The sequence below is a fragment of the Halomonas sp. HMF6819 genome, from assembly GCF_044335525.1.
GTDB lineage: Bacteria > Pseudomonadota > Gammaproteobacteria > Pseudomonadales > Halomonadaceae > Vreelandella.
Genome location: NZ_JBIQVY010000001.1, coordinates 57,552 through 113,832 on the forward strand (window position 1 = coordinate 57,552; position 56,281 = coordinate 113,832).

General features: G+C 61.2%; 50 protein-coding genes (2 of these 50 only partly in view). 25 read left to right on the top strand and 25 right to left on the bottom strand.

Going from position 1 to position 56,281, the window contains the following annotated elements:
* The 6 genes from ACGLWX_RS00250 to ACGLWX_RS00275 form a co-directional block, all read right to left on the bottom strand.
* Positions 1 to 453 carry the 5' portion of a hydroxymethylglutaryl-CoA lyase gene (locus ACGLWX_RS00250; RefSeq protein ID WP_396236391.1) on the bottom strand. It extends 450 nt beyond the left edge of the window, so the window shows 453 of its 903 coding nt (coding positions 1-453); it begins with the start codon at positions 451 to 453; its stop codon lies beyond the left edge, outside the window.
* 2 nt (positions 454 to 455) lie between these two features.
* Positions 456 to 2,492, bottom strand: coding sequence for an acetyl/propionyl/methylcrotonyl-CoA carboxylase subunit alpha (locus ACGLWX_RS00255; RefSeq protein ID WP_396236393.1), 2,037 nt, complete (start codon positions 2,490 to 2,492; stop codon positions 456 to 458).
* On the bottom strand, positions 2,489 to 3,310 hold the full coding sequence (locus ACGLWX_RS00260; protein WP_252108583.1) for an enoyl-CoA hydratase-related protein: 822 nt from the start codon (positions 3,308 to 3,310) through the stop codon (positions 2,489 to 2,491). Before ACGLWX_RS00260 ends, ACGLWX_RS00255 begins: the two co-directional genes overlap by 4 nt.
* Before the next feature lie 4 nt (positions 3,311 to 3,314).
* Positions 3,315 to 4,922: a carboxyl transferase domain-containing protein gene (locus ACGLWX_RS00265; protein WP_396236395.1), complete on the bottom strand. Its 1,608-nt coding sequence runs from the start codon at positions 4,920 to 4,922 to the stop codon at positions 3,315 to 3,317.
* Positions 4,923 to 4,931: 9 nt separating this feature from the next.
* Entirely contained in the window at positions 4,932 to 6,101 is a 1,170-nt protein-coding gene (locus tag ACGLWX_RS00270; protein WP_396236397.1) for an isovaleryl-CoA dehydrogenase, read from the bottom strand.
* A gap of 77 nt (positions 6,102 to 6,178) precedes the next feature.
* Positions 6,179 to 6,598: a MerR family DNA-binding transcriptional regulator gene (locus ACGLWX_RS00275; protein ID WP_252108586.1), complete on the bottom strand. Its 420-nt coding sequence runs from the start codon at positions 6,596 to 6,598 to the stop codon at positions 6,179 to 6,181.
* Between the two features lie 400 nt (positions 6,599 to 6,998).
* On the opposite strand from ACGLWX_RS00275, the gene ACGLWX_RS00280 reads away from it, so the two are divergent.
* The 9 genes from ACGLWX_RS00280 to ACGLWX_RS00320 all read left to right on the top strand — a co-directional run bounded on the left by ACGLWX_RS00280 (position 6,999) and on the right by ACGLWX_RS00320 (position 16,117).
* Entirely contained in the window at positions 6,999 to 7,796 is a 798-nt protein-coding gene (locus tag ACGLWX_RS00280; RefSeq protein ID WP_396236399.1) for an ABC transporter ATP-binding protein, read from the top strand.
* Entirely contained in the window at positions 7,793 to 8,554 is a 762-nt protein-coding gene (locus ACGLWX_RS00285) for an ABC transporter ATP-binding protein (RefSeq protein ID WP_396236401.1), read from the top strand. Before ACGLWX_RS00280 ends, ACGLWX_RS00285 begins: the two co-directional genes overlap by 4 nt.
* Positions 8,555 to 8,735: 181 nt before the next feature.
* A complete protein-coding gene (locus ACGLWX_RS00290; protein ID WP_396236403.1) occupies positions 8,736 to 9,971 on the top strand; it encodes an ABC transporter substrate-binding protein in 1,236 nt (411 codons plus the stop codon).
* Positions 9,972 to 10,023: 52 nt separating this feature from the next.
* The gene (locus tag ACGLWX_RS00295) at positions 10,024 to 10,911 is read left to right on the top strand and encodes a branched-chain amino acid ABC transporter permease (protein ID WP_252108590.1); all 888 of its coding nucleotides are present in this window, start codon (positions 10,024 to 10,026) and stop codon (positions 10,909 to 10,911) included.
* Between the two features lie 2 nt (positions 10,912 to 10,913).
* Positions 10,914 to 11,906 carry a branched-chain amino acid ABC transporter permease gene (locus tag ACGLWX_RS00300; protein WP_396236405.1) on the top strand — a complete coding sequence of 331 codons (993 nt, stop codon included), beginning with the start codon at positions 10,914 to 10,916 and terminating at the stop codon, positions 11,904 to 11,906.
* 218 nt (positions 11,907 to 12,124) lie between these two features.
* Complete coding sequence (locus tag ACGLWX_RS00305) at positions 12,125 to 13,279, top strand: acyl-CoA dehydrogenase family protein (protein ID WP_396236407.1); 1,155 nt, start codon at positions 12,125 to 12,127, stop codon at positions 13,277 to 13,279.
* 58 nt (positions 13,280 to 13,337) lie between these two features.
* A complete protein-coding gene (locus tag ACGLWX_RS00310) occupies positions 13,338 to 14,453 on the top strand; it encodes an enoyl-CoA hydratase/isomerase family protein (RefSeq protein ID WP_396236409.1) in 1,116 nt (371 codons plus the stop codon).
* 48 nt (positions 14,454 to 14,501) lie between these two features.
* The gene (mmsB, locus tag ACGLWX_RS00315) at positions 14,502 to 15,419 is read left to right on the top strand and encodes a 3-hydroxyisobutyrate dehydrogenase (protein WP_396238138.1); all 918 of its coding nucleotides are present in this window, start codon (positions 14,502 to 14,504) and stop codon (positions 15,417 to 15,419) included.
* Between the two features lie 71 nt (positions 15,420 to 15,490).
* Entirely contained in the window at positions 15,491 to 16,117 is a 627-nt protein-coding gene (locus tag ACGLWX_RS00320; protein WP_396236411.1) for a glutathione S-transferase family protein, read from the top strand.
* Positions 16,118 to 16,163: 46 nt separating this feature from the next.
* Here ACGLWX_RS00320 and ACGLWX_RS00325 read toward each other — a convergent pair whose 3' ends face one another.
* On the bottom strand, positions 16,164 to 17,087 hold the full coding sequence (locus tag ACGLWX_RS00325; RefSeq protein ID WP_396236413.1) for a ketopantoate reductase family protein: 924 nt from the start codon (positions 17,085 to 17,087) through the stop codon (positions 16,164 to 16,166).
* 162 nt (positions 17,088 to 17,249) lie between these two features.
* Positions 17,250 to 18,119: a GyrI-like domain-containing protein gene (locus tag ACGLWX_RS00330; RefSeq protein WP_252108597.1), complete on the bottom strand. Its 870-nt coding sequence runs from the start codon at positions 18,117 to 18,119 to the stop codon at positions 17,250 to 17,252.
* 124 nt (positions 18,120 to 18,243) lie between these two features.
* On the opposite strand from ACGLWX_RS00330, the gene ACGLWX_RS00335 reads away from it, so the two are divergent.
* The gene (locus ACGLWX_RS00335; protein WP_396236415.1) at positions 18,244 to 19,389 is read left to right on the top strand and encodes a PLP-dependent aminotransferase family protein; all 1,146 of its coding nucleotides are present in this window, start codon (positions 18,244 to 18,246) and stop codon (positions 19,387 to 19,389) included.
* 78 nt (positions 19,390 to 19,467) lie between these two features.
* Here ACGLWX_RS00335 and ACGLWX_RS00340 read toward each other — a convergent pair whose 3' ends face one another.
* Positions 19,468 to 20,925, bottom strand: a complete 1,458-nt coding sequence (locus tag ACGLWX_RS00340; RefSeq protein WP_396236417.1) for a methyl-accepting chemotaxis protein — start codon at positions 20,923 to 20,925, stop codon at positions 19,468 to 19,470.
* Between the two features lie 31 nt (positions 20,926 to 20,956).
* Here ACGLWX_RS00340 and ACGLWX_RS00345 point away from each other — a divergent pair, with 31 nt between their 5' ends.
* The 6 genes from ACGLWX_RS00345 to ACGLWX_RS00370 all read left to right on the top strand — a co-directional run bounded on the left by ACGLWX_RS00345 (position 20,957) and on the right by ACGLWX_RS00370 (position 25,637).
* Positions 20,957 to 21,334 (top strand): DoxX family protein, encoded by a 378-nt coding sequence (locus ACGLWX_RS00345; RefSeq protein ID WP_396236419.1) that lies wholly within the window; start codon positions 20,957 to 20,959, stop codon positions 21,332 to 21,334.
* A 66-nt stretch (positions 21,335 to 21,400) separates the two neighbouring features.
* Positions 21,401 to 22,438, top strand: a complete 1,038-nt coding sequence (locus ACGLWX_RS00350) for a hypothetical protein (protein WP_396236421.1) — start codon at positions 21,401 to 21,403, stop codon at positions 22,436 to 22,438.
* A 17-nt stretch (positions 22,439 to 22,455) separates the two neighbouring features.
* On the top strand, positions 22,456 to 23,256 hold the full coding sequence (locus ACGLWX_RS00355; protein WP_396236423.1) for a M48 family metallopeptidase: 801 nt from the start codon (positions 22,456 to 22,458) through the stop codon (positions 23,254 to 23,256).
* Positions 23,257 to 23,378: 122 nt separating this feature from the next.
* Positions 23,379 to 24,683, top strand: a complete 1,305-nt coding sequence (locus tag ACGLWX_RS00360; protein WP_396236425.1) for a S8 family serine peptidase — start codon at positions 23,379 to 23,381, stop codon at positions 24,681 to 24,683.
* Between the two features lie 66 nt (positions 24,684 to 24,749).
* Complete coding sequence (locus ACGLWX_RS00365) at positions 24,750 to 24,989, top strand: hypothetical protein (RefSeq protein ID WP_396236427.1); 240 nt, start codon at positions 24,750 to 24,752, stop codon at positions 24,987 to 24,989.
* Between the two features lie 24 nt (positions 24,990 to 25,013).
* Positions 25,014 to 25,637: an NUDIX hydrolase gene (locus tag ACGLWX_RS00370; protein ID WP_396236429.1), complete on the top strand. Its 624-nt coding sequence runs from the start codon at positions 25,014 to 25,016 to the stop codon at positions 25,635 to 25,637.
* 75 nt (positions 25,638 to 25,712) lie between these two features.
* Here the strand turns inward: ACGLWX_RS00370 and ACGLWX_RS00375 are convergent, their stop codons facing one another.
* Positions 25,713 to 27,134, bottom strand: a complete 1,422-nt coding sequence (locus ACGLWX_RS00375) for a M20 family metallopeptidase (RefSeq protein WP_396236431.1) — start codon at positions 27,132 to 27,134, stop codon at positions 25,713 to 25,715.
* 167 nt (positions 27,135 to 27,301) lie between these two features.
* Between ACGLWX_RS00375 and ACGLWX_RS00380 the strand changes: the two genes are divergently transcribed.
* Complete coding sequence (locus tag ACGLWX_RS00380) at positions 27,302 to 28,237, top strand: LysR family transcriptional regulator (RefSeq protein ID WP_396236433.1); 936 nt, start codon at positions 27,302 to 27,304, stop codon at positions 28,235 to 28,237.
* Positions 28,238 to 28,256: 19 nt separating this feature from the next.
* Here the strand turns inward: ACGLWX_RS00380 and ACGLWX_RS00385 are convergent, their stop codons facing one another.
* Positions 28,257 to 29,687 carry a YfcC family protein gene (locus tag ACGLWX_RS00385; protein ID WP_396236435.1) on the bottom strand — a complete coding sequence of 477 codons (1,431 nt, stop codon included), beginning with the start codon at positions 29,685 to 29,687 and terminating at the stop codon, positions 28,257 to 28,259.
* Between the two features lie 404 nt (positions 29,688 to 30,091).
* Between ACGLWX_RS00385 and ACGLWX_RS00390 the strand changes: the two genes are divergently transcribed.
* Positions 30,092 to 31,417, top strand: coding sequence for a DUF945 family protein (locus tag ACGLWX_RS00390; RefSeq protein ID WP_396236437.1), 1,326 nt, complete (start codon positions 30,092 to 30,094; stop codon positions 31,415 to 31,417).
* Between the two features lie 235 nt (positions 31,418 to 31,652).
* Here ACGLWX_RS00390 and ACGLWX_RS00395 read toward each other — a convergent pair whose 3' ends face one another.
* Positions 31,653 to 33,596, bottom strand: coding sequence for a DNA topoisomerase III (locus ACGLWX_RS00395; RefSeq protein WP_396236439.1), 1,944 nt, complete (start codon positions 33,594 to 33,596; stop codon positions 31,653 to 31,655).
* 111 nt (positions 33,597 to 33,707) lie between these two features.
* Here ACGLWX_RS00395 and ACGLWX_RS00400 point away from each other — a divergent pair, with 111 nt between their 5' ends.
* The gene (locus ACGLWX_RS00400; protein ID WP_396236441.1) at positions 33,708 to 34,967 is read left to right on the top strand and encodes an ABC1 kinase family protein; all 1,260 of its coding nucleotides are present in this window, start codon (positions 33,708 to 33,710) and stop codon (positions 34,965 to 34,967) included.
* Between the two features lie 4 nt (positions 34,968 to 34,971).
* Here ACGLWX_RS00400 and ACGLWX_RS00405 read toward each other — a convergent pair whose 3' ends face one another.
* Complete coding sequence (locus ACGLWX_RS00405) at positions 34,972 to 35,565, bottom strand: GNAT family N-acetyltransferase (protein WP_396236443.1); 594 nt, start codon at positions 35,563 to 35,565, stop codon at positions 34,972 to 34,974.
* 143 nt (positions 35,566 to 35,708) lie between these two features.
* Here ACGLWX_RS00405 and ACGLWX_RS00410 point away from each other — a divergent pair, with 143 nt between their 5' ends.
* A complete protein-coding gene (locus ACGLWX_RS00410; protein WP_396236445.1) occupies positions 35,709 to 37,547 on the top strand; it encodes an SEC-C metal-binding domain-containing protein in 1,839 nt (612 codons plus the stop codon).
* 25 nt (positions 37,548 to 37,572) lie between these two features.
* Here the strand turns inward: ACGLWX_RS00410 and ACGLWX_RS00415 are convergent, their stop codons facing one another.
* Entirely contained in the window at positions 37,573 to 38,931 is a 1,359-nt protein-coding gene (locus ACGLWX_RS00415; protein ID WP_396236447.1) for an AmpG family muropeptide MFS transporter, read from the bottom strand.
* Positions 38,932 to 39,037: 106 nt separating this feature from the next.
* Between ACGLWX_RS00415 and ACGLWX_RS00420 the strand changes: the two genes are divergently transcribed.
* On the top strand, positions 39,038 to 39,556 hold the full coding sequence (locus ACGLWX_RS00420; protein WP_396236449.1) for a peptidylprolyl isomerase: 519 nt from the start codon (positions 39,038 to 39,040) through the stop codon (positions 39,554 to 39,556).
* A 6-nt stretch (positions 39,557 to 39,562) separates the two neighbouring features.
* Here the strand turns inward: ACGLWX_RS00420 and ACGLWX_RS00425 are convergent, their stop codons facing one another.
* From ACGLWX_RS00425 to ACGLWX_RS00450, 6 genes are all read right to left on the bottom strand, one after another.
* Positions 39,563 to 40,033, bottom strand: a complete 471-nt coding sequence (locus tag ACGLWX_RS00425; RefSeq protein ID WP_396236451.1) for a group 1 truncated hemoglobin — start codon at positions 40,031 to 40,033, stop codon at positions 39,563 to 39,565.
* A gap of 11 nt (positions 40,034 to 40,044) precedes the next feature.
* Positions 40,045 to 40,917: a DUF3034 family protein gene (locus tag ACGLWX_RS00430; RefSeq protein WP_396236453.1), complete on the bottom strand. Its 873-nt coding sequence runs from the start codon at positions 40,915 to 40,917 to the stop codon at positions 40,045 to 40,047.
* 27 nt (positions 40,918 to 40,944) lie between these two features.
* On the bottom strand, positions 40,945 to 43,287 hold the full coding sequence (locus ACGLWX_RS00435) for a putative bifunctional diguanylate cyclase/phosphodiesterase (protein WP_396236455.1): 2,343 nt from the start codon (positions 43,285 to 43,287) through the stop codon (positions 40,945 to 40,947).
* Between the two features lie 71 nt (positions 43,288 to 43,358).
* Positions 43,359 to 43,985, bottom strand: a complete 627-nt coding sequence (locus tag ACGLWX_RS00440; RefSeq protein ID WP_396236457.1) for a methylamine utilization protein — start codon at positions 43,983 to 43,985, stop codon at positions 43,359 to 43,361.
* Positions 43,986 to 44,326: 341 nt separating this feature from the next.
* Entirely contained in the window at positions 44,327 to 44,821 is a 495-nt protein-coding gene (locus ACGLWX_RS00445; protein WP_396236459.1) for a transglycosylase SLT domain-containing protein, read from the bottom strand.
* Between the two features lie 66 nt (positions 44,822 to 44,887).
* Entirely contained in the window at positions 44,888 to 46,615 is a 1,728-nt protein-coding gene (locus tag ACGLWX_RS00450; RefSeq protein WP_396236461.1) for a proline--tRNA ligase, read from the bottom strand.
* Between the two features lie 269 nt (positions 46,616 to 46,884).
* On the opposite strand from ACGLWX_RS00450, the gene ACGLWX_RS00455 reads away from it, so the two are divergent.
* Positions 46,885 to 47,319: a hypothetical protein gene (locus ACGLWX_RS00455; RefSeq protein ID WP_252108629.1), complete on the top strand. Its 435-nt coding sequence runs from the start codon at positions 46,885 to 46,887 to the stop codon at positions 47,317 to 47,319.
* Here ACGLWX_RS00455 and ACGLWX_RS00460 read toward each other — a convergent pair.
* Both ACGLWX_RS00460 and ACGLWX_RS00465 read right to left on the bottom strand, forming a co-directional pair.
* Positions 47,316 to 48,524, bottom strand: a complete 1,209-nt coding sequence (locus ACGLWX_RS00460) for a benzoate/H(+) symporter BenE family transporter (RefSeq protein WP_396236463.1) — start codon at positions 48,522 to 48,524, stop codon at positions 47,316 to 47,318. The two genes, ACGLWX_RS00455 and ACGLWX_RS00460, sit on opposite strands and share 4 nt — an antisense overlap.
* 167 nt (positions 48,525 to 48,691) lie before the next feature.
* The gene (locus tag ACGLWX_RS00465; protein WP_396236465.1) at positions 48,692 to 50,110 is read right to left on the bottom strand and encodes an amidase; all 1,419 of its coding nucleotides are present in this window, start codon (positions 50,108 to 50,110) and stop codon (positions 48,692 to 48,694) included.
* 160 nt (positions 50,111 to 50,270) lie between these two features.
* Between ACGLWX_RS00465 and ACGLWX_RS00470 the strand changes: the two genes are divergently transcribed.
* Positions 50,271 to 50,858: a helix-turn-helix domain-containing protein gene (locus ACGLWX_RS00470; protein WP_396236467.1), complete on the top strand. Its 588-nt coding sequence runs from the start codon at positions 50,271 to 50,273 to the stop codon at positions 50,856 to 50,858.
* Here ACGLWX_RS00470 and nfo read toward each other — a convergent pair.
* Complete coding sequence (nfo, locus tag ACGLWX_RS00475; protein WP_396236469.1) at positions 50,828 to 51,688, bottom strand: deoxyribonuclease IV; 861 nt, start codon at positions 51,686 to 51,688, stop codon at positions 50,828 to 50,830. The two genes, ACGLWX_RS00470 and nfo, sit on opposite strands and share 31 nt — an antisense overlap.
* A 42-nt stretch (positions 51,689 to 51,730) precedes the next feature.
* Complete coding sequence (locus tag ACGLWX_RS00480; protein ID WP_396236471.1) at positions 51,731 to 52,486, bottom strand: glycerophosphodiester phosphodiesterase family protein; 756 nt, start codon at positions 52,484 to 52,486, stop codon at positions 51,731 to 51,733.
* Between the two features lie 138 nt (positions 52,487 to 52,624).
* Between ACGLWX_RS00480 and ACGLWX_RS00485 the strand changes: the two genes are divergently transcribed.
* A complete protein-coding gene (locus ACGLWX_RS00485; protein WP_396236473.1) occupies positions 52,625 to 53,602 on the top strand; it encodes an NADPH:quinone reductase in 978 nt (325 codons plus the stop codon).
* Between the two features lie 56 nt (positions 53,603 to 53,658).
* Here the strand turns inward: ACGLWX_RS00485 and ACGLWX_RS00490 are convergent, their stop codons facing one another.
* Positions 53,659 to 54,303, bottom strand: coding sequence for a TenA family protein (locus tag ACGLWX_RS00490; RefSeq protein WP_396236475.1), 645 nt, complete (start codon positions 54,301 to 54,303; stop codon positions 53,659 to 53,661).
* Between the two features lie 211 nt (positions 54,304 to 54,514).
* Between ACGLWX_RS00490 and ACGLWX_RS00495 the strand changes: the two genes are divergently transcribed.
* Positions 54,515 to 56,281, top strand: partial view of an SLC13 family permease gene (locus tag ACGLWX_RS00495; RefSeq protein WP_396236477.1) — the 5' portion only. Its footprint extends 93 nt past the window's final position; 1,767 of the gene's 1,860 nt are visible here — the first part of the coding sequence; its start codon is at positions 54,515 to 54,517; the stop codon falls past the right edge of the window.

The window sequence follows — 56,281 nt, forward strand, 5'->3', positions numbered from 1 at the left end:
ATAAGGGCAGCCCAGCACGCAGGAAACGTAGCCGCGCACGCGCACGTTCGCATCAAGGGCGCGCGCCATCACCGGCTCGAAACGCGCAAGCGACTCGTCGATCGAGCAGTTGATGTTTTTTTGCGAAAACGCTTCAGAGGCGGCGGCGAACACCGCGACCTCGGAAACGTTCGCTTCCAGCGCGTTCTCTAACCCTTTCAGGTTCGGGGTTAGGGCGCAGTACGTCACGTTGGCGGTTCGAGCAATGCCCTGCATGACCTCCCGGGCATCGCCCATTTGCGGCACCCACTTGGGAGAGACGAAGCTCGCCGCCTCGATATGCGTAAGCCCCGCCCGCGCCAGGCGCTCGATCAGCTCGATCTTAACGGCGGTAGCGACCACCTCGCCAGGCTCGTTCTGGAGCCCGTCACGCGGGGCCATGTCGACCAGACGTACGCGTTGGGGAAGTGGCATGGTCACGCTCCTTCGTCAGTGGCGGCAAAATCCAGCAGCACCTCATTCTGGCCGACGCTGTCGCCCGCGGCGAAGCGAAACTGCTCGACGGTGCCGTTGGATGGGGCGTTCAAGGTGTGCTCCATCTTCATCGCCTCCATCACCATCAGCGGCATGCCTTTCTCGACCGGCACGCCGGGCTCGACCAGAAGCGCTACCACGGTGCCATGCATCGGCGCGGTCAAATTCGCCGCCGCCTCGTCGGCCGCGTGATCGAGCGCGTCGAGGCGCTGCCAAACGAGTCGGGTTTCGCCCGCGCTATCGATCAGTACCAGCGTGTCGTCCTCACGCTTGACTTGAAAACGCCGGCGGTGGCCGCTGAGGGTGATCGCTACCGCGTTTCCGGCCAGCGTCGCGAGTGACCCTTCAAAGCGCTCGTTTTGAACGCGCAGCAGCCAGCCGCTTTGCTGGCGGGCGCGGGTCGCTTCGACCACGACGGCCTCGCTCTCTTCGCGCGTGTCGGCCAGCGAAATGCGTACCTTGTGCGGCGCATTGAGGCGAAAGCCATCGGCGCGCGCCCAGGGCGATGCGTCCTTGTGGCCGGCACTTTTCGAAAGCGCCTCGATGGCCACCAGCGCGGCGCGGGCGTACGCCTGGGGTGTCGGCTCGTGTTGGCGAAAGAGCTCTTCGTGATGGCGCTCGATGAAACCGGTGTCGAGTTCGGCGGCCTTGAACGCCGGGTGGCCGGCCAGGCGCTGAAGAAAGGCGCGGTTGGTCACCACGCCCTGCACGTCGAGGGCAGAAAGCGCCCGGTTCAGCGTGGCAAGTGCCGCGTCACGATCCGCGCCGTGGGTAATGAGCTTGGCGAGCATTGGGTCGTAGTGCATCGAGACGATATCGCCGCTTTCCACGCCGCTGTCCAAACGTACCTGGGTCGGCTCCAGCCCCGCGCCCTCGATATCGAGCGAGAAGCGGGTGAGGGTGCCGGTGGCGGGTAGAAACTCGTTCGCCGGATCCTCGGCGTAGAGGCGCGCCTCGAAGCTGTGACCGTTCAACGTGAGCTCGTCTTGCGCGCAGGGCAGAGGCTCGTTCATGGCGACTTTAAGCTGCCACTCCACCAGGTCTAGTCCGGTGACCATTTCGGTGACCGGGTGCTCGACCTGCAGGCGCGTGTTCATCTCCATGAAATAGAAGGCGCCGTCAACGTCGAGCAGAAACTCGACGGTACCCGCGCCGACATAGCCAATCTCCTGGGCGGCGCGCACGGCAGCCTCGCCCATGGCGGCGCGAAGTTCTTCACTCATGTGCGGCGCCGGCGCCTCTTCGAGCACCTTCTGGTGGCGGCGCTGAACGCTGCAGTCGCGCTCGAACAGATACACCCCGGCGCCGAAGCGGTCGCAGAATACCTGCACCTCGACGTGGCGCGGCTTGACCAGATACTTCTCGATCAGCATGCGGTCATCGCTGAAGGAGGCCCTCGATTCGCGTCGGCAGCTTTCAAGTGCGGCCTGAAAGTCGGTTTCGCGTTCGACCACTCGCATGCCCTTGCCGCCGCCGCCGGCGCTGGCTTTCAACATCACCGGGTAGCCGATGCGGTTGGCTTCCTCCAAAAGGACGTCGCAGCTTTGATCGTCACCGTGGTAGCCCGGCACCAGCGGCACGCCGGCGTTGGCCATGCGCGCCTTGGCCGCAGCCTTGTCGCCCATGGCGGCGATCGCCGAGGCGGGCGGGCCCACGAAGGTAATGCCCGCGGCCTCCAACGCCTCGACGAAGCGGCCGTTCTCGGAAAGAAAGCCGTAGCCCGGGTGCACTGCGGTGCTTCCGCTTTGGCGAGCTGCCTCGATCACCGCTTCGATGTTGAGGTAGCTTTCGCGGGCCGGAGCGGGCCCCAAGCGAACCGCCTCGTCGGCTTCGCGTACGTGGCGGGCGCTGGCATCGGCATCGGAGTAGACCGCTACGGTCCTGATACCCAGCCGGCGCGCGGTACGCATCACGCGGCAGGCGATCTCGCCGCGGTTGGCCACTAACAACGTATCGAACTTGCTGGATGCTTGGCTCATGAGCGCTCCCCGGCGTTATCGTTGTCATCCTGCGGTGCCCAGGCAGGCAAACGCTTGTCGAAAAAGCTCGAAAGCCCCTCCTGGCCTTCGTCGCTGACCCGCAGCTCGGCAATGGTCTGACACGTCCTTTCGCGGGTGGCATCGGAATCCGGTGATTGACCCACCGCCGCGAGCAGGGCCTTGGTGGCCCGCTGCGCCCGGGGCGAGCCCGCCAGAAGCGTTTGGGTCATTGCCTCTACCGCGCGATCCAGGGCCTCGGGCGCGACCACTTGGTGGGCAAGGCCGAGCGCCAGCGCCGAGTCGGCATCGATCACTTCGGCGGTGAGTGCGTAGCGCCGCGCTTGCCGAGCGCCGATGGCGCGCTGCACATAGGGGCTGATGACCGCCGGCGACAGGCCGATCTTGACCTCGGAGAGGCAAAATCGGGCTTTTGTCGAGGCGATGACCACATCGCAGCAGGCCGCCAGGCCCACCGCGCCGCCAAAGGCCGCGCCCTGCACCCGACACACCGTAGGGCAGGGCAGCGTGTCCAAGCGATACATCAGCTCGGCGAGCCGGCGCGAATCCGCAAGGTTGTCGTCATGGCTATAGTCGACCATGCGTTTCATCCAGTTGAGATCCGCCCCCGCCGAGAAGCTTTTGCCGTCGGAGCCGAGCACCAATACCCGCACTTGCTGGCGCTCGATGGGCTCGAGCAGCTCCTTCAAGTGGTCAGTCAGCTCGGCTATCAGGTGGTCGTCAAAGGCGTTGTGTACTGCTGGGCGGTTCAGGCTCAGGTGAGCCACCCCGTTTTCAATCGCAAGCGTCGAATGGTTCATGGCATCACATCCTGAACACGCCAAAGCGCGTCTCTTCGATCTCGGCGTTCATTGCGGCGGCTAAAGAAAGCCCCAGTACGTCGCGGGTCTGGAGTGGGTCGATGACGCCATCGTCCCAAAGCCTGGCGCTCGCGTAGGTCGGGTGGCCCTGGCGCTCGTACTGCTCGCGGGTCGGCGCTTTGAACGACTCTTCGTCCTCTGGCGACCACGCGCGGCCGTCACGCTCGTACTGCTCGCGCTTGACTTGGGCGAGCACGCCGGCGGCCTGCTCGCCGCCCATCACCGAAATACGCGCGTTGGGCCACATGAACAGCAAATTCGGATCATAAGCGCGCCCACACATGCCGTAGTTGCCGGCGCCGAAGCTTCCGCCAATCAAGACGGTGAATTTGGGCACTTTGGCGCAGGCCACGGCGGTGACCAGCTTCGCGCCGTGCTTGGCGATACCTTCGTGCTCGTATTTGGAGCCGACCATGAAGCCGGTAATGTTCTGCAAAAACACCAGCGGTACACGGCGCTGGGCGCAAAGCTCGATGAAGTGCGCGCCTTTCACCGCGCTTTCGGAGAAAAGCACCCCGTTATTGGCCACGATTCCCACCGGGTGGCCGTGGATATGGGCAAAACCGGTCACCAGCGTGTCGCCATAGTAGCGCTTGAACTCGTCGAAATCGGAGCCATCGACGATGCGCCCGATCACCTCGCGCACATCGAAGGGCTTTTTGAGATCGACTCCCACGATGCCGTAAAGCTCGGCGGGGTCGAGTTTGGGCGGGGTTGGCGCCTTCATGGCAAGCTGGCCGCGCTTTTGCCAGTTGAGCCGGGCGATACAGTTACGGGCGAGCTGAAGGGCGTGCATGTCGTTTTCGGCGTAATGATCCGCCACGCCGCTGACCTTGGCGTGAACATCGGCACCGCCCAGCGCTTCGGCGCTGATGCTCTCGCCAGTGGCCGCCTTGACCAGCGGCGGGCCGCCCAGAAAGATCGTGCCCTGTTCGCGTACGATGATCGACTCGTCAGCCATGGCCGGCACGTAGGCGCCGCCAGCGGTGCAGGAGCCCATCACGACGGCGATCTGCGGAATGCCCTCGGCAGACATCGTGGCCTGGTTGTAGAAAATGCGCCCGAAGTGGTCGCGATCCGGAAACACCTCGTCCTGGCGGGGCAGAAAGGCGCCGCCGGAGTCGACTAGATAGATACACGGCAGGCGGTGCTTGCGGGCGATCTCCTGAGCGCGCAGATGTTTTTTCACCGTCAGCGGAAAGTAAGTACCGCCCTTGACCGTGGCATCGTTGGCGACGATCACGCACTCCACGCCTTTAACGCGGCCGATGCCGGTCACCACGCCGGCAGCGGGGACCTCGCTTTCGTAAACCTTATGGGCGGCCAGCGCCGAGAACTCGAGAAAGGGCGCGCCTTCGTCGATCAAGTGATCGATGCGGTCACGCACGAAGAGCTTCCCGCGGCTTTCGTGACGCTCCCGGGCGCTGGCACCGCCGCCCTGGGCGACGGTTTCTGTCAGCTCAAAGAGCGTGTCGACCTCGGCGCGCAGAGCGGCGTCGTTTTGCTGAAACAGGTCACTGCGCGGGTTGATCTGGGTAGTCAGTGTGCTCATCGCGCCCCCTTAGCGGCTTTCGCTGAACAGTTCGCGGCCGATCAGCATACGGCGAATCTCGCTGGTGCCGGCGCCTATCTCGTAGAGCTTGGCGTCGCGCAGCAGCCGCCCGGTGGGGTACTCGTTTATATAGCCGTTACCGCCGAGCAGTTGAATGGCGTCCAGCGCAACCTGCGTCGCTTTTTCGGCGCAGTAAAGAATGACGCCAGCGGAGTCCTTACGCGAGGTTTGGCCGCGATCACAGGCCGCAGCTACCGCGTACAGGTACGCCCGGCAGGCGTTGAGGGTGGTGTACATGTCCGCCACCTTGCCCTGAACGAGCTGGAACTCACCGATGGACTGCTCGAACTGTTTGCGCTCGTGAATGTAGGGCACGACCACGTCCATGGCCGCCTGCATGATGCCGATCGGACCGGCAGCGAGCACCGTGCGCTCGTAGTCAAGCCCGCTCATCAGCACCCGCACGCCCTTGCCGACTTCGCCGAGCACGTTCTCCTCGGGCACCTCGCAGTCCTGAAACACAAGCTCGCAGGTATTGGAGCCGCGCATACCCAGCTTGTCGAGCTTCTGCGCGGTGGAAAACCCAGGCATGCCTTTCTCGATCAAAAACGTGGTGATGCCTTTTGAGCCGGCGTCCGGGTCGGTCTTGGCGTAAACCACCAGCACATCGGCGTCCGGGCCGTTGGTGATCCACATCTTGTTGCCGTTCAAAACGTACTTATTGCCGCGCTTTTCAGCACGCAACTTCATCGACACCACGTCTGAACCGGCACCGGGCTCGGACATGGCCAGCGCGCCGATATGCTCGCCGCTGATCAGTTTGGGCAGGTACTTCTCTTTCTGAGCGGCGCTTGCATTACGCTTGATCTGATTGACACACAGATTGGAGTGGGCCCCAAACGAGAGGGCCACCGACGCGCTGGCTCTGGATATCTCCTCCATAGCGATGCAGTGGGCCAGATACCCCATGCCGCTGCCGCCATCCTCGTCCGACACGGTGATTCCCAAAAGCCCCATGTCGCCGAACTTCTGCCATAGGTCGTTGGGAAATTCGTTGTTTTTATCGATTTCCGCAGCGCGAGGGGCGATCTCACTGGCGGCGAAGGCATTGACCTCGCGGCGCAGCATGGTCATGTCCTCGTCCAGGCCGAAATCGAGTTCTGAGTAGAGAGAGTGCATGGTCGATCACCTAAAGTTGTTGAGTTGTTTATTCGCTAGGTGCTGGAAGTCGAGCCTAATAAAACGCTTGAGGTTGCTCATCCAGAGGCGCGGGCGCGCTCTTCGTCGGTCTGTTTTTGGTTGAGCTCCTCCAGGGCCTGCCGGCAGCGAATCTCGGCGCTTTCAAGCTCCAGCTGCACCATGGTGATGTCCTTCATCTGCTGCTCCAGCGCCGCCCGGCGCTCGCCGATCTTTTCCAGCATCAGGTGAAGCTGCTTTTCACTGCCGCGCCGGGTTTCATCCCAAAGCTCGAACAGCTCGCGAATTTCGGCAAGCGATAACCCCAAGCGCTTGCCGCGTAGCGTGAGCTTCAAGCGCACCCGGTCCTGGCTACTGTAGATGCGGGTCTGGCCTCGACGGGCGGGGCGCAGAAGCTCCTGATCTTCGTAAAAGCGAATGCTGCGCGTGGTGACATCGAACTCGGCGGCCAGCTCGCTGATCGAGTAGGTTTTGCTCATATCGTGATCTCTTAACGGCTGTTCTCATGAAGCTGTTTTCATGGAACCCTGATTGGCAGGCTAAAACAAGTTTACGTTAACGTAAAGATATCTCTTTCGAAGCGCAACTTCATGAGCTCTCATTAACTCGTTGTTAAATATAACGATCGGTAATTATTAGAAAAAAGCGTTATAACGTGTAGACCAAAGTGGTAATTGCTTTTAAGCGACGGGGGTTGCTAGTTTGCGGGTAACCTTACGTATAGGTAAAGCTTTAAGGGCGTTGGACTTTAGTGACCATCGCGCCATAAATGGCCGATATAATGACAACAGCGGCCACCCGCCACGACAGCGAAGCGCCTTTTCCAAGCGCCATCGTCGGGCCATTACAACAACAACGATAGCCAGAGGTCTTCGCCACATGCACACAGAGACGAGTGACTCGATCGCGGTGCTGGAAACCCGCGGGCTCACCAAGTCCTTTCGCGGCTTCACCGCGGTGGATGACGTCAACCTGCGCGTGCAGGAGGGGCATATTCACGCGTTGATCGGCCCCAACGGTGCGGGCAAGACGACCGTTTTCAATTTGCTGACCAAATTTCTGCCGCCCACTCGCGGCGAAATACTCTACCGCGGCAAGCCCATCACGTCTCTCAAATCGAACCAGATCGCCCGCCTTGGTTTGGTGCGCTCGTTTCAGATTTCGGCGGTGTTTGCTCACATGACCGCGCTCGAGAACGTGCGCGTGGCGCTACAGCGCAGGCTAGGCACCTCGTTTCACTTCTGGAAGTCGGAGAAAACGCTTGAGCCACTCAACGAGCGGGCGCTGGCGCTGCTCGATGAAGTAGGGCTTGCCGCCTATGCCGATACCCTGACCGTCGAGATGCCTTATGGGCGCAAGCGGGCGCTGGAGGTGGCCACGACCCTGGCGCTGGATCCGGTCATGATGCTGCTGGATGAGCCAACCCAGGGCATGGGCGCCGAAGACGTCGATCGTATCGTCGAGCTGATCAAGCGGGTCTCCAGGGGTCGCACGGTGCTGATGGTCGAGCACAACCTTAGCGTGGTGAGCCGCCTTTGCGACCGGATCACGGTGTTGGCCCGTGGCGCGGTGCTGGCCGAAGGCGACTACCCCAGTGTGTCGAGTAACCCGCTGGTGCGTGAGGCGTACATGGGCAGCGACGCCGCCGAGACTTCCGACGAAAGGGCGAGCGCATGAGTACTGCCATTGATGAGTCGACCCGCGAACCCGTTGAAGGGCGCACTGCTTCGCGCACGCGGGACATTCTCAAGATTACCGATCTGCACGCCTTTTACGGCGAGTCGCACATTCTCCACGGGGTGAACGTCAACGTGAAGGAGGGCGAGCTGGTCACGCTTTTAGGCCGTAACGGCGCCGGGCGTAGCACGACGCTCAAGGCCATCATGAACATGGTGGGCCGGCGCACCGGGTCGATCGTGATCGCCGGGCAGGAAACACTTGCCATGAAGCCTCACCACATTCCGCGGCTCGGCGTGGGTTACTGCCCGGAAGAGCGCGGCATCTTCGCAAGCCTCGACGTTCACGAAAATCTGCTGCTGCCGCCCACGGTTAGCTCCGGTGGCATGAGTCTGGACGCCATTTACGCGATGTTCCCGAACCTTTTTGAGCGGCGCAAAAGTCAGGGCACGCGGCTCTCCGGCGGTGAGCAGCAGATGCTCGCCATGGCGCGTATTTTGCGTACCGGCGCGCCTATTTTATTACTCGATGAGATCACCGAGGGGCTGGCGCCGGTCATTGTACAAGCGCTGGGTGAGGTGCTGGTCAAGCTCAAGGCCAGCGGCATGACCATCGTCCTCGTCGAGCAGAACTTTCGATTCGCCGCTCCCTTGGCCGATCGTCACTTCGTCATGGAGCACGGCGAGATCATCGAGGAGATCAGCGCCGCTGAGCTCTCGTCCAAACGCGAGCATCTCAACAAACTGCTGGGCGTGTGAATTCCCTGGATGCCAACCAGAGTGCAGGAGAACGAAGCAGAACCAAAACGAAGTATCGATAAACAAGGAGCATCGATAAAAAACAAGAAAACGCAGCAACCGTTAAACGTCCAACAACAACTCATAACGACTATTCATAACAACTATTCATAACAACAAGGCCTCAGGCCCGGAGACGAACATGGCGCTTATCCAACAACTGCCGAGCAGGAAAACGCTGGTGTCGAGCATCGCCGTCGCGGTGGCATCGACCCTGACGCTTGCCGCCCATGCCGAAATTAGCGATAACGAGGTGCGCATCGGCTATCTGGCCGATATGTCCGGCACCTACCGCGATCTCGCCGGTCCAGGCGGCTTAACGGCCCTTGAAATGGCGGTGGAGGACTTTGGCGGCAGCGTCAACGGTTCGCCCATCGTGGTTTTCAGCGCCGACGATCGTAACAGCGCCGATGTGGGCGCCAATACCGTGCGTGGTTGGATCGACCAGCAAAACGTCGATATGGTCGGGGGGCTCGTTGCCTCGTCGGTCACTATCGCCGTGACCAAAGTGCTCGAGGAGAACGACCGGCTGGGGCTCGTCTCGGGCTCGGCGGCCTCCAGCGTCACCAACGAGCACTGCACGCCCAACCATATTCACTGGGTTTACGATACCTACCCGCTGGCCAACGGCACCGCCAAGGCGGTGGTCGAGCAGGGCGGCGACAGCTGGTTTCTGCTCACCGCGGATTACGCTTTCGGCCACGCCCTGGAAGCGGACGTAACTAGCGTGGTGGAAGCCAACGGTGGCGAGATCGTCGGCGGCGTGCGCCATCCGTTCCCCACCAGCGATTTCTCCTCCTACATTTTGCAGGCCCAGGGCTCCGGGGCGAAGATCGTCGGGCTTGCCAACGCCGGCGCCGATACGGTCAATGCCATTACGACCGCCAGCCAGTTCGGGCTGACGCAGTCCGGCCAGCAGCTGGCGGGGCTTTTGATCTTCTTGAACGACGTGCACGCGCTGGGTCTTGAGGCCACTCAGGACCTGCTGCTCACTACCGGCTGGTACTGGGACATGGATGACCAGGCCCGCGAGTGGGCACAGCGCTATTTCGACGAGGTGGGCAGCATGCCAACCATGGTGCAGGCGGGCATCTACTCGAGCACCATGCACTATCTGAAGGCCGTCGAGGCCGCCGGCACCGACGAGGCTCAGGCGGTGCGCGCGCAGATGGCGTCCCAGCCGATCAACGACTTCTTCGCCCGCAACGGGCGCATTCGCGAAGACGGCCGCATGGTGCACGACATGTATCTCGCTCAGGTGAAAACCCCGGATGATTCCACCGGCGAGTGGGACCTTTACGAGATTCTAAGCACCATCCCCGCCGAAGAGGCCTACCGCCCGCTTTCCGAAAGCCAGTGCGATCTGGTACAGAACTGATCCTTGGCCGCCACGCGCGGGGCGGTGAGCCCGCCCCGCAGGGGAGATCGCAATGACGATGATATTCGGCGTGCCCATGGCGGTGTTCATGGGCCAGCTTACGCTGGGACTGGTCAACGGCGCCTTCTACGCGCTCTTGAGCCTAGGGCTGGCGGTGATCTTTGGGCTTTTGAAAATCGTCAACTTCGCCCACGGCGCGCAGTACATGCTGGGCGCCTTTGCCGCACTTCTTGCTTTTAACATTCTGGGCATTAACTACTGGCTGGCGCTGGTACTGGTACCGCTTACCGTAGGCGGGCTCAGCATGCTGATCGAGCGCTTTCTACTGCGGCGCATCGCGCATCTGGACCATTTGTACGGGCTACTTTTGACTTTCGGGTTGGCGCTGATTTTCGAGGGCACCCTGATCAACTGGTTTGGCGTGTCAGGGGCGCGCTATGCCACGCCGGAGATTCTGCAGGGCGGGCTGAATCTCGGTTTCATGTTTTTGCCTACCTACCGCGCTTGGGTGCTGGTCGCGGCACTCGCCATGTGCCTTTTTACCTGGTTCATGATCGAGCGAACGCGGCTGGGGGCGTACCTTCGCGCGGGCACCGAAAACTCCCAACTGATGCAGGCCTTTGGGGTGAACGTGCCGCTTTTGATCACGCTGACCTACGGTTTCGGCGTGGGGCTTGCTGCCTTTGCCGGCGTGCTGGCCGCGCCGCTGTACCCGGTTTCGCCGACCATGGGCTCGAGCCTTCTGATCGTGGTCTTCGCCGTGGTGGTCATTGGCGGGATGGGCTCGATTCTGGGCGCTATTTTAACCGGCTTGGGGATGGGGGTGATCGAAGGGCTCACCAAGGTGTACTACCCGGAAGCCGCCAACACAGTGATCTTTTTAGTGATGATACTGGTTCTCATGCTGCGCCCGGCCGGGCTTTTCGGAAAGGAGGCATAGCCATGTCGGATTCACAGGTAGTGGGCGCGCCGGGCATTGCGGCAAAAAGAGAGCGCCGGGCCGGTCAGCGTCGGGCGCTATTGTATATCGCGCTGATCGCGGTAGGGCTGGTAGCGCCATTTTTAGCCTATCCGGTCTTTCTGATGAAGATTCTCTGCTTTGCGCTGTTTGTCTGCGCCTTCAATTTATTGTTGGGCTACGCCGGTCTTTTATCCTTTGGACACGCCGCGTTTTTGGCCAGCGGCGGCTATGTAACCGGATACCTTTTGGCAAGTTACCCGGGGCTTACGCCGGAGCTTGGCGTTTTGGCGGGGACGCTTGCGGCCACACTGCTTGGATGTCTGTTCGGCGTGCTCTCGATTCGCCGCCAGGGCATCTATTTCGCCATGGTGACGCTAGCGCTGGCACAGCTGATGTTCTTCGTATTCATTCAGGCGCCGTTTACCGGCGGCGAAGATGGCCTTCACGGCGTGCCGCGAGGCGAGCTCTTTGGGCTGATCAGCCTGCAGAGCAACCTGGCGATGTACTACTTCGTGTTCGCGGTCTTTCTACTTGGCTTTGCGCTCATTCAGCGCACCGTGCACTCGCCGTTTGGTCAGGTGCTCAAGGCGATTCGCGAAAACGAGCCGAGGGCGGTGTCGCTTGGCTATAACGTGGACGCCTACAAGCTTCTGGCGTTCGTGCTCTCGGCCGGGCTTGCCGGACTCGCCGGGGCGACCAAGACGGTGGTGTTTCAGCTTGCTTCGCTCACCGACGCCCACTGGCATATGTCCGGCGAGGTGATTTTGATGACGCTTCTGGGAGGTGTGGGCACGCTACTGGGGCCGCTGGCGGGCGCCTCGCTGGTAGTCAGTCTTCAGCATCTGCTGGCGCAGTCGCCGCTGGGTAACTGGGTCAGCGTGATTCTTGGCGCTATCTTCGTGCTCTGCGTGATGAGCTTTCGAAGCGGCATCGTCGGCGAGCTGGCAACGCTTTATCGCAAGAACTTCAAGTAACCAGCCTGTCATTGAAAGGCGCCTCCGGGCGTCTTTTTTTATCGGCCGGGATTTTATAGGGCCGGTCGTCTACGCCAAAGGTTCTAAGGGCCAGGCGTTGCGCGCGCCGGGTTTAAAATATAAGTTAACGTTAACGTCAATTTGCGTGACCCCTAATAAATAACGACAACACGCGAGGCGGGGCGCCAGCGGCGCTCGGTCTCGATGGAGGCTTCGCCATGAATTTCGAGCTAAGCGACGACCAGGTAGCCTTTGCCGAGTTGGCCAAGGGCTTTGCCGACAAGGAGCTTGCGCCCAACGCCGCCGAGTGGGACCGCGAGGCGCACTTTCCCGTCGATGTGATCAAGCGCGCCGGGGAGCTTGGCTTTTGCTCGCTCTACGCGCCGGAAAGCGTTGGTGGGCTTGCGCTATCGCGGCTGGATGCGAGCATCATCTTCGAGCAGCTTTCGATGGGCTGCACCTCGACCACCGCTTATCTCACCATTCACAACATGGTCACTTGGATGCTGGCAAGCTTTGGCCAAGCGGACGTCGTCGAGCAGTGGGGGCCGCGACTCGCCACCGGCGAGCTTCTGGGATCGTACTGCCTGACCGAGCCCGGTGCAGGGTCGGATGCCGCCTCACTCAAGACCACCGCCAAACGCGACGGCGACGACTACGTGCTCAGTGGCAGCAAGATGTTCATCTCCGGCGCCGGCAGCACCGATTTTCTGGTCGTGATGGCGCGTACCGGGGGTGAAGGCGCCGGCGGTGTTTCCGCCTTCGCCGTGGATGCCAAAAACGATGGCATAAGCTACGGGCGTAAGGAGGACAAGATGGGCTGGAACAGCCAGCCCACCCGCATGGTGAGCTTCGACGACGTACGCGTGCCGGCCAACCACCTGCTGGGCCGTGAAGGCGACGGCTTCAAGATCGCGATGAAGGGCCTGGACGGCGGGCGCATCAACATCGCCACCTGCTCGGTCGGTACCGCCCAGCGCGCGATCAACGAGGCGCGCGACTACCTGCGCGAGCGCAAGCAGTTCGGCAAGCCCCTGGCGGAGTTTCAGGCGCTGCAGTTTCGCCTGGCCGATATGGTTACCGAGCTGGTCGCCGCGCGCCAGTTGGTGCGCATGGCCGCGACCAAGCTCGACGCCGGCCACGCGGATGCGCCGACCTACTGCGCCATGGCCAAGCGATTTGCCACCGACGTGGGATTCAAGGTGTGTGACGAGGCGCTGCAACTTTTTGGCGGCAACGGCTACATCAAGGAGTATCCGATGGAGCGCTTCGTGCGCGACACGCGGGTTCACCGCATTCTGGAAGGCTCCAACGAAATCATGCGCCTGATCATTGCTCGCCGGGCATTGGCCGAGGGCGCCAGCGAGCTATAGTGAAGGTGACGCTTACACAAATGCCAAGCGCGGCGATTCACACCATAAGGATACCTTGATGAGTAGCGTACTGTTTAACGAGCACGCCACCGACGATGGCCACATCGTGGGCGAAATCACGCTCAACGCCGAGCGCTCGCTCAACGCCCTGACGCTCGAGATGATCGAGCTGATCCGCCCGCAGCTTGACGCCTGGCAGGACGACGCGCGGGTCGTGGCCATCGTGCTCGACAGCGCCGGCGAAAAGGCCTTCTGCGCCGGGGGCGACGTGGTGAGCCTGTACAAATCGATTACCGGCGAGCAGGACCCGGACTTTCCCGAGCGTTTTTTCGAAAGCGAATATCGCCTCGATTATGAGCTTCATACTTACCCCAAACCGATCGTCTGCTGGGGCAGCGGTATCGTCATGGGCGGTGGGATGGGACTGCTCAGCGCCTGCAGTAACCGCGTGGTGACCGAAACCTCGCGACTTGCCATGCCCGAGGTCACCATTGGCCTCTACCCGGACGTCGGCGCGAGCTGGTTTTTGAACCGCCTGCCGGTGGGTACCGGGCGCTTTCTGGCCATGACCGGAAGCCCGGTCAACGCGGTGGATGCGCTACATCTGGGGCTGGCCGATCGCTGTATCAAAAGCGATCAGTACCCGGCGCTGATGACTTCGCTAACCCAAGCGCGTTGGCAGCAGGAGGGCACCATCGACGCCCAGGGCGTGGTCAATCGCACCCTGCGCGAGCTGGAGCAGGCCTCGAAAGTCACTTTCGCCGAGCTCGATACGCCGGTACTCAACGCCACGCCCTTGATTCGTGAGCTGATGGATCACGACACCACAGAGCAGATCGTGGCCGCGATTTTGGCCGTTGAAAGCGAGGACAGCTGGTTCAGCCGCGCCCAGAAAACGCTGGCTCACGGAAGTCCGGTGTCGATCGCGCTGATCGACGAGCAGCTCAAACGCGCGAAGTACATGTCGCTGGCCGAGGTATTTCGCTCGGAGCTTGCGCTGTCGGTGCAGTGCTGCCGTCACAAGGAGTTTCCCGAAGGCGTGCGCGCGCTGCTGGTCGACAAGGACGGCTCGCCGGCCTGGAGCTATCCCGACGTCGCCTCGGTCGAACAGTTCTTTATCGATGAGCTTTTAGCCTCGCCCTGGGAAACGAGCCCGCTGGAGACGCTGGGCTAGCGCTTGTCTCGCGTTAACCAGTCACTTTTTAACCGCCCGGTTTCAATAATAAGGACAATTACCATGACCACGATCGCATTCATCGGTTTGGGTAACATGGGCGGCCCCATGGCCGCCAATTTGGCGAAGGCTGGCTTCGACGTTCACGCCTTCGATCTCAGCCAGGAAGCGCTTGCAAGCGCCAAATCCCACGGCTGCGAAGTCGCCGCGTCGGCAGCTGACGCCGCCCGCGGCGCCGACATCGTGATCTCCATGCTGCCCGCTGGCCAGCACGTACGTGCGCTGTTCATCGATGGCGAGACGCCGCTTGGCGATATTATCGAGCAGGGCGCGCTGGTCATCGACTCCTCCACCATCGACGCCGAAAGCGCGCGCGAGGTCGCCGCGGCGCTGGAGCAGAAGGGCATTGGCTTCATCGACGCGCCGGTATCCGGCGGGGTAGGCGGCGCCCAGGCAGGCACGCTGACCTTTATCGTGGGCGGTAGCGAAGAGCAGTTCAGCCGGGCCAAGCCGGTGCTCGACGTGATGGGCAAGAATATCTTTCACGCCGGCGAGCACGGCGCAGGGCAGGTGGCCAAGGCGTGCAACAACATGATGCTGGCGATTTTAATGGCCGGCACCTGCGAGGCGATCAACATGGGCGTGAAAAACGGCCTCGACCCCGCGGTGCTCTCGGAGATCATGAAGCAAAGCTCCGGCGGCAACTGGGCGCTGAACGTCTATAACCCGTACCCTGGCGTGATGGAAAACGCGCCGGCATCAAACAACTACCAGGGCGGCTTTCTGACCGATCTGATGGTCAAGGATCTGGGCTTGGCCATGGATATCAGTCAGCAAAGTGCTTCGCCGGTACCGATGGGCTCCGCCGCCCGGGCCCTGTTTACGCTACACAAGGCAAACGGCCACGGCCGGCTCGATTTTTCCAGCCTGATGACGTTTTATCGGGACAAGAACAATGGGCAGTGAGGGGTTAGCCTTGCCACTTGCCTGAACGAGCACCAAACTGGGCTTTTAGAATCCACTAACGAAGGATCGCCATGATTACGCTTTGGGGCCGCGACAACTCCACCAACGTTAAAAAAGTGCGCTGGATGCTCGAAGAGCTCGACATCGCTTACGACCAAGTTCAAGCAGGGCTCCAGCACGGCGTGAACGATACGCCAGCGTATCAGGCCATGAATCCAAACGCCCTGGTGCCGACATTGAAGGATGACACCACCGACAGCGTGCTGTGGGAATCCAATACCATCGTGCGCTATCTGGCCGCTCAATACGGCGAGGGCAAGCTTTGGATCGATGAGCCTGCAAGGCGTGCCCGGGCCGAAAAGTGGATGGACTGGGCCAACACCCGGCTAAGCCCGGCACACCGCGTCATGCTGATGGGCTATGTTCGCACCCCGCCGGAAGAGCGCGATTTGCAAACGCTGGAGGAGGGCACTGCGGCCTGCGAGGAGCTCTTCGCGCTTTTGGACGATGCGCTGGAACGTCAAACCTGGCTCTCCGGCGACGCGTTCGGCCTGGCCGATATCGCCGTGGCGCCTTTTGTTTACAACCTTTGGAACTGCGGCCTTACCTGGAATCCGCGCACCCATCTGGAGCGCTGGTACCAAACGCTGACCGAGCGGCCCGCATTCCAAAAAGTGGTGATGATTCCCGTTAGCTAAGTAGCCTGCCCGCGCTCCAGCGCGGGCACTGAACATGACCGCTTGGCTAAAAGCGCGCTTCCATTTCGGCCAGCTTCTCGTCCAGCGCTATCAAAACCGGCACTGACAGGCCGTGTTGCCGAGCGGCCGCGATCAGCGGCCCCAGGATCGCCGCCCGTTCCGTGGGCCGGCCGGCCTCGACATCCTGCAGCATCGACGCCTTGTTGCTCGCTGTGCCCTCGATCACCCCCCAGACCAGTGCCCGCCAGCTATCCTGCTCATTACTCCCAACCGGCGCTGCGATGTTCTCCAGCGCCATGATGGCCGCGACTTCGCTGATCACTGCTTCGACTTGACGGGCATAAGCCGCTCCACGCAGCTCGCCATTGCGTATTCCGTGAATAGCCACCAAGGGATTAATCGCCGCGTTCACTGCCAGCTTCTGCCAGAGCCGGCGGCGAATGTCGTCGACCGCTGTGGCCTGGAGCCCGGCGCGATCAAGCCGGGCTGCCAGCGCGTGCGCGGAAGCGGCGTGGCGATCGTTCAGGTCGCCGATGAAGGTCTGCCCACGACCGGCGTGAACGATACGGTCATCACCCATGACATACGCGCCTTCCGTTGTGGTTGCGCACAGCACCGGGCCGGTCCATCGATCGGTGAGTTTAGGCTGCGTTAGAAAGCCGTTTTGCCAAAGCACCAGCGCCGTTGTAGAGGGCATCAGCGAAGCGATGCTGTCCAGTGCCGCTTCAGCGGCCATGGCTTTGGTCGTGAGATGGACGTGAGATGGCGATGCCGCTGCACTGTCGGCGAGCTTGGATGCCGTTATGGTTTTGAGGCAGTGCACGCGTGTTGTCCCAGTGGACGTTATAATGACCTGACGCTTGGTCAGGCAGCGGCGAGAAATGAGCGTAGTGGGAACATGAGCGTTTAATAAGTGCGCGAGTAGCCTTCCGATAGCACCGGGCCCAACGATCCAATGGTCATCAGTCATGGGTATGAATCCCTGAATAAATCCAGAAAATCCGTCTCTTTGGGGCGTTAATAACAAACCGCGACGTTAGAGTTCGCTTCGATGTTTTGCTTAACCTGACTCGACGACATCAGCACCCATCGTGTTACGCCGTTCCCGTATCTGCCTACCCCAGCGGCGCTATCAAACATTGATAGGCAAATAAAAGGTGAGATCGAAATGCTCATCTTGCTCGAGAAACTGGTTCTTTCGATAGTGCACGAAAGCCGGAGTCGTTTTAGCTCTAAAGCCGGAGGCGGGGAGCCAGTGGTCCAGAATTTTACTGATATAGGGCAGAAGTTCGCCATAGCCACCGGTTAAATCAAAAGCTGCGTGAAGTCCACCTGGAATGCGCATACTGTTGACCAACCCTCTTCTTAGCACAGGTGTATCGATAGCAAGGCAGGCGACGTAACGGCACTTCTCCAGCGAAACCCACGCAGGATTCGAGTGGTGTAGTCCCAGTTGCATATCGAAAGGGCGTCCCTCGGCGGCAGCCCATACTTTCAATGTCTGCCATGACTGACGAATGCTTCTGCTGTAACCCAAATGACGTACGTAAGCGACGGGCCGGTCGGGTAGTTCCACCAGGTTAGGGATAGGCAAAATAGCCGTTTGCAACCTCTTATATGCCGCTTCGATCTCAGGGTCGGTCGAGTACGACGCTGACATCTTGCTGCGATCGTATGTTCTCCATCGCCCCGGCGTCATTTCAAAATGGGCCTTGAAAGCTTTACTAAACGAAGAGAGTGATGAAAAGCCGCACTGTTCCGCGACCTCAATGATAGGACGTTTAAGGTCGAACATGAGCTGGTTTGCCGCCTGCTCTAATCGTGTTCGTCTTACATAATGATGGACCGACTCACCTACTACCGCATGAAAGGTACGATGAAAGTGTTGTTCGGAATACGCGGCAATGCTGGCCAAAAAACGTCCCGAAAGTTCAGCGGACGTATCTCGATGAATTTCGTACACCACATCATTGATGCGGGAAATCTGCTGCGCAGTGGGCATATCAGATCACTTTGAAAGCATGAATGGACAAAATTTTTAGCACAGGTGAACAATAAAGGTATCACAAATCGACATCTTTGATTTTTTGCGTGCGTTTAACATGGTTTTAAAAAGGAGATTCACCATGCAAACGGCCAAACGTTTAGAGCGTATTCAACCCTCTTTTATCAGAGATATTCTCTCAGCCGCCTCGGAAAGCAATATCCTCTCGTTAGCAGGCGGATTACCCGCCTCGGACCATTTCCCCTTGGCGCTGATGGCAAACCCCATGGCCCAGCTCGCTCATGATCCAACGCTGTTTCAATATGGCGAGACCCAAGGGTACGGGCCACTTCTGAGTCATCTAAAAGAGCACTATTCGATCAGCGAAATGCATCGCATGTTAATATGCAGTGGCTCCCAGCAAGGGCTTGATCTGATTGCTCGGGCCTTTTTGAATCCGGGTGAAGGCGTTGCCATGGAGGCGCCGGGTTATCCTGGAGCTTTGCAGGTATTTGCACTGTCGGGTGGCATGATTCACTCGGTAGCACAGAACGTGAACGGGCCCGATATCGCCATGCTGGAGACCCTATTCGCATCCAAAAAAGTAAAGATGTTTTATGCCGTACCGGATTTCCATAATCCGACCGGCGTGAGTTGGACTTTGGAAATAAGGCAGAAAGTGGCGACTCTGTGCCGTCAATACGATATAGCCCTTGTCGAAGATGCCCCTTACCGTGAGTTACGTTTTACCGGTGATCACTTGCCAATGGTTTCATCGTTTTGTCCAGAGCGTGCGCTGGTGTTGCGCTCATTTTCGAAAATCGCGACGCCCGGGATACGCTTGGGCATGCTGAGTGCGCCTGCTCAATGGTTATCAGCATTGTTGAAAGTGAAGCAGGCCGCCGATCTGCATTCAGGTGTGCCGATGCAATCTCTATTGTTGAGCCTGCTTTCCAATCCCGAATTTCCGTCTTATATAAAAAGACTTTGCCAATGCTATGGAGAGCGCTATCAAGCCCTTGCCAACGCGCTTGAAAGCTACCTGGGAGGCGCTTTCGAATTTGCATCTGTTCAGGGCGGTATGTTTATTTGGCTTAGAATTCCAGGCGGGGACCCCCTCGATATTGCCAAACGCGCGCTATCAAAAGGTGTTGCTGTCGTGCCCGGTAATGCTTTTTACCATGACGATTTTTTGCCTTCTGAAGCCGCATTGAGACTGAATTTTAGCCATGCCTGCCCCAGCACGCTCAGAGAAGCGGTGCGCCGCTTAGCGACGCTACTGGTATAAAGTATCTGTCGTGAGTGAGATGTCTATCGAGCATGAGTGCGTTTAACGCTTTCAAAAAATTCCATTGTTTCAGGAAGTTTAACTGAGATCGTTGGAGAAACGCTGTATCGCGTCCACGACTTGCTTGGCGCCTTCCTGAATTTCCAGAATGACGCTGCCCGCTTGGCCTGCAAGCTCCAGCCCTTGCTCCGCTTCCTCCCGGGTGTTGAGCATCTGACGCGTGACGTCGTCGGACAACCGCTGGTTTTTTTCTACCACGCCGCCGATTTCCACCGTGGCGGCGCTGGTGCTGGCCGCCAGTTTTCGTACTGCATCGGCAACGACCGCGAACCCGCGCCCCTGTTCGCCAGCCCGAGCGGCTTCGATGGCCGCATTGATCGCTAACAGGTTGGTCTGTACCGCAATGCCGCTGATCGTTTGGACGATGGCGTTTATCTGTACGGACTGCTGGCTCAGCGCTTCGATGCTTTCATTAGCGGTTTGCATTTCTGCGGCGATTTGACGCATGGTATCGACGGTTTGCTGCACGACGGTTGCGCCTTTCTTGGCACTGACATCGGTTTTCTGTGACACATCAAACGCCAAGGTGGCGCCTTCGCGTACCTGGACTTCTCGCGCCACCTGGTCGGTGACGACGCTGGCAAACTTCACCACTTTACACAGATGGCCATCGGCGTTGTAAACCGGGTTGTAGCTGGCTTCCAGCCACACTTCATTGCCCCGGCTATCGAGTCGTTTGAAGCGGTCCGACACGTATTCACCGCTATTGAGCTTTTGCCAGAAGCCTTCGTACTCTGGCGATTCCACCACGTCTTTGGGGCAGAACATGCGGTGGTGACGGCCGGCGATATTTTCGAGCCGGTAGCCTGTTGCCTGCAAAAACTGCTCGTTGGCAGTAATGATGGTGCCATCAAGGTTGAATTGGATCACGGCGGTAGATCGAAGCAGCGCCGCAATGAAGGATTCACTCTCCTTGGCACCTTCGACTTTCTGCGTGACTTCGCGCCCGTAACCCTGCACAAAAGAGAGCTTGCCGCTTCTTTTGCGTATCGGCAGCCAGTCGATATTCAGCCAAATGAGCGAGCCGCTGGCATGCAGGTAGCGGTAGTTGTCATTGACGGGTTCGAGCGCGTCAATGGCTTTGTTAAAAGCTCGAAAGCAGGGCAGTTCGGTGACGTAGGTCGGCAGAAAGTCTTTCATCGGCTTTCCCAACAGCTGCTCGCGCTTGTAACCCAAGGCACTGGCAAAGCTCTGATTAAGAGCCGCAATACATAGGTTGGCGTCCAGCGTAATGGATAGCATGCCCCGCTCCATCTGGTCTTGGATCTGACGAAGCGTTGCGACTCCTCTACGCTGATTTTTGTGTTTTTTCTTGAGACGAAGATTAAACATCAACAAACTCCGAGTAGCGATATCGTTAGCTATCGGCTGAGGTGCTCGGCGCTTGAGCGTTAGCGTTTTAAATGCATTGATGTACTGGCCGGATGGTCTGGTCTGTCGGGCGCGCCACACTAAAAAAATGCCCGTATGATCCAATCGCACAAGCAAAAAACCTAAAGAGCTTTATATGTCCACCATACCCTTGCTCATCATCGCTTTATTCTTTTTTATTGGCGGTATCGCTCACTTCGCCTTGACCGATTTCTTCATTCTGGCCATGCCGGATTATCTGGGGTACCACCGGGAGCTGGTGCTGATTAGCGGTGTTTTCGAGCTGTTGGGCGCCGTGGGTATTCTGGTTCCATCAACTAGAAAGCTGGCGGGGTGGGGGCTGATCGCGCTGATGGTGGCGGTGTTTCCCGCCAATGTGCATATGGCGCTACACCCCGAGGCGTTTCCCACCATTCCTGTGTGGCTTCTTTATGCTCGCTTACCGCTGCAGGCGCTGTTGATCGCGTTCGTCTGGTGGGCTATTCATCGTAAAACTGCAGAACCCGCGCCGTGATGGTGCGCTCGACTCATCTGCCCAATGAGCTATCCTGCTGGTTTTACGTTTAGGAAGAGTTGAGCGATGACCCACGCCACTATATCGCAGCAAGGCACCCTCCACTGCTTCCCCGCCGGGCTTCGCGACGAGCAGGGTGCGCTTGTCAATGTGGAAGTGTCGGCCGTGCTGTTTGACGGCAAACGCCTGATTCTGGCCAGCGACAAACCCATCCCCGGCGAGGCGCGCTCGGCGGTGTTTTCCGTTGCCATAACCGACACTGGCCCGGACGACAGCCAGCTTGAGTACTTTACCGCGCCGCTGATCAAGCGTGCGATCAAGTACGAGGACATGTCGCTGACCGCCGATGGCCAACATGTGTTGACCACCACCGGGTTCGATCGTATCGACGGCGAAAGCCACGACCTGAACGACTATAATCACCTGTTGATCTGGCCACTGGGCCAACCGGAAAAGGTGCAGGCGGTGGACCCGGACCCACGCGACGGGGTCGAGGGTTCGCTCGAGCTTCGTATGAAATTGAACGACGCTATCGGCTTTCCTTACTACAAGATCGAGGGGCTCGCGGCGGTGCCCGGGGAGCAGGGCGAAGGCCTTCTGCTGTTCGGTATTCGGGAGCAGGGCCAGGCGTTCGATGATTTCAGCTACGTGAGCCGCGTCGTCGGCGCCCATTACCGAATCGACGAGAACGCCAATCTGGTGTTCACCGATAAGATGCGCGAATACTACGCTTTCGAGCCAGGTCACCATCCGGCGGTCCGCTACGATTGCGGTCTTTCGAGCTTGGAGTACGACCCCTACCACCAGCGGCTTTTTTTGCTGAACAGTTTCGAAGTGGTGGAAGACGGCCAAGAGCGAATCGGTGGTTATCTTTGGAGCGTCAGCCTCGAGGAGTTCTACGCAGGCAAGCCGCCGACGCTGGTGACGAAGCCTTCCGGCGAGGCTCTGGAGTTCGAGCACAAGGCCGAGGGGCTCGCGGTGCTGGAGCGTGATCGACTGTTCGTCGCCTACGATAACGACCGCCACTTTGGGCTTGGGAGTGTCGATGAGCGTGACGAACGCCACGCCTGCGAAGCCCCCTATACCATGCTGAAACTAACGTGAGTCGGCGCTTTTGTAGGATGGGGAAACGCGTGTTGGGCGCGCCGCTGTTGGCAGTGTTTGTGCTTCTGGCCGGCTGCGATGAAACGCCGACCGGGCGCTCTCGGCTGGCGCTGGTGCCACAGACCATGATGGCACAGATGGGCCAGCAGTCCTTCGATGAGCTTCAAAGCAATAACGCGATCAGCCACAACGAGGCCGCCAACCGTTTGGTTCAGTGCGTGACCCGCCATGTCGTGGCCGGCGCTGAAGCCAGCTACCCCGAGCTTGCGTTCCCCGAGCGCTGGGAGGTCGTAGTGTTCGAGGAGGCCTCGCCCAACGCTTTCGCGCTGCCCGGCGGGCGTATCGGCGTGCATAGCGGTTTGCTGGACGTGGCCGAAACGCCGGGACAGCTGGCCGCCGTCATTGGCCACGAGGTCGCCCACGTGCTGGCAGATCACGGCAACGAGCGTTTGACTCAGGAGCTTGGAATAAAGGCGGGGCTTTTGGTGGTGGGCATGCTCGGTGAGGGCGATATGGGCAATCATCAGCTCATGCAGGCGCTGGGCATTGGTGCCCAGCTTGGAATTACGCTGCCGTTTAGCCGCACCCACGAGGAAGAGGCCGACCGCATGGGGCTAATCATCATGGCTCGCGCCGGGTTCGACCCGAGTGAAAGCGTTGCGCTTTGGCGCAATATGGCCAATGTGGGTGGCGACCAGCCGCCGGAGCTTCTTTCCACGCACCCGGCGCACCAGGCGCGTATTCGCGCGCTCGAGCAGCAGCTGGACGACACCCGCAGCGTTTACCGATCGGTACCCCACGCTAATTGCTCACGTTAAGGCGAATGACGGGCGGCCGGCGCTGGCGAAGTTGCGCGAGTGCGTTACGCTGAAAGCGCGGCTTTGCTTCCGGCGTAGCGACGCTCGAACGACTCCTATAGATTCAGCCAGAAGGTGCCAGGATGGCCAACGATTCCCCAAAAGATCGCCCAGTACCCGGCGCAGCGCCGCTCCACTCCGTCGCTTGCGGCTCGCATCGGCTATTGATGGCCGCGGTCGAGCGCGACAGCGGCTGTCTGGAAACCGGGCGGTATCTGATCAGTTTTCGCGACGGAATGCTCGACAAGGGCATCGAAACGCTCAAGGCATGCCAGTTCAGGGTAGCGGATGCTCGGGATTTCGACGCTCAGGCGGTCAATCTGGAAGAGGCCGGAGACGCCGAGGCGATGATTTTCCCCGAACTTGGCGTGGTATTGCTCGGCGGCGACGCGCTGGAAAGTCGCGGTATGAGTATTCATGACGATGCGTTCAAATGCCCCGCCATCGAGATCATCGAGCCCGAGTACTTCGCTTTTGCTGAGAATTCCGAGTACCTGCGTGGTTTCTTGAGTGCGGCCAACGCCATCGCGCGAGATTTGGGCGCTGACCGGCCCGAGTGCAATGAGGACGACGACGCCCCGATCAAAAACGATATTACCTGGGGGCTTGCGCGCTGCAAGGTGGCCCAAAGCCGCTTTAGCGGGGCGGGTATCAAGGTGGCGGTGCTGGATACCGGTATGGATCTCAATCACCCGGATTTCGCCGGCCGCGCGGTCGAAAGCCGCTCTTTCGTCGACGAGCCGGTGCAGGACATGAACGGCCACGGCACCCACTGTATCGGCACCGCGACGGGGCCGCGAAAAGCCGCGGGCAAAACGCCGGGCTATGGCGTGGCGTTCGAGGCGGTCATTTTCGCTGGCAAGGTGCTCACCAACGCCGGCGGCAGCACCGGCGGTAGCGTGCTGGCGGGCATGAACTGGGCAGTAGCGAATCGCTGCGAGGTGATCTCGATGTCGCTGGGTAGCCAAAGCCCGGTACAGGCGGCCTACACCCGGGCGGGCGCGGCCGCGATTGAGAAAGGGTTGCTGGTGATCGCGGCGTCCGGCAACGACAACGCCCCGACCGGGGCGCCGGCGAATTCGCCGACCATTTTCTCGGTCGGCTCGCTCGACCCAAGCCTTGCGCGCTCGAACTTTTCCAACGTCGGCAAGATCGAGATCGCAGCTCCTGGGCGCGATGTGTTTTCCGCCTGGCCGCGGCCGGTCAACTACAAGACCATCAGCGGCACCAGCATGGCCACGCCCCACGTGGCCGGCTGCGCCGCACTGTGGGCGCAGTCCGACGCCTCGCTTCGCGGCAGGAAGCTTTGGCAGCGGCTGATCGAATCGGCACAATCGCTACCGTTAAGCGAGGAAGAGGTGGGTGCCGGGCTGGTTCAGGCGCCTTGAATCAAGCGAGCGTCGGCAAAGCGCTTTGCATGTCAGCGCCTCGCCGACCATCAACGGAGAGTCCCCGTGGCAAGAATCGAGCTTTGGATCGTCACCGTTGCCAGCGGCTGCTCGGTCGGTGAACTTGCCGACCGGCTCAGCCGCGAAGGTTTGTCGGTGCGCGAGCGAATGGAAGAGATCGGCTGCATTACCGGCGAAGCTGATAGCGCCACCGCCGAGCGCCTCAAACACATCGATGGCGTGGAGGATATCGCCCCCGATATCCCGTTCGATCTCGGCCCAATGGACGCCGACACCCGCCGGTAGGCCACCTTTACATGGAAACACCGCATGACCCACGATTGGCTCGCCTTTGCCAAGTCGCTTCGCTCCATCGCCCAAACGGGCCAGACCTATACGACTAACAAGTACGAGCTGGAACGCTACCGCCAGCTCGAAACGCTGATCAATCAAATGTTCGCGGTGCTGGGCGACGTGCCCGTCGAGAAGATCGAAAATCTGATTATTCCGGACAAGGGCTACGCCACGCCCAAGGTGGACGTGCGCGGCGCGGTATTCGATGAGCAAAATCGAGTGCTGTTAGTACGCGAGATCAAGGATGGCCTCTGGACGCTGCCCGGCGGCTGGGCGGACGTCAACGAAAGCCCGAGTGAAGGTGTGTTGAAAGAGATTCTTGAGGAGTCTGGCTACCGGGCGAGCCACCCGCGACTCGCGATGCTCAAGGATCGAAGCCTCCACCCGTACGCCTACTACTCGCCAGATCACATCTACAAGCTGTTTTACGTTTGCACCCTGGAAGGCGGCGCGTTTGCTGCCAACAACGAGACCGACGCCGCGGACTTCTTCCCCCTCGACGCACTGCCGCCGCTCTCTGAGGGCCGCACGCTGCCCGTCGATATCCAAGAGTGCTGGGCCTTTGCTAGCTCCAACGCGGCAGGAATTTATAGCGACTAGGCGTGACGGCCGCGCTTTAGCTTTTCCGATACGTCGAAATGGATTCAAAACGTATTTAGCGCCCTTTTAAAGGAGTTAAAAGCTGGATGTCTTGAAGTCCATCTTCGTTTGGGCATCCCCCAGATCCCAGAAGAGACCCGCCGCCATGGCAAGCCCTTCTTGGACGATACTCTCGAGCAGGTGCTCGTTCGGCGCGTGCTGATTGCACGCCGGATAGGAGTGGGGCAGCCAGACCGTGGGAAGACCCAGGACGTCGGAAAAGCAGTGATTGGGGATCGTGCCGCCCAGGTTAGGCAGAATGTGAACCTGGCCTTGCAGGCTTTGCTCGGCGGATGCGGCCACAAAGCCAACCCAGGGGTGGCTCGGGTCCAGGCGGGTAGCGGCGTAGCCGCCCAGCATCTCGAGGGCGATATCCTCGAAGCCCAAATCGTTCAGATGCGCTCTCAGGTTGGCCTCGACGGCCTGCCAGTCGGTGCCTTTCACGAAGCGAAGTTGGAGCACGGCCTCGGCGCGCTCCGGCACCGCGCCGACGGGTTTGTCGGTGCGCCCGGCACTAAGCCCCAGAATCTCGAGCGTGTTGGCACCATAAAGCCGCTCGCCGTCGGTGAGCGACGTCTCCCCCCAGGCCGGGTTGATAGTCGGGTCCAGCTCGCCACCGCCAACGGGCAGATTGCGAATCAGCCGCGCGACGTCGTCGCTGATCGCCGGCGCCTTGAGAAAATCGACGAGTACTTTACCGCGCTGGGAGACGAGTGTGGCCAGGGCGTTGCTCAGTACCGCCGCCGGGTTCGTGATCACGCCGCCCCAATTACCGGAATGGCGCCCGCCATTGCCGGTATCCAGCGTGAGCTTGAGCTGTAAAACGCCACGAGAGCCGAGAAAGAGCGTGGGCATGTCGTCGCGAATGCGCGGGCCGTCAGAGGCGAGAAACAGATCTGATGAAAGCGCGTCGCGGTAGAGCCGGCAGGTCTCTTCGAGCCCGGGGGAGCCGATCTCTTCGCTCATTTCAAACAGCATCTTTACGTTGTAGCCAAGCGTGCCGCCGCGCGCCTCAATCACCGCCTTGAGGGCAGCGAGATTGACGCTGTGCTGACCCTTGTTGTCGGCGGTGCCGCGCCCGTAAACGCGGCCATCGACGAAGGTGAGCGTCCAGGGGTCGAGACCCTCACGCCAAGTGCTTTCCTGGCCATCGGTGACATCGCCGTGGCCGTATAGCAGCAGCGTCGGCAGCGACACGTCCTCGATACGCTCGCCGATCAACAACGGCGGCAGGCCCTCTTTCGGGTTGGGAATGCGCCGGCAGGTGAATCCAAGACGGCTCAATAGCGGCTCGATCTCGTCATCCAAGTAGGCCGCCAGCGTCGCTTCACACTCCGTATCTTGGCTCACCGTGCGCATGGCAACGCGCCGTGTCAGCGCGTCATAAAACTCACCGCTGGAGAGCGTTTCAAGCGCCAGGTCGATGGCGTGTTGTCGGGTGGCGTGCGCGGTCGTCATGAGGCCCTCGTCGTGCTTGGCAGATAAGTGTTTCGAGCGTATCGTTTGCCCTGATTTGCGGCAATTAATAAAATATCAATCAACGTTTCTATTTTTTGGAAATGAGGGCGCCGGTCTGGCGCGCTTTTCACGGCGCCTGCCTTGCAGAGGAACACCCGGAGACAGCCATGCAGGAACTCAACTTGCGATACTTTCAAAGCGTGGCGAGAACCGGGTCGCTTTCAGCGGCGGCGGAGGAGCTTCATGTCGCAGTGTCGGCGGTCAGCCGCCAGATCACCAATCTGGAGCAGCGTCTGGAACTCACGCTGTTCAACCGGCAGCCGCGGGGTATGGCGCTGACCGAGCCGGGCAAGCTGCTTCAGGCTTACGCGCTTCGTAACCAGCTCGAACTCGAAAGCGTAGTGGATCAGATGCGGAGTGCGACGGCCCGGCAGCGTCAGACCATCCGCGTGGCCTGCCCGGATGGGATGGCTTGGCACTTTCTACCCAGCGTCATTGCCCGCTTCATCTTCGATCACCATGAAATCGGTTTCGATCTTCAGGTGGTGGAGTCCGCCCGTGCCTCCGAGCTGGTCAAGCAGGGCAGCGTGGATATCGCGCTGACCTTCAGCCTGTCGGTGGATATCGGCGTGCAGGTGGTCTCGAGCCACAGCGCGGCGATCGGTGCGCTGATGAGAAACGATCATCCGCTGGCGGCTTTTGAAGCGCTGGAGATGAAGGACCTGGCCGACTATCCGCTGACCGTGTCTGACACCGGATCGACGGTGCGCTATTTGTTCGACGTGGCCTGCAGCCTCTCCGGTGTCAAGCTCCACCCGAGCATTGCCTGTAATACCCTGGGCGTGACCTACACCGCAGTCAGCGAACATCCGAACATGGTAGGGCTTTGCAGCGCGATGTCGGTCAGTGGGCGCGTTCAAAAGGCAGGGCTTGTCCATATTCCGTTCAAGGAGCCTCAACTGGCACAGCGCAACCTGCAGCTACAGGTCATGGCGGATCGCCATCTGCCCGAGCACATCGAGCGATTTCTGGGCATCCTTACCGCGAGTCTGATCGAGGCAGAAAAAACCGCTTTCGCCGGCAAGGGCGAAAGCGGTGTGTGATCGGCCAAAAGCTTGAAACCTAGAAGGGGCCGTAGTTGATCGCCACGGCTACGCCGACGAAGAGCGCGCCGGTCACGATCCAGAGCAGCACCAGCGGCAGCACGAACTTGAACCACTCGACGTAGGAAACCCTTGCAATGGCCAAACACGCCATTAACGTACCGGAAAGCGGGGTAACGATATTGGTCACCGCATCGCCGAGTTTGAAGGTGATGAACGTGGCCTGACGCGTCACCTCGAGCATATCGCCGATCGGCACCATGATCGGCATGACGATAGCCGCCTGCCCGGTACCCGAGGTAATCAGCCCGTTGAACAGCAGGTTGAAGCCGTAAAGAAGCTCCATGGCCACCACCTTGCCGTGGCCGTCGAGCGAGGTAGCCACGCTATGCACGATGGTATCGATCAGCTGCGCCTGGCGCAGCAGCACGATCACCGCCGCGGCCACGCCGATCACCAGCGCTCCGTAAAGCACATCGCCGGCACCACTCATCAGCCGCTTGATGAAATCGTTGGGCGAAATTCTCGCGATGCAGGCCGTCGCCACGCCCATCATCAAAAAGGTGGCGGAGAGCTGCGGGATGCTCCAGCCATAGTTGAACGCGCCAAAGATGAACAGACCAAAACCGAACACGAACAGCGCAAGCACCAGCTTGTGGGTCAAGGTAAAGGTCGTGACCTCGCTTGGCTGCTCATCCCCCTGGGCGCCCGCGAAGGCCTCGGCCCCCATGACGCTAGCCGCCGGGTCCTGCTTGATGCGTTTGGCGTAGCGGCAGATGTAGGCAGCCGTGATCCCCAGAAATACCACGAAAATAACGCTGCGATAGACGAAACCGGAAAACAGAGGAAGCTCGGCGATGGTTTGACCGGTCACCGTCACGGTAGGGTCGAACACGCCGGCGCCAAAGCCCGCGTAGGAACCCAAAAAGATAATCGCCACGCCCACGACCGGGTCGAGCTTCATCGAACGCGCTAAAAAGAGCCCGATGGGAATGAACGCGATCGCCAGGTTCGCGCCCACACCCACCGAGGCGAGCGTGGCGAACGTGCCGCAAAAAATCCAGATCAGCACGTTCTGGCGGGCTTTCGCCATCGCGATCAAGCGGTGAATACCGGCGCTGATCGCCCCCGTGGTTTCAATGACCTTGAGCACACCGCCGACGATCAAAATCAAAAAGACCAGCGTCGAAGCCGCCACCAAGCCGTTGTGCATGGCGGTAAACAGATCCAAGACGTTGAGCGAATCGGCGGTGATATAGCGAAAGCTTTCAGTGTCGACCTGGGTTAGCCCGTTTTCGACCGTTCTTTCATAGGTGCCGGCGGGCACGATGTAGGACGCGATCAGTACCAGCACCATGAAGCCGAACAGGATAATGAACACATCCGGCATGGCGCGCTTTTTCTTCGCCGGCTGCGCGCCCGCCTTGGTCGAATTCGGCGTTTCTTTCATCGTTCTCTCCGCTTTGAGCGTTATGGTTTTAGTGTGAAAGCGTACAGGTGGGGTTTATCGTCACTAGCGGCAGGCGCACGCGGCACTGTTGAAAACGAGCTCGCGATTAATAACGTACGGCGGCCGCTTTTAGTGGCGTTGCCCGGCGGCGCTGCAAACAGCGGAAAACCCTTCGGGTCATGATCGAAATCAAACTACCAGGGAAGCCAAACGGCGGCAATTGTGTATTTATCAAAGCGCCTTTCTATTTTGAGCAAGCTAATTACACCCGCTGGGTGGGCGGCGCTGATTTCTATTGAAACAATAATCATTATTAAATTAAGCTCGACGGCTTTTTAAACGTCGTATTTTTAAGCCCTGTTTTTTAAACCCTGTTTTTATAAACCCTATAGAAGGAGCGCGGCATGGCCGTTAGTTCGAAAGCGCTGGTGATCGTGGGCGCCGTGGTCGTGGTGGGCGCGGGCGGCTATCTCGGCGCGCAGGCGATAGTGGGAAATGAGGTGGAAAAATCGCTGAACCAGGCGCTCGCGCGCATCGACGCCTCACCTGGCTGGCGCGTCACTGATATCGATATCGACCGCTCGCTTTTCGAAACCAACGCGCGGGCCACGCTCGGCGCCGTCGGTTTCGAAGACGCGACCGCCGAGCTCGACCTGCACGTGGACCACGGCGTGTTCAAAAGCCCGGTAACCGGCACTCTGCGCCCGAGCGAGGCGCTTTTCGAGGGCGATATCGATATCGACATGGTGGCATCCTGGAGCGGGGCTGAGGGCCAACTTACCGCCGATACGTTGCGCCTCGAGGCGTTCGACGGCGAGGCCACCGGGGTGGTAATGGATCTTGATATCGAGGACGAGACGCGCTGGCACGTCGATACGCGCATCGAGGCGCTTGGGTTTACCTACGTCGATGGATCCATCGTGCGCCTCACCACGCCGCGTTTCGAAATGGATACCCGCGGCGAAAAGGGCAGCGAAGTGGTGCAGCGACTCGAGCTTCCCCGCGCAGAGGTTGCGACCCAAGGGCTCAACGTTTACCTGAACGACGTTGTGTTGGATAACCTCACAAAGCCCTCCGCCGAGCTCGAAGACAACCCCCGGCGGGTCGATCAAGCCGGCACCTTCGAAGTGGCAGATTTCGGCGTAGGCGAGACCTCGATGGGGAGTCTCTCGATGGACTTCGCCACCCAGCGCCTGGACATGCAGGCGTTCCAGGACTACAACGAAGCCTTTGCCATGCTGACCGCCCAGCGCTATCGCCAAAAGCAAAACCCGGCAAGCTTCGACGAGGCGCGCTACCGTGAGTCGCTGGCCCAGGCGGTCGACAACGGCTACACGTTTTTGTCCAGCAGCCCTGCGGCCAGTATCGACCCGCTGGATGCCCATATCGTAGTGCCGGAGCTGAATCTGGATTTTAACCCGCGGCTCACGATCGACATGGGTTTCGACGGCGATAACCTATCGAAAGAAGCGCTCTACAGTTTTGCTCGCCACACCGATACCCCGGCAAGTGAGCTCATCGAGCCCCAAAACGCTTCCATGAACGAGGCGCAAGCCAACGCCTACTTCAGCCGTCGCGTCCATTTCGAGGCCAGCATGGCCACCCCGCCGGAAGCGGTGATGGATGAGCTGCCGCTGATGGCGCGCTTTTTGATCGATACTTCGCGCGAGCAGCAAACGCTCAAGTGGGAGCAGGGCGAACTGACCCTCAATGGTGAAGCGCTGTTCTAGCATTAGTGGCTCCCCACTGGTGGGTTTAGGCTGTACCGCGCCAGCGGAGCGCATGTTCTTCACCACTTCCGACAATGGGTGTGATGAACCGCTTATTATGGCGGTGTGCTTGGGGGCTGAAAGCTCCCAAGCCTGAAAGGGAAAATGCGCCATTTTTATACCGTTATCTTGCGATCGTTAAGAAGCGCCAATTGCAGCTTTAAAGTGTTTAGCACAGTAATAGCGTGCGTTTCGATCAGGAAGGCTTACGCGACGTTCTATGCTTGGCAGGGCTTTTGCGCCGCGCCGTACTTTTTGTGCTCGAACTGCTCTTGCGCGCCCTTGATGTACGTTTAGCCGGCGTGGCGTCTTCCCCTTGGGCGGTTTGCAGGCTCGAACGCAGCCGGCCCGCGTCGCTTTGTTGAAGCAGCCCGTGCAGATCCTCGATTAGCGCCTGCTGAAAAGCGGGGGCGCTGTCGCTTTGCTCGGCGATGGCGCTTAGCCGCTGCTCCCAGAGTGCGGTGCGCTCCGGCGTGCTCACCGCGGACGGCAGGGCAGCGATCAGCGCGCTGCCCAAACGGGTAGCGCGCAGCGCCTTTTGTTTGCGCACGAGATAGCCGCGCTGCACCAGGGTTTCGATGATGCCGGCCCGGGTGGCTTCAGTGCCCAGGCCGTCGGTGTCGCGAAGCGTACGGCGCACCTCCGCATCCTCCACGTAGCGCCCGATGTTCATCATCGCCTTGATCAGGCTTGCATCAGTAAAAGGTTCCGGCGGGCGGGTCTCTTTCTCCTCCACACCGGCGCCCAGCGCTTGGCAGGGCTCATTTTGTGTCAGCGGCGGCAAGGGCGGGGCGTCCTCTTTTGTCGTGAACAGCGGCTTCCAGCCGGGATCGAGCACGCTTTGGCCCCGGGCACGAAACGCCTCGTTCAAGAGGTGAAACTCCGCCTTGACCTCGAAGGTTCTAAGCGGCGGGTAAAACTGTGCCATGACGTTGCGCACGATCAGGCGAAACACCTGCCCGTCGATGTTGGAAAGGGCCGAGAAGTCGGCGGGCTTGCCAGTCGGGGCAAGGGCGTGGTGAGCGCCCACCTGCTTGTCGTTCCAGGCTTTCGAGCGCAGCGAAAAATCCGCGCCTGCTAGCCACCCGGCGAGCGTCTGGTCGTTTTGGCAGGCGCCGGTCAGGCTTTTTTTCGCGAGCGGCAGGTGCTCTTCCGGCAAGTAACGACAGTCCGAGCGCGGGTAGGTGATCAGCTTGTGCTGTTCGTAAAGGCGCTGGCACACGTCGAGCACCGTCTGGGCAGAGAGCCCGAAGCGGCGCGCGGCGTCTACTTGAAGTGCAGAAAGCGAGTAGGGCAGCGGCGCGTTCTGGCGCTTCTCGCTTTGTTCGAGTTTGCCAAGCCGGCCCTCGGCGCCGGAAAGCCTCGCCGCCAGCGCATCCGCCGGGGCGCGCTCGATTAGCCGGCCCTGGTCGTCCAGCGGCTGGCGCTCAGTCGGCACCCACCAGGCGCGAAGCTGGCCCTGGGCCACCTGAAGATCCACCCGGAGCGGGTAGAACGGGTAGGGCCTGAAGTCGCGAATGGCGTTATCGCGGCGCACGATCAATCCGAGCACCGGCGTCTGTACCCGGCCCACGGAAAGCACGCCATCAAAGCCTGCCTGGCGGCCGGTCAGCGTCCAGGCGCGGGTCAGGTTGATGCCGTAAAGCCAGTCCGCCCGGGAGCGGGCCTGGGCCGCCTGAAAGAGCGGCTGGTACTCGGCGTTGCTCTTGAGTTTATCAAGTGCCCGACCCACCGCCGGGCGGTTCAGGTCGCTGATCAGAAGCCTGGACACCGGCCCGCGGTAGTTCAGGTACTCGATCACTTCCTGCACTAGCAGTTGCCCTTCGCGGTCCGGGTCGCCGGCGTGCACCACCTCTCTTGCCTGTTTGATCAGCTTGCGGATCACGGCGAGCTGGCCGCGGGCCTTGCTGCGCGGCGCCAGTTTCCAGCTGCCGGGCACGATCGGCAGCCGGTCCAGGCGCCACTGCTTGTCGGCGGGGTCATATACTTCGGGCGCGGCCTGTTCGAGAAGATGGCCAAGACACCAGGTCACGGTGGTATCGCCGCAGGCGATGGCGCCGTCCAGGCGCTGGCCACTGCCCGGCAGCGCATCGGCAATGGCCCGAGCCAAGCTGGGTTTTTCGGCGATAATCAAGCGCATGCCGGCTTTACCTTAACGAGTCGTGAAATTGCGCCTATGGTAACAGAGAGGATGAACCAGGCGCAGAGCGCAAAAAGCACGCTTGGACATATTGATCAATGAGGGAAACCGATGCGCGATCGCGGACGAACACGGCGTTTGATGGGCCTTGGCGCTCGCACCGGCGGCGCGATGCTGAAGACCCGGCTGGGCGGCCAGGCGAATTGGCGAGCGCTCGGCGAGGCGCTGTTCGAGGGGCTCTCGGAGCTCAAGGGCCCGGCCATGAAGATGGCGCAGATGATGTCGCAGTGGGACGACCTGCTGCCGCCGGATCTCGCCGAGGAGCTTGCCCGCCTGCAGCGCCAGGCCGAGCCGATGCCTTGGCCGCGCATTCGCGAGGCCCTCGTGCTTCAGTACGGCGAGCTGGACGAGCACTTTCGTGAGATCGAAGAGCGCCCCTTCGCCAGCGCCTCCATGGGGCAGGTGCACAAGGCCATCACGCGCGACGGCGAAACTGTTGTGCTCAAGGTTCAGTACCCGGGCCTTTCCGAGGTGCTCGAAAGCGACCTGGCACAGCTCAAACGCATCATGCGCCTGGGGCGCTGGTTCAAGGTGCCCCAGGCGAGGCTGGACGCGATGTTCGAGGAGCTCGCCGCTGGGCTTCGCGACGAGCTCGACTACCTGGCCGAGGCCCGGGCGCTCGAGCGCTACCGGGCGCGCTACGCCTATGATTCGCGGCTGATCATTCCCGAGCCGCTGATGGCGCTTTGCGGTACCCGCGTGCTCGCCATGCGCTTCGTCGAGGGCACGCCGCTAAGGGGACTCGAAAGTGCCGACGATGCTACGCGCCAACAAGTGGCCGCTACGCTTGCCGACTGGATCACCGAGGAGCTTTTCACCTTTGGCGAGCTGCACGCCGACCCCCACGCCGGTAACTTCGCCGCCGATGCGCAAGGGCGGCTGATCATTTACGATTTCGGCGCGGTGATCACCGTGCCGGAAGATCGGCTCATGGCGATGATGGCGCTTTTGAAGGCCACGCTTGAGAAGGATGCGATGGCGATGGACGAGGCGATGCTTAAGATGGGCGGGCGCCAGGGCCAGGGCGCGCCGCTGTCGCTCTATCGCGAGGCCGCCGAGTGCGTGGCCCCCTTGTTCGCACCCGGCGAGCAGGACTTCGGCGATGTGCGCGTGCATCGGCGTCTGCGCGAACTCTCCCCCAAGGTATGGGGCGCAATGGACCGGCTGCAGCCGCCGGCGGATACGCTGCTGCTGTCGCGAGCACTCAACGGCCACTACTGGAACCTGGTGCGCTTGAAAGCGCGGCTGGACATGCACGCCCGCGTCACGCCGCTTCTGAACTGGGCTGTCGTCGCGCCAGCCGAGCGGTAAGCCGTTAATCCAGCGCCTTTAGCCAAAACACCAGCGGCTTCTCGGTTTCCTCGCGCTCGCCGATATCCTTCCAGGCAAAGCGCGCAGCAAGCGACGCCTGACGGCGGTAGCCCAAACTTTCCCAAAAGCCGTGAAGCGGCTGATAACCTTCGGGCTTGGCAGGATGATTCGCCGGTCGCTCCACGGCGCAGAAGGCTGCGGTGGCAAAGCCTTGGGTTCTTGCGTGACGCTCGCGCTCGGCCATGAACGCCTTGCCTAGCCCTTGACCGCGGTATTCGTGCAACAGCACCGACTCGCCGTAGTAGAACACCCCGGACGGGTCGATCCCCGCGGCCTCGAAAGGCGCGCGGAATTCAACGACTTCGTCGGCCAGCGGCTGCCCCGTGGAGGCGCCCACCAGGGTGTTGCCGTCAAAAGCGAGCACGAACAGGCTCGCCGGGTTTTGCGCGTAGCGGTTCAGATATTCAGCCTCATAGGCCAGGTCGCCGTCGTAGAGATAGGGGTAATCGGCAAAAACGCGAATGCGCAGGTGGGCGAGCGCTTCGAGGTACGGCGTGATGGCCAGCCCTTGGCAAATGGCGTGTGAAACGGTGGTCATCGCGCCTCCGAAAATGGTGAGCGTCAAGCGTGCGTGGCGGTAAGCCCCGAACAGTAACAGCCGCTTCCCGCCACGCCAATCCTTCTGCGTGAAGCCCTTGGGGCGTGCTAGACTATGGCGCTTTCAAAACAGTGGAGATGGCAATGCTGGCGGTATGGGTCGATCAACTGCTGGGTTTTGCCTCAGGGGCACTCTCGGCAATCAGGCAGCAGGAACACTACCCGGATTTCATGACTTGGGTGCGGGCGAGCGGCGCCGAGTTTTTCAATGGCGACATTGCCACCGCTCAAGCGCTGGCGCCTATTCTGTGGTCCCAGGCGCCGCTTGAGCGGCTGGATTTCGCCAGCGAACCCCTGGCCACGCCAGGGCGTAACGAGCCTTGCTGGTGCGATTCCGGGCGCAAGTACAAGCAGTGCTGCCAGCGTGTCGATTTCCCCACCGAGATTCCAGCGCAGATGATGTGGATGCTCTCGCTCAAGGAGTGGAAGGGCGCTACGCTCAAGGCGGCGCTCGACAGCCGCCGCGCACCGGCCCAGGCCCTACTCGAGGCCGGTCTGATCGCCGCCGAAAGCGGCCAGACCGGCCGCGCCATGCAGATTCTGGAGTCGCTGTTTGACGGCAGCGACTGGTCGCGACTCCCCGACCAGGCCGAGCCTGCCTTCGAAATCCTGCTCGATATCTACCAGGAGCGCGGCTTCACCCGTAAGCGTGCCGACCTGCTGGATGAAGTCATGGAGCGCGGCCCGATGTTTTTGCGCGGCGTGGCGCTCGAACGCCTGTGCCTGATGCATCTGGACAACGACGATCTCGACAGCGCCCGCGGTGCCTTTATCAAGGCCATGCAAGCGCTGCCGGACTCGCCCACGCTTGCCTACATCGAGGCGATGCTACTGCTTCACGAAGGCCATGAAGAGGAAGCACGCGAGCGTGCCGACTTCTGGTACCGCCGGCTCTCGCGCCAGGGCGGGCTCGACGAAGAGCAGCTCGAGTTTCTCTCGGCGCTGGCGGACAACCCCGGCGCAACCCTGGCCGATCAACTGTTGAGCGCAGAAGAGGATCTCGCCACGCCGCTGATTTCGCTGCAGTCGCTGCTGGCAGCCCTTCCCACCGCGCCGAAGCTCGATATCAAACCTTCCGAGAACGGCGAGCGCCTTCACTACACCACCACCGCCCGCGAAGAGACGCTCTTTGCCGCTTGGCACGAGCAGTTTCAGGTGTGGGTCGATGACGACGTGGCGCTCGGTTTTCGCGACGACCCTTGGGGCAACGCGGTGGAGTGGATGTCCGAGCTTTGCGCGCACCCTGAGTGGCTTGACGCCCCCCAGGTCGTACAGGATGTGACCCTGGCGCTGACCAGCCGCTTTGGCAGCCTCCCTTGGATGGCGCCGAGCCTACTGGAGCCGCTGGCGGTACGGCTTTCACGCTGGCTGCAGCAGGCCCGCGCCGCCGGAGAGGGGAGTCTCTGCTGGGACGATGCGCACAACGTCATGCTGCTGCGCACCGGCCTTGCGCTGGTGGTCGGAATGGAGCGCGGCGCCCGCCAGCACTCCCGGGAGCTTGCCGAGGAGCTGCTGGCGATCGATCGCGAAGATAGCCTGGGTCTCAAGGAGCTGGTGCTCGACCAGCTTCTGCGCGATGACCGCAATCAGGAGGCGCTCACGCTCACCGAGGCGTGCGAAAAAGACGACGGCTCCCAGGTGCTGGGGCTTTTGATGGGACGCACGCTGGCGCTCTACCGCCTTGGCGAGCATGGCAATGCGGAAGACGCGCTGAAACTGGCCTTGGCCCACAATCGCTACGCGCTGGAGCTTTTGTGCGCCGAAAGCCCCAAGCCCTCGCACCCTCACGCCGACGGCCAGGTTGACCCGGGCTCACGCGCCGAGGCGTGGCAGTACCGTACGCTGATGCGCGATCAGTGGCGTACCACCAATGGCGCGCTCGAGTGGCTCGAGCAGCGCCGATCAAAGGCCGGCGCGTCCTGATCGCGCCTTCCGGCCGGTTTTTCGGCTAGCGTTTCGGCGCGTCAAACAGGTCGCGGTCCCGGTTGACCCACACCGCGAGCAGCACCGCCGGCAGCCCCAGCACGGTCGCCACCACGAAAAAGGTGGCGTACCCGTGGCTTGCCACCACCAGCCCCCCAAAGCCGCTCAAAAACTTGCCCGGTAGCGTCATCAGCGATGAAAAAAGCGCGTACTGGGTCGCGGTGTAGGCTTTCGAGGTCAAACTCGACAAAAACGCGATGAACACGGCGCTTGCCAACCCGTTGGCGAGGTTGTCGCCGATAATGGTCACCACCAGCATCGGCACCGCGGCGCCGACCAGCGAAAGCACGGTGAAAAGCAGGTTGGTCACCATGACGAACGCGGCGCCGACGATCAGAAGCGGTTTGACGCCATAGCGCGCCACCAACAGCCCGCCTAAAATCCCGCCGGCGATGCTCATCGCGATGCCGAAGATGTTGGTCACCGTGGCGATGGTTTCGAGCGAAAAGCCGAGATCGATATAGAGCGGGTTCGCCATCGAGCCCATGGCCAGATCGCTAATGCGAAACACCGCGATAAACACCAAAAGCCCCAGCGCCTTGACGCCAAAGCGGCGAAAGAAATCGAGAAACGGACATACTATCGCGCCGATTGCCCAGGCAGTAATGCGGCGAAGCCAGTTTGGTCGGCCGCGGCTTTGGCGCAGAAACGCGCGCACGCTGGGCTCGCGTACGAGCTGAATCGAAAGCGCAGCGCGCGGCGGCTCCGGGCGAATCAGCACGGTCAGCGCGCCCACCGCCATCAGTCCGGCCATGCTCAGGTACGCCGTTTGCCAGGAGAAGTGCGCTGCGAGATAGAGCGCCCCGGCGCCGGCGGCGATCAGCCCGCAGCGGTAGCCGATGATGTAGGTCGAGGACATCGCCGCCTGCAGATCGTCGTTTGCCGACTCGATCCGGTAGGCGTCCACGGCGATATCCTGGGTGGCGGAGCCGAAAGCGACCAGCAGCGCAAAGGCCGCCACTAGGCCTAGATGCCCCACCGGGTCGACGCCGGCCATGCCCACGAGCCCCGCGGCGATTAACGCCTGGGCCAGCAGCATCCAGCCCCGGCGCTGGCCGAGCATGCGGCCGAGCACCGGTAATTGCAGGCGGTCGACCACCGGCGCCCAGAAGAACTTGATCGAGTAGAGAATGCCGATCCAGGAGAAAAAGCCGATCGCGGCGACCTCGACACCGTCGCTTCGAAGCCAGGCCGACAGCGTGGAAAACACCAGCAGAAAGGGCAGCCCGGCGGAAAATCCCAAAAACAGCATGGTCATGACCGGCGCGCAGAAATAGACGGCCAGAGCGCTTTTCCAACTGCGCCTGGGGGTAGGGATTGCCATCGTCGAGAAACTCCAGAAAAAACCGGGCGGGGTGGCCTTGGTAGAAGGCGTCAATGCTAAACTGCTCGCCTGAAAGAACCGACAGCTTACCGGAGAGGAGTTTTCCGTGTCGATTACGCCCCATCAGGTCGTGACCCTGCACTATGTATTGAGCGACGTTTCCCACACCGGCGCCTCCCAGGTGCTCGACGACTCCCGTGCGCGCCAAAAGCCGCTGGAGTACCTGCACGCCCACGACAATATTCTGCCCGGGCTCGAGCGCGCTTTGGCGGGCAAGGCCACAGGCGACACGTTTAGCGTGACGCTGGCCCCCGTCGATGCCTACGGGCCGCGCGACGAGGCGCTGGTGAAAATGCTTGCTAAGACCGCCTTTAGCGGCGCCGAGCTAAGCCCCGGCAGCCGCTTTCAAACCGAGGGCGAGGCGGGCCCGCAAATCGTGACCGTGCTGGCCGTCGAAGGCGACAGCGTGCGCGTTGATATGAACCACCCGCTGGCCGGGCGAACGCTTGGCTATGAGGTCGAGGTGCTCGACGTGCGACCGGCAAGTCGCGCCGAGCTTGCCAAGGGCCATCCGCTGCCCCCGGGCACCGAACATGGAAAGGTGGAAGATCGTAAGGTGCTGTAATGCCCGCTACTGATAGCGCATTATATCGGCGTGCATCGGCGCTAAACGGCCCAGCAGTTCGTTTCGCGCGCCAAGCGCTATATGCTCTTCGCGCAGCGCAGCGTCCAGTTGTTCCACGAGCTGATTGAAGTGAGCATCGGTAATGCCCATGTTCTGATGGGCGCGCTCCATCGGCGGGCCTTCGTAGCGGCACGGCCCGTTGCTGACGGCGCAGAACTGATTTGCAAGCGAGCCGGCCAAGCGGTCGATATTGGTGTTGGCAAAAAAGCCGACCAGTTCGGGGTCGTCGGCGACGCGGTAGAGAAAGCGCTCGACGATCGATTCGATGCCGTTTTCACCGCCTAAACGCTCGTAAAGCGTGGTCGATGGGGCAGTGTGGGCGCAGCCGACAACGCTTGCGAGAATCTTGATCAGCGCCGCCGCCTGCAGGGCGCGGCGCGCCAGAGCTCGATACGTCCGGGTAGAAATTTGATTCATCGCGCCCTCGCTCAAAACGCTGCTTGAAGTGAAAGATAGCTGCCGCGTTGTGACGCAAGACCCGCGATGTCGCCCAGATCGAGCCAGGCAGCGGTCAGCGAAACGTGCTTGCTGAAAAAGTAGGCGCTGTAGAGGCTCTGCCAATCGTCCTCGCGGGCCACGCTCAGGTTGTCGGGCTTTTGGCGGTATTCGGTGCCCACGATCCATTGCGGCGTCAAAAACACCCCAACGCTTGCCTCGCCGACCCACTCGCGCCCGCCCTGGTCGCCGCCGAAGCCCAGAAGACCGCCCTGGTTGGCCTCGGTATTGCGAAGCGTGGCGTTGAGCATGACGTTGCGTCCGGCCGCGGCGGCGAACAGCAGCTTGCTGGCGCTGAGATAGGCGTCAGTGCCTTCGGTATGATCAGCGCCAAGTGCGGTTGGAGTCGCGCCATCGACGAGGCGTTTATGCAACACGCCCGCGCTCCAGATGCCCAGCGGGTGATACAGCACGTCACCGAACAAGCGCACCTTGGCACCGAATATGTCCTGTTCGAGCTCTCCGCCCAGGGTTTGCAGCTCGAATCGCTGGCGGGCGTAAGAGAGCTCCACCTGGTCATAAACGTTCAGGCTGGCGCCGCCGACCGTCAGGCGGTAGTCGTCGAGCCACGCGCGCGAGGCGAAGGCGGTGGCGCCAAATTCCTCGTCGCTTGCCGTACTGGAAAGCACCGCCCAGGGGGAAAGACCGCCGCCGGCGGCGCCTTCGATGGCGCTGACGCCGCCGGTGCTCATGATACGACTACCAGCCTGGGCGCCGCTGGACGCGACCACCAGGCCTACACAGGCGATGCCTGCCAGCCGGCAAAGCGTTCGCGCGATGAATGGCGTTGCGGTGAAGCGGAACATCCTGACCCTCCCGGGTGTACTCGAGGTTTAAACCGGCAGGGCCGGGGTTGGCAGCGATAGCGTCTCGAAGGCGTCGAGCCACGCCGGCAATGCGTCGCAAGGCATCGGTTTGGCGATCCAGTAGCCCTGCAGGTAGTCGCAGCCCACCTCGCTTAAAAGCTCGGCGCTGGCGCGGTTTTCGACCCCTTCAGCGACGACCTTGAGCCCAAGGCTATGGCCCATTTCGATGGTCGAGCGCACGATGGTGAAATCGTCTGCTTGGGTGTCCAGAGCCAGCACAAAAGACTTGTCGATCTTGAGCTCGTTGACCGGCAGCCGCTTGATCTGAGCCAGCGACGAATAGCCGGTGCCGTAGTCGTCGATGGCGATGCTCAATCCCATGCCTCCGAGTTCGAGCAACGTTCTTGTGGCGACCTCTACATCCTGCATCATCGCGCTTTCGGTCACCTCGACACTGAGCTGTCGAGCATCGAGCCGGTGCTGTTTCAAAAGCGACGCGATACGCTGGCAAAGCCCCGGGTCCATCACGTCGCTGGTCGACAGATTGACCGCCACCGATAGGTAGTAATCGTGCTCCTTCCAGCGAGCGAGCTGCGCGCATATGTGAGAGAGCATCCAGCTGGTCAGCATGCCGATTTGGCCCGAGCGCTCGGCAAGCTCGATGAACTCGTCCGGTGGAATGAAGCCAAGCGTTGGGTGCTGCCAGCGCATCAGCGCTTCACACTGATTGACCCGCCCGGTACGCGTATTGACCTTGGGTTGATACGCCATCCAAAGCTCGCTCTGGTCGACGGCGCGCTTTAGATCGCGAATCAACGTTAGCTGGCGCTGGTGCTGCTCGTCCTGGCCCTGCTGATAGCACTGGTAAACACTGCGCTTGCGTTTGGCCATATCGAGTGCGATATCAGCCCGACGCAGCAAATGTTGAGGGTTGTCGCCATGGGTAGGGTAGTGCACCTCACCCACGCTGAGCGACGGCGATACCGGCGACTGGTCCAGATGAATGGGTTGCGCCAGCGCCGCGAATAGCCAGTCGCGCCACACCGGCCGGGTTTCGTTCTCCAGGCGCATCAGCAGTAGCTCGTCGCCGTCCAAGCGATAGGCGGTGCTTTCGCCTTCGTCGAGCTGCTTCAAGCGCTTGGCCAGCGTCATCAACACGATATCGCCGAGCGCGTAGCCAAAGGTGTCCTTGATGTCGCGAAAGTTGTTGATCGAAAGGCGCATCAGGATGAACGGCGCGCCGGTGCTGATCAGCCGGCCCATGTCCTCCTCGGCGCTCATGCGGTTGGGAAGTTCCGTCAGCAGGTCGTGTCGCGACTGGTAATGCAGCACCTCTTCGCGCTTGGCGATTTCGTCTTGCATGGTCAAAAGGGTCGAGGCGAGCTGGCCGGTTTCGCTGCGCTGGGAACCGCCGGCAAGTGTTTCGACGCGCTCGCCCCGGCCGATCTGCTTTGCCGCAGAGGCCAGCGCCATCAGCGGTCTGCTGATGCTGCGCGCACTCCACATGGCCACCGCTGCGGTGAAGATCAAAATCAGTACCACGATGCCCAAAAGCTGCCAGTGCAGCGACCGATAGGCGCCCAGCAACTCGTTGCGGGAAAGCTGCAGCAGCGCGTGGGTTTGGGCACGGTCGCCGGCGTAGAGCGTGCTCGAGTAGGAAAGGTACTCATCATCCGGCGTCATTTGGCCGGTCAGCGAGTAATCACCGTTTTGAAGCTGTTCGCTGTTATCGCTAATCAGCGCCATGGCCAGCGCCTCCGGGTGGGAGCTTGAAAGCGAGCTGATACGCCCCTCCTGGTAGGTCACGATGCTGACATCGAGGCCGGTCAACGCCTTGATCTCGCTGGTGACGGCCTCGTTGATCAAAAAGCCCATGCCGACCCAGCCAATCAGGTGCGGGGCGCGCACCGGTAAAAGTGCGAACTCAAAAGGTTCGCCTTCGGTCACCACGACGCCGACCGCCGAGCCGTTAAGATTGGCGCGCTCGAAAAGCTGGGGAAAGGGCATGGCGCTGTCGCGGGCATGGTGGCTACCTGCCAGCACGCGGCCGTCCAGGTCGGTCAGCAGCACGATATCGGCATTGGCGCGCGTGCCGTGGTTGGCCAGCACCGAATAGAGCGTTTCGTTGTCCTGAGTCGATACCGCGCTTTTGAAACCGAAATCGTCGGCGAGAATCGCGATGTTATTGCCAAGCTGCTCGCCGCGGGCGCTCAAAAGCTGATGGAACACGTTGGCGCCGACTTCCAGGCGCTGATTGCCCTTGACGATGATATCGTTTTGCGTCGCGCGCAGAAACGCCGCGCCGGTCACCAGTTGCGACAGAATCACGACGGTAAGTAAAACCAGCATCAGGCGCGTTCTAAAGCGCATGGCGACCTCGGGCAAGCGGCGCAGACAAACGCCAGCGCTCCAGGCATGACAAAGCGGCCAATAGGATCACGTTAATGCTCGTTGGCCTGATGAAAACGTTGTTGTAGCGGTGAAAGAGGCGGCGTCTCAGGGACGATCGCGTTGAGTTCGAGGCGAACGTTCAACGGCTGGTCCCCTTGGGTTTCACCTTCCCACCAGATTTGCTGACGGTCATCGAGTCTTGGGTGCCAAACGCGCACCGCGTGCGCGCCTTCGGGCAGAGTCGGCGTTTGTACCACGCCGTCGGCGCCGGTTTTGCCGGCGAAGGGGGCGTCAGTGACCACGATGAACGCCTGCATCTGATCGTGAATGTTGCATCCCAGTACCACGACCCCGGGCTGATCGAACAGCACCGGCTCAGGGGTCTCCTGTAAATACAGGTTGAGCTCAAACGTTTTCGCCGGTGAAAAGGAGTAGACGTGGTGGCGGGTCGTGTCCTGGTTGGGAAACGAGACGTAGCTTCCTGCCGGCACGGTGAGCACGTGGGGGTGAAACGCCGCCCCGCGCTGATAGACCTCGCCTTCGCGCGCTGGCGCTGCGGCGCCGGCGTAGTGGACTTCGACCACCGCATCTTCGAGCGTGGCGCCCGTGCTGTCGGTCACGGTTATGGTGGCCGCCGACACGCCAAACGCGCAGGTGAAAAGGGCAGACGCCGTCAAGCGCGCACAGCCATATCGAACACGTTGAATGGTCAATGCCACGAAGCCCCCGGCGTTACTTGAAAAAAGGTAGTGAGATCTATCATGTGGATTGAGCCGCTTTGAGTAATTCTTTACGGCTAACGGTAAGCGAACTTTAAGAAAAAAACAGTAAATAAATTGATCAGGTTTGTACTGATACCGCGTTTTGCCGTTCCTTGTGAACGTCACCCATCAAGAAAGAGCGTGAAAGAAAATCCGTACGGCGAGTGGGTGCACAGTGAAATAGCCAGCGAGAAAACATCAGACACTTTTGAGTAGCGTGCGCTGATAGGGGTATAGAAGAGAGACGCCGTTTGGGACTAACGCCAGGCACTTTGCCAAACGCGAAGCACGCGCTCGGGGTACCAGGTGTTACCCAGGCTGCCGTTGTAGCGGGCAAGCGCTCGGGTAAAATCGCCGTTCTCAACGGCCAGATAGTGGGCGAGGATCGTGCAGCCGTAGCGAAGATTGCGATGGGGGTCGGTCAAATCGTCGATCGGAAGGCCAAGCTCGGCGACCCAAAAGGGCATGATCTGCATCAGACCGGTAGCGCCGGCGGGAGAGACCGCGCTTGGCTTGAAGGCGCTTTCCACTTCGATCAGCGCCAGTATCAAACTCGGCGGTAGCCCGGCGAGCCGGGCTTCCTGGTAGAGCCTTGTGAGCAGCGCGTCGCGCTGGCCAGCATCACTCACAAAGCGCGCCAGTGGAGCGTGCATGCGCGCAGCCCACTGGCGCATCGCGGTGCCCTGATACGCGGTGGCCTCGAGGGTCGAGCGAAGCGGCGGTTCGGCGGCGCTACCCGGTGATGCTATCACCAGGCACAGGGCCGCCAGTGCAACGCCTGTTGTAAGCCGCGCCGCCACGCTCGCCCTGAGCCTGCGTTAGGCGTTCAGGCCAGACTTTTCGCCCAAAAACGCGACGATTTGATCCTCGGCGACCATGGTGGCATCAATATCGCGGCGGCCCTTGTACTCGAGTTCGCCGTTATCCAGGCTGCGATCGCCGATCACGATACGGTGCGGCACGCCCATCAGCTCCAGGTCGGCGAATTTCACGCCCGGGCGCGTATCGCGGTCGTCGAGCAGAACGTCGAAGCCGGCGTTGGTCAGCGTTTGGTAGAGCGCTTCAGAGGCTTCGCGCACGCGCTGAGACTTGTGTGCGTTCATCGGCACCAGCGCGACGTTGAACGGCGCAATGGCGTCGGCCCAGATGATGCCGGCGTCGTCGTGGTTCTGCTCGATCGCTGCGGCCACCACGCGGGTGATGCCGATGCCGTAGCAGCCCATCCACGGGTGCAGGGTCTTGCCACTGTCGCCGAGCACCTTGGCGTCCATCGCCTCGGAGTACTTGGTGCCGAGCTGGAACACGTGGCCCACCTCGATACCGCGTTTGATCGAGAGCGTGCCGCGACCGTCCGGCGACGGGTCGCCTTCGACTACGTTACGCAGGTCCGCCGCTTGGGGTAGCGGCAGATCGCGTTCCCAGTTGATGCCAAAGTAGTGTTTGCCTTCGATATTGGCGCCAGCGCCGAAGTCCGACATCAGCGCGACGCTATGATCGATGATGATCGGCATGTCGAGATTCACCGGACCGAGTGAGCCAAAGCCTGCGCCGGCGGCGGCGCGAATTTCCTCTTCGCTGCCCATGGTGAGCGGCGCGGCTACCTGGGGCAGGTTTTCCGCTTTCACCTCGTTGAGTTCGTGATCGCCGCGCACCAGTAGCGCAATTAGCCCCCCGTCGGCGGCGCGCACGATCAGCGTCTTGACGGTTTTCTCGATGGGAAGATTGTGCTGTTCGACCAAGGCGGCGATGGTTTTGGCGTTGGGCGTGTCGACCAGATGCATTTCCTGGCTCGGTGCGGAGCGCTTGACGTCGCTACCCAGCGGCGCCGCCAAGGCTTCGGCTTTTTCCATATTGGCGGCGTAGTCGGATTCGTTGGAGAAGACGATGTCGTCCTCGCCAGAGGCGGCCAGCACATGGAATTCGTGCGAGCCGGTGCCGCCGATCGAGCCGTTGTCGGCGATCACCGGGCGAAAATCGAGCCCCAGTCGGGTGAAGATCCGCGTGTAGGCGTCATACATCGCCTGGTAGGTATCAGCAAGCGAGGCTTCATCAGCATGGAAGGAGTAGGCGTCCTTCATGATGAATTCCCGCGAGCGCATCACGCCAAAGCGCGGGCGGATCTCGTCGCGAAACTTGGTTTGAATCTGATAGAAGTTGATCGGCAGCTGCTTGTAGCTCGACACCTCGCGGCGCACCAGATCGGTGATCACCTCTTCGTGGGTCGGGCCAACGCAGTAGTCGCGCTCATGACGGTCCTTGACGCGCAGAAGCTCCGGGCCGTACTGCTCCCAGCGGCCGGACTCCTGCCACAAATCCGCCGGCTGCACTGCGGGCATCAGCACTTCCTGGCCGCCGGCGCGGTTCATCTCTTCGCGCACGATCCGCTCGACCTTGCGCAGCGTACGAAGGCCAAGGGGTAGCCAGGTGTAGAGGCCCGAGGTCAAACGGCGGATCATGCCGGCGCGCAGCATCAGTTGATGACTCACGACCTCCGCATCGGCCGGGGTCTCTTTCAAGGTGGCAATCAGTAGTTGGCTGGCGCGCATGAGCGTGAAACTTCCTTTTGGGTCGGTAATACGTAAAACGTGACGATCGCAATAGCGTGACGCGGCGCCGTGAGGCGCTTTCAAGCGTTGAATGATTGCATTGTACGGGCACGCGGTAAAGCCGGCAAAATTAACCTTGCCGCCCCGGCGCAGGATGCAATCGTGCTAGACTCCGCCGCTTCAAGTGGTATAACCGACCTGACGCGCGCTCAATGAAAGGCGCTTTTCTAGTCTAGGGTCACCGTCAATTTTTTTAAGGAAGAGAATCGATGAAACAGCTCGTACGTCGTGGTGCAAGCATTGCTTTGGTGGGAAGTCTCGTCGTGAGCATGAGCGGCTGCGGTACGCTGTTTCATCCCGAGCGCAAGGGCCAGCTCAGCGGCAATGTCGACCCGGTGGTCGCTATCGCCAACGGCGTCGGGCTTTTGTTTTTCATTCTGCCTGGCGTGATCGCCTACGCGGTGGATTTCTCCAACGGCACGATTTATCTTCCAAGCAATACCAGCGCCTCCATCGATACCTTCAAGCTCGATGACTCCACGGATCTGGCCTCGCTCGAGCGGATTCTTTCTGACAAGGCCGGCCAGCCCGTCAACCTGAATGACGAGCTGATGATCATGGAAGAGGTCGAAAGTCTCGACGAGGCGCTCGCCATGGTGCGCATGTCTGGCGTCCACGACAGCGAGCGCCTGGGCGTTCTTTAATCTCGCGTCTGCCCACGGGGTTTGGTCAACTGCAGGGTGATGAGTCCAAGGACCAGTCCCCAGAAAGCGCTGCCGATCCCCAGCAGGCTGATGCTCGATGCGGTCAGCAAAAACGTCACGATGGCCGCGTCGCGCTCTTCGGTTTTGGCAAAGGCGCCAGCCAGCCCTCCACTCAGCGTACCCAGCAGCGCGATGCCGGCAAGCGCCACGATTAGCGCTTGGGGCAGGGCGTTGAATAGCCCGGTGACCGTTGCGCCGAATAGCCCCATCACTAGGTAGAACGCGCCGGCCGCCGCGCCCGCCGCGTAGCGTCGTCGCATGTCGGCGTGGGCATCCGGGCCAATGCAGACCGCCGCACTAATCGCCGCCATATTCAAGGCAAAACCGCCAAACGGCGCCAGCGCCATCGTCGCTGCCCCCGTCCAGCCCATGAGCGCCGAGCCGTTGGGCTGGTAGCCCGCCGCTCTCAGCACCGCCACCCCGGGAAGATTCTGGGTCGCCATTGTGATGATGAAAAGCGGAATGCCGACGCCGATCAGCGTCGTTGGCGCAAACGCGGGGGCGGTGAAGGCAGGGGCGGCAGGCGTTAGCGGAATATTGCCCGCATCGACCTGGCCCAGCATCACCGCGGCCACCTGCCCCACCAGCAGCACGCCCGGTACCGCCAGCGCCGGCCAGAACCGGCGGCCTATCACCCAGGCCGCGAGCATGATCAGCGGCAACAGCCACTGGTGCTGCATGACGCTGAAAAGCTCAAGCCCGAATCGAAGCAAGATACCCGCCAGCAGCGCCTGAGCAATCGCGTTGGGAATGTGGCGCATCAGCCGCTCGAACAGTCCCGTGACCCCGCACAGCGTGATCAAAAGCGCGGAAAAAAGAAACGCCCCGATCGCCTCGTTCATCGGCACGCCCGGCAGGCTCGTGACCAGAAACGCCGCGCCCGGCGTCGACCACGCCGTTAATAGCGGCATGCGGTAGTAAAGCGAAAGCCCGAGCGTGGTCAGGCCCATGCCGATGCCCAGTGCCCAGAGCCAGGAGCTGATCTGCGCCGCGGTTGCGCCCGCCGCCTCGGCGGCCTGAAAGACGATCGCCGCCGAGCTCGTGTAGCTAATGACGACCGCGACCAGCCCCGCCGTGATGGTCGAAAAGGTCGTATCGCGCCAAAGCGAGAAGCGGTAAGGCTGGCTGTTTTCTGAGGTGGACATGAGGGCCCCGATCACGGTTGAACGTTATAACGCACGAAAACGACGTTACCATTGTGCGCTATAACGCACAATAAACGGTAAGTGGACGTTGATTGGGTAACGACTAAGCGGACAAGAGGAAAGAGCGACAGGAAACCAGCGCCGCCAAAAAAGGCGGCGCCGTTTAATTAGCCCGCCGTGTGAGACGGGTCGGGAATGCTTGGAAAACGGGTGGGGTAGCGCTTCATGTAGGCATGGCAGGCTCTAAGCACGCGAACGTCGTCGTACTTACCCCCGGCGAGCTGAAAGCCCACGGGCAGGCCTTCGTTAGTGAAGCCACACGGCACCGACGCCGCCGGCTGCTGGCTCAGGTTGAACGGGTAGCTAAACGAGGCCCACTCTTCCCAGTCACGCATGTCGCTTCCCGGCGGCACCTCGTGATTGATCTCGAAAGGCGAGAGCGTCACCGACGGCGTCATTAAAAGGTGATACTCGCGGTTGAAGTGCTCCAGGCGTTGGGTGATGTAGGCGCGTTCGTTGAGCGCGCGGAAAAAATCCAGCGCCGTCCAGCCCTCGGCTTCCTTGGCATTGGCGACCAGCCCCGGGTCCAACAGCTCGCGGTGCTTGTCGTCGAGCTGCTCCCACTGGTGAAGCGAGGCGGTGAACCAGAGCTTTCTGAAGGTATCGATGGCCGGTGTCAATCCCGGGTCGACCTCGACCACTTCGGCGCCGAGCTCGGCAAGCGCGTTGGCGGCCTCACGCACCTTCTCGGCGATCTGCGGGTCGACCGATGCATAGCCGAGATCAGGCGAGTAGCCAATGCGCAAGCCTTCCAGGCTCTTGTCGAGATCCTCGCCCCAGCAGTCCGGCTGGCCCCGAGTGGCGTAGGGGTCGTGGTAGTCGTAGCGGCCGATGACGTTGAGCATCGCCACCGAGTCCTCTACCGAGCGGGTGAGCGTACCAAGGTGCGACAGGCTCGGCTCCTTGGCCGGCGGCCACTGCGGTACCCAGCCGTAGGTCGGTTTGAAGCCAAAGGTGCCGGTGAAGGCGGCGGGGATACGGATCGAGCCGCCGGAGTCGCCGCCCTGGTGCAGCACGCCCATGTTGAGCGCTGCCGCCGCAGCGGCGCCCCCGGATGAGCCGCCGGCGGTAAGCCGGGTATCCCAGGGGTTACTGGTGGCGCCGAACACGCGGTTGTCGGTCACCGCCTTCCAACCAAACTCCGGCGTGTTGGTCTTGCCCAGAATGATCGCACCGGCCTCGCGCAGCATGCGCGCCGGTGGGCAGTCGGTGTCGCATAGCGCTTTCGACGTGGTCAGCGAGCCTTCCCGACACGGCATGCCTGCGACCTGGGCGAGATCCTTCATCGATACCGGCACGCCGTCGATCGGGCTCAGCGGTTTGCCCTGGCCCCAGCGGCGTGCGGAGGTCTTGGCCGCGGTTTCGGCGCCTTCGCGGTCAACGTGCACAAACGCGTTCACCTGGTCGTTGAAACGCTCGATACGCTCGAGGGCGGCGCGGGTTGCTTCCAGCGGCGACGCCTCTCTGTTTTGATAGAGCGTGCGCAGGGAGTTGGCATCCATCAGGCCTAGATCGGTTTCGCTCACGGTAGCTCCTTGTCGATTGTCGTCCTTGGGTGGCGCAGCTTGGGTCGCTCATCAAGCGTAAAGTCGCTGTAAGCCTAGGCAACGAACGCATTAGCTGCAAAACTTGCGCTTTTGATTCTCACCCACGCCCTGCGTACCCGGGGCGTTTTAGGAGCCCTTGATGGCAAGCCCCCCGACGCCGGTCGCCGTTTACGTCGCCGATAACGTCAAACGCCTTCGCCGCGAGCGGGCGTGGAGTCTGGACCGCGCCGCGGTCGAAACCGGCGTGAGCAAGGCGATGCTTGGACAAATCGAGCGGGGAGAGTCGAGCCCGACGGTCTCAACGCTTTGGAAGATCGCCAGCGGCTTTAGGGTGTCGTTTTCGAGTCTTTTCGACAGCGGCGCGCCCGAGCCGGATGCGCCCAAGCGCGACGGGCGAGAACCGGTATGGGGCGAGGACAGCGCGGGCATGCAGGCACGGCTGCTATTCCCTTTCGATCCGCTTTTGGGCTTCGAGATGTTCATGATCGAACTCGCCCCAAAAGCGATGAGCGAGTCCGCCCCGCACGCCGCCGGTGTGGTCGAGCATATCGTGGTGGTGGAGGGCGAGCTGACGTTTTGCCTCGACGGGCAGTGGCAAACGCTAAAAGAGGGCGAGGGGCTGCGCTTTTTTGCCGACCGGCCCCACACCATGCGCAACGAAAGCGACCGGCGGCTGCGCTTTCACGACGTGATTCACTATCTGCCTGGTGCGGCGTCCGGCAACTGAGCGCGCAGCCAGCGGATCTCTTCCGGCCAGTTTTCCGGCTCGACGGTTTCGAGAATCAGGGGAATGCCGTCGGTGCGCGGGTCCTGAATGATGGTGGTGAACGCCTCCAGACCGATATTGCCCTTGCCAAGGCTATGGTGGCGATCCACACGGCTGGCAAATTCGCTTTTGGCATCGTTTAAGTGCATGCCGCGTAGATACTCGAAACCCACCACGCTTCCCAGCTCGTCGAGGGTCTGCTCGGTCGCCCGGGCGCCCCGCAGATCGTAGCCGGCGGCGAAGGCGTGACAGGTGTCGATGCACACGCCAACCCGGCTTTTATCCTCGACGTGCTCGATGATGGTGGCGAGATCCTCGAAGCGCCAGCCAAGATTCGTACCTTGCCCGGCGGTGTTTTCGATCACCGCGGTGACGCCCTGGGTTTGATCGAGCGCCAGGTTGACGGATTCCGCGATGCGCAGCAGACAGTCGCGCTCGCTGATCTTTTTCAAAAAGCTTCCCGGATGAAAATTTAAAAGCGAGAGCCCGAGCTGTTCACAGCGCTGCATCTCGTCGAGAAACGCTGCGCGGGACTTCTCGAGCCCTTCGGCTTCCGGGTGGCCCAGGTTGATCAGGTAGCTATCGTGGGGAAGGATCTGGTTCGAGGCGAAGCTGTGATCCTTGCACGCCTTCTTGAAAGCGCTGATGGCTTCGTCGGTCAGCGGCTTGCCTTTCCACTGGCGCTGGTTTTTGGTGAACAGCGCAAAGGCGTTGGCGCCGATCTCGACGGCGCGGTGAACGGCTTGGTCCGGCCCGCCTGCAGCGCTAACGTGCGCGCCAATATACTTCATGACAACTTCCCGGGGTCTGCGAGTGGGACGCTATTATGCCGCTTAACGCTGATCCAAAAAACGCTTGAACGTTTCCGGCTGGTCGGTGATCGCACTCGAGACCCCCCAAGCCCAGCGGGGCTCGAAGGCGCTCGGGTCGTTGGGGGTGTAGCAAAGTACCTTGTAGCCCGCCTCGACCATCGCCTCGGCACGGGCGCGCTTGAGCCGCGTCCAGTCCGGGTGGACGCTGAACGCCTGGACCTCTTCACAAAGGGTTTGCCAACGGGCAGGCGTGGCGCCGAACAGTACGCCAAGGGCCAGGCGGTCGGGGCCGGCCAGCGCCCGGCAGCGCCTGAGCGCCTGGGCATCGAAAGAGGAGACGATGCGGCGCTCGGCGGGGATTCGCTCCATCAGCGGCGGCAGCGCGGCATCGACCAGCGCATTGGCGTCGCGACCCTTGTTGACCTTGATCTCGAGATTCACGCCCATGCCGAGCTCGTCGAGAAGCGCGAGCATCTCGTCGAGCGTGGCCATTTTTTCACCGGCAAAGCGGTCGCAAAACCAGCCGCCCACGTCGAGCGCCTTGGCGCTTTGCAGGCTAAGCTTTGAAAGCTCGCCGCGCCCGTCGGAGCAGCGGCGTACGCTCTGGTCGTGCCAGATGACCGGCGTGGCGTCGCCCAACAGCTGTACGTCGAGCTCGACCCAGGTCGCGCCGGCGTCAAAGGCGGCGCGCACCGCCGCGAGCGTATTTTCCGGGGCGGCAGCGGAGTAGCCGCGGTGGGCGACGAGCGCCGGTAACAAAATGCCGGGGTGCGACATGGGACATTCACCGAGTGCTGGTTGAAAATGCTCAGTCTAGCATGGGCGTATGACAACCCAATGGCACCGCTTGATTTATAACGGTTAACGCGGTTGGATGAAGGTCTTTGCCGTTCACTCACAAAGGAGAAAGTGGTCATGGCCAAGCGTATCGAGTTTGCAACAACCGGTGGCTCGGACGTGCTCGAGCTCAAGGATGTCGACGTCAAGGCGCCGGGCAAGGGTGAGGTGCGCATCGCCAACAAGGCGGTGGGACTCAATTTCATCGATATCTATTTTCGTACCGGGCTCTATCCCGCGCCCGGTATGCCCTCGGGGCTGGGGACCGAAGGCGCTGGCGTGGTGGACGCCGTGGGTGAAGGCGTAAGCCATTTGAAAGAGGGGGACCGGGTCGCCTACGCCCAGGGCCCTCTGGGTGCCTACGCCGAGCTTCACACGCTGCCCGCCGACAAGGTCGTAAAGCTGCCCGACGGTATCGATTTCGAAATCGCCGCGGCGAGCATGCTCAAGGGCCTGACGGTGCAGTACCTTCTGCGCCAGACGTATGAGCTCAAGGGCGGCGAGACCATTTTATTTCACGCCGCCGCCGGGGGCGTGGGCTCCATCGCGTGCCAGTGGGCGAAGGCGCTAGGCGTGAAGCTGATCGGTACCGTGAGCTCGAAAGAGAAAGCTGCGCTTGCCGAGAAAAATGGTGCCTGGGCGACGATCAACTACTCCGAGGAAGACGTGGTCGAGCGGGTGCGCGAGCTAACCGATGGGAAAATGTGCGACGTGGTCTATGACTCCGTTGGCAAGGATACCTGGGAGACCTCGCTTGACTGTCTGAAGCCGCGCTCGCTGATGGTTAGCTTCGGCAACGCCTCGGGCCCGGTGGAAGGGGTCAATATCGGCATTCTCAACCAGAAGGGGGCGCTCTACGTCACGCGCCCGAGCCTCAACGGCTACGCCGACACCCGCGAGCACCTGGAACAGATGTGCAGCGAGTTCTTCGAGATGATCGAAAGCGGCAAGATCGAGATCGACGTGGCCAACCGCTATCCGCTCGCGGATGCCGGCAAGGCTCAGGACGCGCTTCAGTCGCGCCAAACCACCGGCTCCACCATTCTGCTTCCCTGAATTAAAGCCCGGCCGGGCCTCACACACGCTACCCCGCAGGCGGGGTAGCGCGGCGATTAGGCATCCAAGCCGTCGTAGGCCATGTCGAAAAAGCGCTTTTCAATGCGGCTGGCCTCGACAAAGGGTGCTCGCAGGCTCTCGAAGCTTTGGGTTTCGCCCACCCGGTTGAGCTCGCTTTTAAGAAAGTCGACCCACTGCACGAATGCCGGCTCGTTATGGATCACGATCCAGTCGCGATGCTCAGCGCGCTCGGGCAGATCTTGACTTCGCTGCGCCCACTCAAGATAGAGCCACTCTGCCACTACCAGCACCACGAGAATCAGCGCGTAGTCCTGGGAGGCGCAGGCGCGGTCCATCAGATCGACGAAGGCCTGGGTCGGCTCGGCAATGGGCGGGTTGCGCCAATGGGCTTCGTCGACGCCCAGCGTCTGGAAGGAGTCGATGAAGTAGCGGTATTCGCCGCCGGCCAGCACGCTGAGCTGGCGCGCGTGGGTCAGCCGCGCCTCGGGATCATCGGCGGCGCACACCGCCGCCGCGATCAGCCGCACAAAGCTATCGCAAAAGCAGAAGTCCTGCACCAGGTAGCGGGCGAACACCTCGTCATCGATGTGACCGCTCAAGAGTTCGTCGACGAAACGGTGATTGACCGAGGCGTCCCAGTACGGGTTGGCCGCCTGACGCAGCCGCTGGCATAGATCCATGAAGTTATCTCACTGTTACAGGTATTACCGTTATAGATATTAATGAGAAGCCAGCTTACCAGTTTAGCCAGTCGGGCACGCGTCACCGTTGGCGCGATTTTTAAAAAAAACGCGCAGAATCAGTTAACTTATGTTGCGTTTTGGTCTATCTAGTGGGATACACGACACCGCCGGCGCTTGGACTCGGCGTTAAATAAGGAGACACCGCTACATGGCGATCGAGGCTATCGGATTGGCCCCCAGCACGCTAATGTTCATCATCCTCGCATTGACACTGGCCGCATTCATTTGGGGCCGTTTCCGCTACGATGTCGTCGCCCTGGCCGCGCTCTTAAGCTCGGTACTTTTGGGCCTGGTGCCCGCCGACGACGCCTTTGCCGGTTTCGGCCACCCGGCGGTGATCACCGTGGCGGCGGTGCTGGTAATCAGCCGCGGTTTCGAGCGCTCCGGCGTGGTGGATATCATCGCCGCTCAGGTGATGAAAGCCGGCGAGCGCCTGCTGTTGCAGCTTTTGGCACTGGTAGGCACGGTCGTGGTGCTTTCCGGCGTGATGAACAACGTCGGTGCATTGGCGCTGCTGCTGCCAGTGGCCATGCGGCTGGCGCGGGAGCACAACACCTCGCCCTCGCTTCTGCTGATGCCGCTGGCGTTTGGCTCGCTGCTCGGCGGGCTCACCACGCTGATCGGTACGCCGCCCAACATCATTATTTCCACCTACCGCGGCAACATCACCGGTGAAAACTTCAGCATGTTCAGCTTTTCACCGGTAGGCATGGCGGTGGCGCTGGCGGGGCTTGCGTTCATCGTGCTGCTGGGCTGGCGTTTGACGCCCAAACGTAACAGCGCCGCCGGCGCGGCGGACATGTTCGATACCGCCAACTACCTGGTCGAGCTTAAGGTCTCGGAAGAGTCCAAGGCCAACGGCCTGACGCTGCAACAGCTTCGCGACGAGCTCGACGAAACCATTCCCGTACTGGCCGTGGTGCGCGATGACAACCGCCGGGCAGGGTACTCGTTTCACGGCGTGCTCAAGCAGGGCGATATTCTGCTGCTCGAGGCGGGCCCGGAGGAGCTTCAACTTCTCGAGGACAAGGCGGGTTTGAGCGCGGTCGCCGAGCTCAAGGAGGACGACCGCGAAGAGGACGAACACGCCGCTAAAGCTGCCGATGAGGCAAGTGAGCCATCAAAAGATGAGGCCATCGATACCGAAGGCCTGCAGCTGGTCGAGGCCGTGGTGCGAAGCGGCTCGATGATGATCAATCGCAGCGTGCGCCAGCTTCGCTTGAACCACCAGTTTGGCCTGCACCTGGTGGCCGTGGCCCGGGACGGCGGGCGCTTGAAACAGCGCCTTCGCGACATTCGCTTTCAAACCGGCGACGTGCTGCTGCTTCAGGGCAGCGAAAAGGAGATCAACGACAGCCTCTCGTCGCTTGGGTGTTTGCCGCTAGCGAGCCGCGAGCTGCACCTGGGGCAGCCGCGCAAGCTGGCGCTATCGCTGGGCATTTTCGCTTTGGCAATCGTGTCGATGCTGTTTGATTTGCTGCCCGCAGCGGTGGCCATGAGTACGGCGGCGCTGGTGTCGCTTCTTATTGGTGTGCTGCCGCTAAGAGAAGGTTATAACGCCATCGACGGGCCGGTGATCGTGCTGCTGGCGGCGATGCTGCCGGTGGGCGAGGCGCTTGAAACCAGCGGCGGCGCTGATATCATCGCCAATTCGCTGTTGTATTTTGGCGCCGACTGGCCGGTCGTGGTGTCGCTTTGCGGGCTGTTTTTGCTCTGCATGCTGCTCTCCAATATCGTCAACAACGCCGCCGCCGCGCTTTTGATGGCCCCCATCGCGGTGAGCCTGGCTAACGGTTTCGATGTCGCGCTGGAGCCATTTTTGATGGCGGTCGCGGTTAGCGCCTCCAGCGCGTTTTTGACGCCTATCGGGCACCAGTCAAACACGCTCGTGCTTGGCCCCGGCGGCTACCGCTTT

Excerpts from the sequence above, each read along its gene's own strand:
- ACGLWX_RS00255 (WP_396236393.1), bottom strand. The coding sequence starts at position 2,492 with ATGAGCCAAGCATCCAGCAAGTTCGATACGTTGTTAGTGGCCAACCGC.
- ACGLWX_RS00260 (WP_252108583.1), bottom strand. The coding sequence starts at position 3,310 with ATGAACCATTCGACGCTTGCGATTGAAAACGGGGTGGCTCACCTGAGC.
- ACGLWX_RS00265 (WP_396236395.1), bottom strand. The coding sequence starts at position 4,922 with ATGAGCACACTGACTACCCAGATCAACCCGCGCAGTGACCTGTTTCAG.
- ACGLWX_RS00270 (WP_396236397.1), bottom strand. The coding sequence starts at position 6,101 with ATGCACTCTCTCTACTCAGAACTCGATTTCGGCCTGGACGAGGACATG.
- ACGLWX_RS00275 (WP_252108586.1), bottom strand. The coding sequence starts at position 6,598 with ATGAGCAAAACCTACTCGATCAGCGAGCTGGCCGCCGAGTTCGATGTC.
- ACGLWX_RS00280 (WP_396236399.1), top strand. The coding sequence starts at position 6,999 with ATGCACACAGAGACGAGTGACTCGATCGCGGTGCTGGAAACCCGCGGG.
- ACGLWX_RS00285 (WP_396236401.1), top strand. The coding sequence starts at position 7,793 with ATGAGTACTGCCATTGATGAGTCGACCCGCGAACCCGTTGAAGGGCGC.
- ACGLWX_RS00290 (WP_396236403.1), top strand. The coding sequence starts at position 8,736 with ATGGCGCTTATCCAACAACTGCCGAGCAGGAAAACGCTGGTGTCGAGC.
- ACGLWX_RS00295 (WP_252108590.1), top strand. The coding sequence starts at position 10,024 with ATGACGATGATATTCGGCGTGCCCATGGCGGTGTTCATGGGCCAGCTT.
- ACGLWX_RS00300 (WP_396236405.1), top strand. The coding sequence starts at position 10,914 with ATGTCGGATTCACAGGTAGTGGGCGCGCCGGGCATTGCGGCAAAAAGA.
- ACGLWX_RS00305 (WP_396236407.1), top strand. The coding sequence starts at position 12,125 with ATGAATTTCGAGCTAAGCGACGACCAGGTAGCCTTTGCCGAGTTGGCC.
- ACGLWX_RS00310 (WP_396236409.1), top strand. The coding sequence starts at position 13,338 with ATGAGTAGCGTACTGTTTAACGAGCACGCCACCGACGATGGCCACATC.
- ACGLWX_RS00320 (WP_396236411.1), top strand. The coding sequence starts at position 15,491 with ATGATTACGCTTTGGGGCCGCGACAACTCCACCAACGTTAAAAAAGTG.
- ACGLWX_RS00325 (WP_396236413.1), bottom strand. The coding sequence starts at position 17,087 with ATGACTGATGACCATTGGATCGTTGGGCCCGGTGCTATCGGAAGGCTA.
- ACGLWX_RS00330 (WP_252108597.1), bottom strand. The coding sequence starts at position 18,119 with ATGCCCACTGCGCAGCAGATTTCCCGCATCAATGATGTGGTGTACGAA.
- ACGLWX_RS00335 (WP_396236415.1), top strand. The coding sequence starts at position 18,244 with ATGCAAACGGCCAAACGTTTAGAGCGTATTCAACCCTCTTTTATCAGA.
- ACGLWX_RS00345 (WP_396236419.1), top strand. The coding sequence starts at position 20,957 with ATGTCCACCATACCCTTGCTCATCATCGCTTTATTCTTTTTTATTGGC.
- ACGLWX_RS00350 (WP_396236421.1), top strand. The coding sequence starts at position 21,401 with ATGACCCACGCCACTATATCGCAGCAAGGCACCCTCCACTGCTTCCCC.
- ACGLWX_RS00355 (WP_396236423.1), top strand. The coding sequence starts at position 22,456 with ATGGGGAAACGCGTGTTGGGCGCGCCGCTGTTGGCAGTGTTTGTGCTT.
- ACGLWX_RS00360 (WP_396236425.1), top strand. The coding sequence starts at position 23,379 with ATGGCCAACGATTCCCCAAAAGATCGCCCAGTACCCGGCGCAGCGCCG.
- ACGLWX_RS00370 (WP_396236429.1), top strand. The coding sequence starts at position 25,014 with ATGACCCACGATTGGCTCGCCTTTGCCAAGTCGCTTCGCTCCATCGCC.
- ACGLWX_RS00375 (WP_396236431.1), bottom strand. The coding sequence starts at position 27,134 with ATGACGACCGCGCACGCCACCCGACAACACGCCATCGACCTGGCGCTT.
- ACGLWX_RS00380 (WP_396236433.1), top strand. The coding sequence starts at position 27,302 with ATGCAGGAACTCAACTTGCGATACTTTCAAAGCGTGGCGAGAACCGGG.
- ACGLWX_RS00385 (WP_396236435.1), bottom strand. The coding sequence starts at position 29,687 with ATGAAAGAAACGCCGAATTCGACCAAGGCGGGCGCGCAGCCGGCGAAG.
- ACGLWX_RS00390 (WP_396236437.1), top strand. The coding sequence starts at position 30,092 with ATGGCCGTTAGTTCGAAAGCGCTGGTGATCGTGGGCGCCGTGGTCGTG.
- ACGLWX_RS00395 (WP_396236439.1), bottom strand. The coding sequence starts at position 33,596 with ATGCGCTTGATTATCGCCGAAAAACCCAGCTTGGCTCGGGCCATTGCC.
- ACGLWX_RS00400 (WP_396236441.1), top strand. The coding sequence starts at position 33,708 with ATGCGCGATCGCGGACGAACACGGCGTTTGATGGGCCTTGGCGCTCGC.
- ACGLWX_RS00405 (WP_396236443.1), bottom strand. The coding sequence starts at position 35,565 with ATGACCACCGTTTCACACGCCATTTGCCAAGGGCTGGCCATCACGCCG.
- ACGLWX_RS00410 (WP_396236445.1), top strand. The coding sequence starts at position 35,709 with ATGCTGGCGGTATGGGTCGATCAACTGCTGGGTTTTGCCTCAGGGGCA.
- ACGLWX_RS00415 (WP_396236447.1), bottom strand. The coding sequence starts at position 38,931 with ATGGCAATCCCTACCCCCAGGCGCAGTTGGAAAAGCGCTCTGGCCGTC.
- ACGLWX_RS00425 (WP_396236451.1), bottom strand. The coding sequence starts at position 40,033 with ATGAATCAAATTTCTACCCGGACGTATCGAGCTCTGGCGCGCCGCGCC.
- ACGLWX_RS00430 (WP_396236453.1), bottom strand. The coding sequence starts at position 40,917 with ATGTTCCGCTTCACCGCAACGCCATTCATCGCGCGAACGCTTTGCCGG.
- ACGLWX_RS00435 (WP_396236455.1), bottom strand. The coding sequence starts at position 43,287 with ATGCGCTTTAGAACGCGCCTGATGCTGGTTTTACTTACCGTCGTGATT.
- ACGLWX_RS00450 (WP_396236461.1), bottom strand. The coding sequence starts at position 46,615 with ATGCGCGCCAGCCAACTACTGATTGCCACCTTGAAAGAGACCCCGGCC.
- ACGLWX_RS00455 (WP_252108629.1), top strand. The coding sequence starts at position 46,885 with ATGAAACAGCTCGTACGTCGTGGTGCAAGCATTGCTTTGGTGGGAAGT.
- ACGLWX_RS00460 (WP_396236463.1), bottom strand. The coding sequence starts at position 48,524 with ATGTCCACCTCAGAAAACAGCCAGCCTTACCGCTTCTCGCTTTGGCGC.
- ACGLWX_RS00470 (WP_396236467.1), top strand. The coding sequence starts at position 50,271 with ATGGCAAGCCCCCCGACGCCGGTCGCCGTTTACGTCGCCGATAACGTC.
- nfo (WP_396236469.1), bottom strand. The coding sequence starts at position 51,688 with ATGAAGTATATTGGCGCGCACGTTAGCGCTGCAGGCGGGCCGGACCAA.
- ACGLWX_RS00480 (WP_396236471.1), bottom strand. The coding sequence starts at position 52,486 with ATGTCGCACCCCGGCATTTTGTTACCGGCGCTCGTCGCCCACCGCGGC.
- ACGLWX_RS00485 (WP_396236473.1), top strand. The coding sequence starts at position 52,625 with ATGGCCAAGCGTATCGAGTTTGCAACAACCGGTGGCTCGGACGTGCTC.
- ACGLWX_RS00490 (WP_396236475.1), bottom strand. The coding sequence starts at position 54,303 with ATGGATCTATGCCAGCGGCTGCGTCAGGCGGCCAACCCGTACTGGGAC.